This is a genomic window from Actinacidiphila epipremni, from assembly GCF_012034175.1.
Lineage (GTDB): Bacteria > Actinomycetota > Actinomycetes > Streptomycetales > Streptomycetaceae > Actinacidiphila > Actinacidiphila epipremni.
On record NZ_JAATEJ010000008.1, the window covers coordinates 230,406 to 274,643 of the forward strand.

Genomic DNA, 44,238 nt, shown 5'->3' on the forward strand with positions numbered 1-44,238 from the left:
CCTGGACGCCGTCGTCGAGCCGCTGACCCTGCCGCCCGAGCTCGCCGCGCGGGCCCGCGGCGTCAGCGACGACCCGGACAACCCGCTGCTCGCGCAGTACGGGGCCAACGCCCTGCTGGGCTGGCTGCGTTCGCACCCGCGGGTCGCCGAGCGCTGGTGGCCCGACGTCCTCGCCCGCCGGCCGGCCTGACCGCACGGCCCGCGCCCCGCACACCCACCCCGTACCCCCACCCCGTATCCCCGCCAGGAGAGCCATGAGCCAGCCCATCGACTCCGTCACCGCCGGCCACACCCCCGAGGAGGCCGCCGCCGACCCCGCGGCGGCCTGGTCCTTCGAGACCCGCCAGGTGCACGCCGGCGCCGTCCCCGACCCGGCCACCGGGGCGCGGGCGGTGCCGATCTACCAGACGACGTCCTTCGTCTTCCGCGACACGCGCCACGCCGCCGACCTGTTCTCGCTCGCCGAGCCCGGCAACATCTACACCCGCATCCACAACCCCACGCAGGACGTCCTGGAACAGCGACTGGCCGCCCTGGAGGGCGGGGTCGCGGCCGTCGCCGTGGCCTCCGGGCAGGCGGCCGAGACGCTGGCGATCCTGACGCTCGCCAAGGCCGGCGACCACATCGTCTCCAGCGCCTCCCTCTACGGCGGCACCTACAACCTCTTCCACCACACCCTGCCGAAGTTCGGCATCCAGGTGTCCTTCGTCGACGACCCCGACGACACCGAGGCGTGGCGGGCCGCGATCGGCCCGCGGACCAAGGCGCTGTTCGCCGAGACGCTGGGCAACCCGCGCGGCAACGTCCTGGACGTGCGGGCCGTCGCGGACGTCGCGCACGCCGCGGGCGTGCCGCTGATCGTCGACAACACCGTGCCGACGCCGTATCTGCTGCGGCCCGTCGAGCACGGCGCGGACATCGTGGTGCACTCGGCGACGAAGTTCCTCGGCGGGCACGGCACCACGATCGGCGGTGTCGTGATCGACGGCGGCACCTTCGACTTTGGCGCGCACGCCGACCGCTTCCCCGACTTCACCGAGCCCGACCCCAGCTACCACGGCCTGAAGTACTGGGAGGCCCTGGGCCCCGGCGCCTTCGCGATCAAGCTGCGGGTGCAGCTGCTGCGCGACCTCGGCCCGGCGCTCTCCCCGCACTCGGCCTTCCTGCTGCTCCAGGGCGTCGAGACGCTGTCGCTGCGGCTGGAGCGGCACTCGGCGAACGCCCAGGCCCTCGCGGAGTGGCTGGAGGCGCGCGACGAGGTCGAGGCCGTCCACTACGCGGGCCTGCCCTCCAGCCCGTGGTACGAGGCCGGGCAGCGCTACCTGCCGCGCGGGGCCGGCGCGGTGCTGGCCTTCGAGCTGCGCGACGGGGCGGACGCCGGGCGGCGGTTCGTCGACGGCGTGCAGCTGTTCAGCCACCTGGCCAACATCGGCGACGTCCGCAGCCTGATCATCCACCCGGCGTCCACGACCCACAGCCAGCTCGACGAGGCGCAGCTCGCCGCGACCGGCACCTCGCCCGGCCTGGTACGGCTCTCGGCCGGCATCGAGAACCTCGCCGACCTCACGGCCGACCTGGAGGCGGGCTTCCGCGCGGCGAAGGGCGCGTCCTGAACACCAGCGGAACCCGGCCGGCGCCCGCCGGGGTCCCCCTGCCGCCCGCCTCCGGGGCGTGGCAGCCGGGGGACCCCGCCGGCCGCCGCCTGCTGCACGACCTGCCCGGCCCGCTGCCGCTGGAAGCCGGCGGCGAACTCCCGGGCGTACGGATCGCGTACGAGACATGGGGCCGGCTCGCGGCCGACGGCTCCAACGCGGTGCTGGTGCTGCACGCGCTGACCGGCGACAGCCACGTGGCGGGGGAGAAGGAGCCGGGACACCCCACCGCGGGCTGGTGGGACGCCGTCGTCGGGCCCGGCCGGGCGCTGGACACCGACCGCTACTTCGTCGTCGCGCCGAACGTGCTGGGCGGCTGCCAGGGCTCCACCGGCCCGTCGTCGTACCGGCCGCCGTCCCCGGCCGTGCGCGAGGACCCGCCCGCGGACACCCCCGCGGACCCGCCCGCCTCGAACGGGCCCGCGCCGTACGGGACTTCGCTGTCGTGCGGGCCGCGCCGCCGCTGGGGCGGGGCGTTCCCCTTCCTCACCCAGGCCGACCAGGTCGCGGCCGAGGCGTCGCTCGCCGACGCGCTCGGCATCGGGCGCTGGGCGGCCGTCGTCGGCGGGTCGATGGGCGGGATGCGGGCCCTGGAGTGGGCGGTGGGCCGGCCCGAGCGGGTCGGGGCGCTGCTGCTGCTCGCGACCACCGCGGCGGCCAGCGCCGAGCAGATCGGCTGGGCCTCGGTGCAGCTGCACGCCATCCGCTCCGACCCGCGGTGGCGCGGCGGCGACTACCACGACGCGGGCCCCGGCGGCGGCCCCGCGGCCGGGCTGGGGCTCGCCCGGCGGCTGGCCCATATGACGTACCGCAGCGAGGCGGAGCTGGCGGCGCGCTTCGGCCGCACGGCGCAGGGCGCCGAGGACCCGTGGCACGGCGGGCGCTACGCCGTCGAGTCCTACCTCGACCACCACGCCGGCTCGCTGGTACGGCGGTTCGACGCGGCCAGCTACGTCGTCCTGACCGAGGCGATGAACGCGCACGACGTCGGGCGCGGGCGCGGCGGCACGGCGGCGGCACTGCGGAGGGTCACCGCGCGCACGATCGTCGCCGGCGTGGACTCCGACCGGCTCTACCCGCCGCACCAGCAGGCCGAGCTCGCCGCCGGCATCCCCGGCTCCGACCGGCTGCGGGTGGTGGAGTCGCCGTACGGGCACGACGGCTTCCTCATCGAGACCGGCCAGGTCGGGGCGCTGCTGCGGGAGCTGCTGGCCGGCTGACGGCGGCCCGCGCCGCGCCCGCGGACACCCCTCGTATCGGGATATCCTGATCCAAGGGGACGGACGAGGAGAGGCGGCTCGCGGTGAGCGGTGGCGCGGCGGCGGACCCCGAGCGGCTGGTCGAGGTCTTCAAGGCGCTGGCGAACCCGGCCCGGTTGCAGATCCTGCGCTGGCTCAAGGAGCCGGAGGCCAACTTCGCCGCCTACGAGCCGATCGCCGACCGCCGGGCGTACGGGGTGTGCGTGACGCACATCCAGGCGAAGTCGGGCCTGGCCCAGTCGACCGTCTCCAGCTACATGGCGACGCTGGAGCGCGCCGGGCTGGTCAGGTCGAGCCGGATCGGGAAGTGGACGCACTACCGGCGCGACGCCGAGCGGATCGCCGAGCTGGCCCGGTCGTTCGGCACCGAGGTCTGAGCCGGATCGCGCGACGGCCGCCAAGGCCCGGACCCCGGCGGCCCGGCCGCGCTCACAACCCCCCAGCGCCCACAGCCCCGACAGCCCGCACGGCCCGCACCGCCCTCACAGCAGCAGGCCGGCGAGCTGCCGCCAGCGCGGCAGCGGGCTCTGCCCGGGCGGCGTCCCCAGCACCTGGACGCCGACGTGGTCGGCGCCGCGCTCGATGTGCCCGTGCAGCTTGGCGGCGATGTCCTCGGGGCCGCCCCAGAAGACCAGGTCGTCCACGAACCGGTCGCTGCCGCCGCCGGACAGGTCGTCGTCGCCGTAGCCGAGCCGGCGGAACTTGGCGATGTTGTACGGCGTCGCCAGATACGTCCGCAGGTGCTCGCGCGCGGCGGCCCGGGCCGCGGCCGGGTCCGTCTCGAACAGCACCGCGTGCTCCACGCCCAGGAAGGCGTCCGGGCCCAGGATCTCCCGCGCCCGCTCGGTGTGCTCCCACGTGACGTGGTACGTGTGCGCGCCCGCCGCCCGCTCCCCGGCCAGCCGCAGCATGCCCGGCCCGTACGCGGCCAGCAGCCGGCGGACCGGGACGGCTGGCGCGGGGTTGGCGTCGCCGGGGGCGTCCAGCGCGTCGAGGTAGCCGGCCATCGCGGCGAGCGGCTTGACCCCCGGCCTGGGCTCGCCGCCGAAGCCGAGGCCCATGATGTGCCGCCCCGGGTAGGCGTCGGCCAGCAGCCCGCTCGCGCCCTTCGCCCAGCGGGCCTCGCGCGCCCAGATCTGCGCGATGCCGTTGACGACCCGCAGGGCGGTGGTGGACGCGAGCAGGAAGCCGGCGTGCGTGAAGGCGTCCCGGCCCAGCAGCTCCGGGATCCACACCGCCTTCCAGCCGAGCCCCTCCAGCTCCTGGGCGGTGTCCCGGAGCCGGGCGGCGGGCATGCCCTCGAACTCGAAGGTCCACACGCCGAAGCGTCCGAGCTCGTCCGCGCGCACTGCGGTCATGTCGCGTTCCCTCCTCGTACCGGTGCAACGCATCGAAGAATCGCATATTCTCGATATGAATGCAACGCGCCCCAGGGCGCGCCGCCCGCGGCGGAGGGTCCGCGCGCCCCGTCCCCTGGGCGGAATTCCGAAACGGATCGGAAACTCCAGGCGCCCCTCAAGAAAACCTCAGGCTTTCCCGAAGTGCTATGAGAACCATTGCTTTCTTTCACAGCCGGCTGACATGATCTGGCCCACCGTCAGGCGTGCCGGCCAGGGGGATTCGCCCACAGAAAAGGCGAACATCCGGCTGCGTTGAATTCCGCCCCGGACGGTGCCCAGCCATGCACGGGAAATCCGAGGAGTCCTCATGAAACGTCGCACAGCCATCACCGCGTCCGCGGTCGCGTCGGCCGCCGCCGTCCTGGCGATCGGCGCCGCGCCCGGCGCCCTCGCCGCCGACCCGGGCACCGCCGGCACCGTGCACCCCATGTCCTGCCCCATGGACAAGGGCACCCTGGTCAGCGGAGCCAAGACCGTCTTCGTGCCCGACCCCGGCAAGCGGGTCTACGGCGCCACCGGCGTGACGCTGTCGATCACCGCCGCCAAGGGCACCTCGTGGACCGGCACCGTCTCCGCGAGCGGCACCGTCGAGGTCGGCCTGATCGTCGCCTCCGCCAAGGAGACGTACGGCGGCAGCTACTCGTGGGGCAAGACCACCACCGTCACCCTCGGCGGCACCTGGAAGGTGCCCTCCAGCCAGAAGACCGGCTGGCTCGCCCTCGGCTCGCAGGGCTCGCACATGAACTGGATCACCACCCAGACGCAGCCGAACTGCAGCAGCAAGACCCTCGGCAAGGGCACCATCAACCTGCCGAAGCTCGCCCCGTACATCGGCCACTCCTGACCGGCCCCGCCAAGGGAGCAGCCACGTGGCCCTCGCAACGCGTTCCCGGATCCTCCTGCCCGCGGCGGCACCCGCGCTGGTGCTCGCGCTCACGGCCCTGACCGGCTGTCAGAGCGCGGGCACCCGGGCCGCCGGCGCCGGGCAGCCCGCACGGTCGGCGCCGCCCCCCTCCGCGGCGCCGCCCACCGCCTCCGCGCCGGCCCCGCCCTCGGGCGCCGCCCTGGCGGATCCGCTGCCGGACCCCCTTCCGGCGGGAACGAAGGTCGTGCTCCAGCGCTCGGGCGCCGGCCCGCAGCCGCTGGACCTGACCGGCCTGGTGGGGACGTCGGCCGCGGTGACCGTCCACTGGCTGTGCGCCGGCGGCACCGGCGGCCTGCGGCTCACCGACCGCTCCGCGGTCGTCGTGGGCAGCGACTGCGCCGGCACCCCGGCGCAGGCCACCACGGCCTTCACCGGGGTCGTGCCGCCCGCCACCGCACCGGACCTGGCCTGGAAGGTGCAGGCCGGCCCCGGCACGGTGTGGCGGGTCGCCGTCACCACCGCCTCCTGAACCCTCGGCGGTACTTCCCCCGCGGACCCCGTGCCACCCCCGCGCACGGGGTCCGCGCCCCGCCCGGCGCCCCACCCGAAGGGCGGGGACCTGCGGAAATACCATGGAGCCCACGGCCGGCGGTCCCGTAGGGTGCGGCAGCATGAACCAGGATCCGCGCGACACCGTCCCCCCTGTCCCCCCGGTCCGCCGCGTCCGGCCCGTCCGCCCCGAGGAGTGGCGGGAGGTGCGGGAACTGCGGCTGGCGGCGCTGCGGGACCCGGCGGCACCGATCGCCTTCCTGGAGACGTACGAGCAGGCCGCCGCGCAACCTGACTCCTTCTGGCAGGAGCGCGCCGAGCGCGCGGCCGGCGGCGCGGGGAGCGGGGCGGGCGTCCGGCAGTTCGTCGCCGAGACCGCGGACGGCACCTGGAGCGGCACGGCGACCGCGCTGATCGAGGAGGCCGGCACGCAGGACGTGTTCGGCAAGCCCGTCGACGCACGCCAGGCGCACATCGTCGGCGTCTTCGTCCGCCCTGAGCATCGCGGCGCCGGCGTCATCGACGCGCTCTTCGCCGCGGCCGTCGACTGGGCGGGAACCGAGGGCGTGACCCGGGTGCGGCTGTACGTCCACCAGGACAACGCGCGGGCCGAGCGCTTCTACCGGCGCTTCGGGTTCGTCCGCTCCGGGTGGACCGCCCCGATGAAGGACGACCCCTCCGCGTCGGAGATCGAGATGGTCCTCGACCCGGCGGCCGGCGGGCTGTCCGACCGGCCCCACGCTTGATAAAATCGTTTCAATAACCCATCGGGCGCGGCAGAAGGGGGCGGGCGCGTGACGCGGACAGCCGGGAACCGCCGGAGCGACCACGAGGCGGCCCACCGGCCGCTGCCGCTCACCGCCGGCGGGCACGACGTGGGCCGGTACGGCTGGGACGCCCCCGCCCCGCCCCAGGCGGTGGTCCGCCCGGTGGCCCACCCGCTGCGCGCCCCCGGCGGCGCCCTGCTGACCGGCACCCACCCCGCCGACCACCCCTGGCACAGCGGCCTCGGCCTCGCCCTCCCCGACGTGAACGGCGTCAACCTCTGGGGCGGCCCGACCTACGTACGGGACCACGGCTACCGGCCGGGCGAGCTCGGCACCGTCCGCGAGGCCGCGCCCGCCCGCCAGGACGGCGACACCCTCGGCCACGACCTGCTGTGGTGCGACGGCTCGGGCCGCGAACTGCTGCACGAGACCCGGCGGATACGGGTCGGCGCCGGTCCCGGCGGGGCGTGGTCGCTGGAGTGGTCGAGCGAGCTGACCACCGCCGGGGACCGGGCCGTGGCGCTCGGCAGCCCAGGCAGCAACGGCCGTACCGGCGCCGGATACGGCGGCTTCTTCTGGCGGCTGCCCCCGCTCCCCGCCGACCGCGTCACGGTCTTCACCGCCCGGCAGGCGGGGGAGGAGGCCGTCAACGGCTCGCGCGCGGACTGGCTCGCGCTCGCCGTGGACGACGGCGCCGCCTCCTGGACCGCCGTACTGGCGGGCACCGACCCGCGCACCCGGCAGGACCCCTGGTTCGTCCGGGTCGCCGAATACGCCGGCATCGGCTCGGCGCTGGCCTGGAGCGCACCGGTCCGCCTGGAGCCCGGCCGCCGGCTCCCCATCACGCTGCGGCTCGTGGTCGCCGACGGCGTACGCGACCGGGCCGGCGCCGAGGCCCTGCTGGCGCGATGACGCCTGACGGCCGGTCAGCCCCGGCGCAGGCTGGAGCTGCGCACGACCAGCTCGGGCTGCAGCACGATCTGCCGGTGCTCATGCGGGCCGCCGCCCTCCGCCGCGGCCGAGGTCTCCGCCGCCAGCAGCTCCATCGCGATCCGGCCCATCTCCGCCGCGGGCTGCCGCACCGAGGTGAGCGGCACCGCCGCCGCGGCGGCGAACTCGATGTCGTCGTAGCCCACGATCGCCACCTGGTCGGGCACCTTGACGCCCGCGTCGAACAGCGACTGCAAAACACCGAGCGTCAGCAGGTCGTTGGCGCAGAAGACGGCGGTCGGGCGGGGCGCGAGGCCGAGCAGCCGGGCCCCCGCGTCGCGCCCGGCGGCCACGTCCAGCCGGTTCGTCGTGACGTCGATCAGCGCGCCGGCCGGCAGCCCGGCGCCGGCCAGGGCGGCGAGCGCCCCGGCCCGCCGGTCGCGCACCTGCGGCACCGCGGCCTGGCCGCCGACGTAGACGAACGACCGGTGCCCGGCGTCGATGAGGTGCTGCGCGGCCAGCCGGCCGCCGGTCACGTCGTCGACCGACACCGAGCACGCGTCGGCGTCGGCCGCGACCCGGTCGACCAGCACGTAAGGGATGTTCTGCCGGCGCAGCGCCGCGAGGCTGCGGCCCGCCGGGTCGGCGGGGGTGACCAGCACACCGCGCACCCGCAGTTCGGTGAAGAGCGCGACGTAGTCCGCCTCCTCGCCCGCGTCCTGCGCGCTGTTGCACACCATGACCCGCAACCCCGCCTGGCGGGCGGCCCGTTCGGCGCCACTGGCGACGTCCACGAAGAACGGGTTGCCCATGTCGAGCACCAGCAGCGCCACGATGCGGCTCGCGCCGGCCCGCAACTGCCGGGCGGACTCGCTGCGGACGTAGCCGAGCCGGCTGATCACGGACTGGACGCGCACCCGGGTCGCCTCGGAGACCAGGTCCGGCCGGTTGATCACATTGGAGACCGTCCCCACGGAGACGCCGGCCTCCCGGGCCACGTCCTTGATGCCGATCATTGGTTGTGTTGTCTCCCGTGTCGTGTCTCAGCGACAGATTAGTGGCCGCGGCGGGCGCGCGGAGGCAGTCCGCCGCGGGCCGCGCCGCCCCGTGCCGCCGTCCCGGGGCCCGGGATCAGTCGAGGTGGAAGACCTCGCTGAGCGGGACCATCGCCGCGTCCGGCGCGGCGCCGTCCAGGGCCTCGAAGAACGGCGCCATCTCGCGCTGCCAGCGCGCGTTGACCTCCGTGGCGTCCATCAGGGCCCGCGCCCGCTCGAAGTCCGCGGTCTCCAGGTAGCCGACGAGCAGGCCGTCGTCGCGCAGGAAGAGCGAGTAGTTGTGCCAGCCGGCCGCCGACAGCGCCGCGCGCATGTCCGGCCACACCGCCGAGTGGCGCTCGCGGTACTCCGCCAGCCGCTCCTGGCGGACCTTCAGCAGGAAGCACACCCGGCGCACGGCGCCCGTGCCGTCGGCGGACGTCATGCCCGTACTCCTTCCGCCGCGGCGGGAAGTGGCGGCGCGCCGGTGTAGAAGGGGTCGCCCGGGCCGATCTCGCCGGCCGTGACGGCGGCCCCGGTCCGCGCCGACTTGTAGAGGGCGCCGACCAGTTCCAGGCTGGTCCTGCCGTCCGCCCCGCTGGCCCGCGGCCGGCGGCCCGCGCGCAGGTCGGCGAGCAGCGAGCGCAGCTGCGCCAGGTGCGAGCTGGGCACGTCCGGGCCCATGTCCCGCCACCCGGCGAGCCGCTCGGCCGGGACGCCGGGCGCGGGGGTGATCCGCCAGTCCTTGTTGGCGTGCTGGTAGAGGTGGCTGAGCTCGACGGTCGCCCGCTCGCAGTCGATACGGATCCGGCTCACCTGGTCGGGACTGACCGCGCTGTTCAGGACGGTCGCGAGCGCGCCCGACCGGAAGCGGACCAGGGCCGTGGAGACGTCCTCGGTCTCGATGTCGCGGCTCAGCCGCGCGGCCATCGCCCGCACCTCGGCCCAGGGGCCGAGGAGTTCCAGCAGCAGGTCGATCTGGTGGATGCCGTGGCCCATCGTGGTGCCGCCGCCCTCCGCGGCCCATGTGCCGCGCCCGGGCGGGGCGTAGTAGGCCGCGTCGCGGTACCAGGTGGTCTGGCAGTGGGCGGCGAGCGGCCGGCCGAGGTCGCCGCGGGCCAGCAGGCCCCGTACGTGCTCGGCGCCGGAGCCGAAGCGGTGCTGGAAGACGATGGCGGCGTACGGCCCGTCCGGGCCCTCGGCCGCCGTCATGGCGTCGTACTCGGCGAGCGAGCGGGCCGGCGGCTTCTCGCACCACACCCACGCCCCGGCCCGCAGCGCGGCCTGCGTCTGCTCCCGGTGGACGGCCGGCGGGGTGCACACCACCACCAGGCCGGGCCGCTGCTCGGCCAGCATCCGCCCGAGGTCGGTGTACGCGTACGGCACCCCGCCCTCGGTGCAGAAGGCCCGCACCGCCTGCTCGTCGACGTCGAAGGCGGCGACGAGCTCGACCTCGTCGTGCAGCGCCCGCAGCGCCGGCAGGTGGGAACCGCGCGCGACCGCGCCCGTACCGGCGATCGCGACCCTGATCCGGCCGCCGGAGTGTGCGGACGTCATCGGCCGGCCTCCTCGGTCCGGCCGGCGGCGCGGGCCACGGTCACCGACACCGCGTAGGCGAGCGGCCCGGCCATGAAGCCGGCGAAGGCGGGGATCACCGCGACCAGCGCGGCCACGCACGCCAGCGCCGTCACGGCCAGCGGCACGGTCGCCGGCGCCGCGGCCGACAGCCGGGCCGCCGTACGCAGCCCGTCGCGCCATGACGTCCGGCCGGCCGCCCGGCAGCCCGCCGCGACCAGCGCGAAGGCCACGGCCGCCGCGCCCGCGACGACCAGCGCCGCCGCCTCGACCGGCCGGCCCGGGATCCGGGAGCCGAGCACCGCGTGCACCTCGAACCAGGTGACGGCGAGGACGGCCAGCACCGCGCCCTGGAGGGCGAGCCCCGGCCACAGGTCGCGCCGCACCACGCGGGCGAAGGTCCGCAGCAGCGGCGCCTCCCGGCCCCGGTGCCAGCCGGCCACGACCTCGGCCGCCGCGCACCAGGCGGCCCCGGCGGTGACCAGCGGCAGCGAGAAGACCAGGAAGAGCGCGCCGACGGCCATCGTCTCGGCCGCGGTCCTGACCTGCTCGCCGCGCTCGGCGCCCAGCACCGGGCCGCGGCGCCCGCCGCCGGCGGCGGAACGGGAAGCGGTGGTGTGCATCGCGGTCATCCCTTCAGTCCGCTGGAGGTCGCGCCGTCCACCAGGAGCCGCTGGAAGGCGAGGAAGAACAGGAAGACCGGCGCCAGCGCCAGCACCGACATCGCCATCATCGGCCCGTAGGAGGTCATGCCGGTCTGGTCCACGAACAGCGAGAGCCCGATCGGCACCGTGAACTTGCTCGTGTCGTTGAGGTACACCAACTGCGTGAAGAAGTCGTTCCAGGTCCAGATGAAGCTGAAGATGGCGCTGGTGATGAGCGCCGGCCGGGTCAGCGGCAGCACCACCCACAAGTAGGTGCGGTAGGGGCCGCAGCCGTCGAGCCGGGCGGCCTCGTCTATCTCCCGGGGGATGCCGCGCATGAACTGCACCATCAGGAAGATGAAGAACGCCTCGGTCGCGAGGAACTTCGGCGCGATCAGCGGCAGGTCGGTGTTGATCCAGCCGAACCGCTTGAAGATCGCGTACTGCGGCACGATCAGCACGTGGTACGGCAGCAGGATCGTCACCACCATGCCGGCGAACATCACCGAGCGCCCGCGGAACTCCAGCCGGCTGAAGGCGTACGCCGCCAGCGAGCAGGACACCAGGGTGCCGACGACGGCGAACCCCGAGATGACCAGGGAGTTGGCGAAGAAGCGGCCGAAGGTCACCCCGGGGTTGGCGTGCCAGCCGTCGGGGAAGTTGTGGCCGGTCCAGTGCAGCGGCCAGGGCCGGTTGGAGGTGACGATCTCGGTCGCGGGCTTGAAGGAGGTGCCCAGCATCCAGATCACCGGGTAGACCACCACGACCGCGAGCGCGGTGACCAGCACGTACCAGACCAGCGGCCGGTACGGGCGCGGGCGGCGCGGGGCCGGGGCGGCGGCCGGCGGGGTGCGGCCGGCGAGCAGGGCCTGGTCGCTCATCGGGCGCCTCCGTCCCCGTAGAAGACCCACACCCGCGACAGCCGGAACATCGCGGCCGTGACGACCGCGACCGCGGCCAGCAGCACCCACGCCATCGCGGAGGCGTAACCGAAGCGGAAGTCGTTGAAGCCGGTCTGGTACAGATACAGCGTGTAGAAGAGCGTGGAGTCAGCCGGGCCGCCGGTGCCGCCGCTGACGATGAAGGCCGGGGTGAACGCCTGGAAGGCGTTGATGGTCTCCAGCAGCAGGTTGAAGAAGATCACCGGGGACAGCAGCGGCACCGTGACGTGCCAGAACCGCTGCCACGTGCCGGCGCCGTCCACGTCGGCGGCGTCGTACAGCTCGGCGGGGATCTGCTTGAGGCCGGCCAGGAAGATCACCATCGGCGCGCCGAACTGCCAGCACGACAGCAGGATGATGGCCGGCAGCGACCACGTCGGGTCGTTGATGAAGTCGGTCTTCGGCAGCCCGACCGAGGCCAGCCCGTCGGAGACCGCGCCGCCTTGCGCGAACATCGAGCGCCACACCAGTGCCACCGCGACGCTCGTGCCCAGCAGCGAGGGCAGGTAGAACAGCGAGCGGTAGACCCCGATACCGCGCCGCCTGCGGTTGAGCAGCAGCGCCACCGCCAGGCCCAGGCCCAGCTTGACCGGGGTCACCACGACCACGTATTCGAGGGTGACCCGCACCGCGTGGAAGAACCGCGGGTCGGAGGTGAACATCTGGCGGTAGTTCGCCAGGCCCGTCCACTTCGGCGCGTCCAGCAGGTCGTAGTCGGTGAACGACAGATACAGCGAGTACAGCAGCGGCCCGACGGTGAAGACCGCGAGCCCGGCGAACCAGGGCAGCAGGAAGACGTATCCGGCGGTGCGGTCGCCCAGGCCCCGGGCGGGCGCGGCCTTGCGTTTCCTGGGCGCCGGGACCACCGGCACCGGTCTGTCGAGCCTGGCCGTCGAGCTCACCGGCTTCCTCCTTCGTCCGTGCGTCCGTACGTCCGTGCGTCCGGGCCGCTGCGGGCTGTCGATGCGGCCTGGTTCAGGCCGGGTGCGGGGGCGGCCGGAGCCGCCGGGCGGTCACTGCGCGAGGATCTGCTGGGCCTGCTGGATGAAGGAGGCCGCGCCGTCCTGCGGGCTCTGCTGGCCGAAGCTGACCGCGCCGTAGATCCGCTGCATCAGCGTGATGAGCTGGCCGTCGCCCTTGGGCGGGGCGGGCGGGGTGGCGCTGAGCAGCGACGCGCTCGCCGCCTCGAAGTCCGACACCACCTTGTCCGGCCCGGTCGCGCCGGCGTCCTGCTGCTTGCGGACCGCCAGGTTGGGGAACAGCCCGCGGCTGGTGCCCAGCGCGGCGGCGGCCTGCGGGTCGTTGACCAGGAAGCTCAGCAGCTCGGCGGCCTCCTTGGGGTGCTTGGAGCGGGCGTAGACCGACAGCAGCATCGACGGCTTGGCGTACATCCCGGTCTGGCCGGACTCGGCCGGCAGCGGCAGCAGCGCGAGGGTGTCCTTGGTGGCCGCGGCGTGGCTGGCGTAGATGCTGTCGTAGTCCCACTCGGCGGCGGCGGTGCCCTTGGCCAGCGGGTCCTCGGCCGGGCCGGAGATGAGCGTCGCGGTCTGGTTGGCCGGGGTCGCCGCCCCGGACTTGCGCAGGTCGTCGCAGAAGGTCCAGAAGCCCGCGAGGTCGTCCTGGGTGAAGGCGAGCTTGCCGTCGTCGGTGTAGAGCTGCTTGCCGCGCTGGAGCAGCCAGGACTGGAAGGCCGCCCAGGTGGTGCCGGGGTCGGCGATGCCGGCGACCTTGCCGCCGGACTTGTCGTGGACCTGCTGCGCGTACGCCTTGAGGTCGTCCCACGTCCAGCCGGCCGCCGGCACGCTCACGCCGAGCGACTGGAGCTTGGTGACGTCCACGACGAAGCTCTGGGTGGCCTGGCCGAACGGCACCGCCACCTGCTTGTCGCCCTCCTTGCCGCTGCCGGCGAACTTCGGGTCCAGGCCGGACAGATCGACCTTGCCGGGGCCGGAGGCCAGGTCCAGCAGGGTGTTGCTCTTGGCGTACTGGCTCTGGTTGCCCCAGTCGATCTGGATCAGGTCGGAGGCGCCGCCGCCGGCTATCTGGGTGGCGAGCTTCTGGTTGTAGGAGGCGAAGGTGGCGTACTGGGTGCTCACGGTGATGTTCGGGTGGGCCTTCTCGAAGGCGGCCACGGCCGCCTCGGTGGCCTTGGCCCGGGAGGCGTCGCCCCACCAGGAGAAGCTCAGCTTGACCTTCCCGCCGTCGGAGGAGCCGGAGCCCGAGCCGCACGCGGCGAGCGACAGGGCGCACACCAGGGTCGTGGCGGCGGCGACGGTCCGCAGCGGGCGGGAGGGGCGTGGGGCGGCTGTGGCACGCAAAGACATGGACGTACTCCTGCGCGGTAGGCAGGCGCCCGCGGGAGGCGGACGCGGTGGTGGCGTGGCGGGTGGGGTACGGGCGGGGACGGGGGTACGGGTGGGTCAGCCGGGCGGCGTCACCACGAGGCGACCGTCTCGGCGTCGATGTAGCCGGTGTCGAGGGCCTCGCCGAGCCCCGGCTCGGGGCTGAGGTGGACGTAGCCGTCGGCGTCGAGGGGCGCGGTGGCCCGCAGCAGGTGCGGGGGCAGTTCGTCGAAGTCGTGGAAGGGGTGCAGCAGGCCGCGCTCGTACCAGCGGCTGTTGCCGACCGCGCTCAGCACGGCCAGCGTCGCGGCGCCGCCGCCGTGCAGCTCGCAGTCCATGCCGAACGCCTCGGCCAGGTGCGCGGTCTTCAGGGCCGGGCCGATGCCGCCGGAGGTGGGGACGCCGACCCGCAGGATGTCGCAGGCACCGGCGGTGATCCACTCGGCGCGGGCCTGCATCCGGCCCTCGACCGTCTCGGGCCCGATGACGAGGGTGTCCAGCTGCTGCGCGAGCCACCGGTAGGACTGCACCGAGGACTCCTCCATCGGCTCCTCGTACCAGTGGAAGCCCAACCGGTCGAGCGCCCGGCCCAGTTGCAGCGCCTCGGCGCGGCTGTACCAGTGGTTGGCGTCGAGCATCAGCGGCACGTCGGGGCCGACCGCCTCGCGTACCGCCGCGCAGGCCCGGATGTCCATCGCCACGCTGGGCGCGAAGGAGACCGGCGGCATCCAGGTGTGCAGCTTGATCGCGTGGTAGCCCTGCGCGACGAGCTTCTCGGCGAAGGCCGCGTAGTCCTCCGGGCTGGACAGGCCGCCCGGGATCTCGTCGCCGCACATGGTGCTCGCGTACGCCGGCACCTTGTCGCGTACGCCGCCGAGCAGCTTCCACACCGGCAGGCCCAGCCGGCGGCCGGCCAGGTCCCACAGGGCCAGCTCGACGGCCGCCAGCGTCCGGTTGCCCAGGGTGCCGGCGCTGCCGCGCTGCCTGCGGGCCAGCTGCTGCCACAGGCGCCCGCGGTCCAGCGGGTCCTGGCCGAGCAGCACCGGCCGCACATGGGCGTCCAGCAGCTCCCGGCCGATGTGCGCCGGGTCGGCGAGGCAGCGGCCCTGGTGGCCCTCGCCGTCGGTGAGGGTGAGCAACGCCCGGGTCACCTCGCGTGCGTCGCCCGGGTGCTCATGGCCGTCCGGGTCCAGCGCCAGCCGCGTCCGGGTGCGGAAGAGCTGGGCCGACACACCGACGATCGTGTGAGCGGTACCTGACGGCATGCTGCCCTCGCTTCGGGACGGCGGACGGGAGTGGTGGCCTGACGCGGCCTGATGGGCTGGGACGCTACGGCGCTGTTTCAGCAGCGTCAAGACTTGATTGAAACGATTTTTAGGAAACCGTCGATACGGGACGGCCGGGCGGTGCGCGGCGGTCCGGCGCGGCGAGCGGGCGGCTACGGGCCAGTATCTGAGGCTGCGTCGGGTCGCCCCGCCGGGGGTGAATCGATCCAGCGCCGTGCGCAGCATGGGGATTCTGGGGCTGGTGATCTGAATCGATACACAATGTGCTGCCGCGAAGCCGCGATGCATGAGCCGGTACGGCTCCGGTGCCCCGCCCCCGTGGCCCCAGCGTACCCCTTCCGCCCGTCTGACCTGGGCCTCCGCCGCCCCCGGCGCCCTGCCGCGAGCCGGCCTCCCGGCCGGGGCCGCTGCCGCCGCCGTCGCGGTCCGGCAACCTGCTGTCCGGCGAACCGGTTTCGCGCGGCCCCTTCCCAAGTCGGCTTCGGGTCGCTAGCTTCGTCGCCCGGAGAACGGTTGTTACGTTTCAATCCCCGATTCCGCAGCGACGTGGCCCGCCGGCGCCCGGCGTTCCGCCCTGCCCGCACCCGGGCCGGCCCACGTCCCCGCGGCCGGGCGTCGGCTGTGCCGCGCCCTCCCGCGCCCCCGGTCACGACCGGACCGGCCGGCCCTTGCGGGCCGGTGCTTTTCCGCGCAGTCATCCAGCACGAGGAGTCTTGATGACCTGGCAAGACAGCAGAGTCAGCCGCCGCACCACACTCGGCATGATGGGAGCCGGCGCCGCCGCCACCGTGGTGGGCGCCGCCGGCACGGCGGCGGCGCAGTCGCCGTCCCACGTGGGCGGCGGCTCCCACTCCCACCCCGCGGCCCGTCCCGTCCGGCTGCTGCTCGACGGGCGGCCGGCGAAGACCGGCACCTACTCCTTCCCCGACCAGGTCGGCGAGATCGTCCTCGACAACGGCCTGGTGCGGTTCACCTTCGGCCGCGACGACGCGGCCGGCGGTGTCGTCACCGGCTGGACGGACGTGTCCATCACCGCCACCTCCGTCGTCGTCGACGGCACCGAGCTCGCCCACAACCTCAACGGCGTCGACCCCCGCGACCCCGACCGCCAGCACTCCTTCTACGTCGACGCCGGCGGCGGCAAGACCCGCCTGGTCTGCACCCAGGTCAAGGTCCTGCGGGTCACCCGCGACCTGGTCGAGGTGGCGTTCGCCGACGTCACCGGCGTGCCCCTGCAGCACGAGCACCACCTGATCATGCGGGCCGGCAAGCCCGGGCTCTACGGCTACGACATCCTCACCGCCAGCGCGGCCACCTCCATCAACGAGGTCCGGATGAACACCCGCTGGGACCGCTCGATCCTCGACCACTGCTTCAACTGGGAGCGCGGCAAGGGCCAGCAGCCCACGTACGCCTACCTCGCCACCCAGGAGCGTGTGGGCGACGAGACCTGGCTGGTGGACGGCGTCGACAACCCCGACCTGCCCTCGCCGTCCAACAACGCCGGCGGCACCAAGCCCGGCGACGTCTACACCAAGTACGACTGGAGCCTGTACGCCCACGAGAACCCGATGTTCGGGCACTTCGGCAACGGCTTCGGCGCCTGGTTCACCCCGCTCGGCGGCGTCTCCGACCAGACCCTCGCCGGCTTCTACGGCGTCGGCCCGCAGCACCAGGACCTCGCGATCCACCAGGACGCGCTGATCCTCAACTACTTCGGCGCCAACCACTACGGCCTGCCGTCCTACGCCCTGCCCGAGGGCTACCGCCGGCTCTACGGCCCCTGGTTCACCTTCCTGACCACCGGCGACCCGAGGAACCCGGACGCGATGATCGCCGAGGCCGCGGACATCGCGCGCGGCGAGATCGACGAGAACCGCGCGGGCGCCGCCTGGGTCGCCGACCCGCTCTACCCGGCGGTCAGGCAGCGCACCACCGTGACCGGGCGGATCCGGCTCGCCGACGGCCGCCCGGCCGGCAACCTGTGGGCGCTGCTGAGCACCCAGGACGTCGACGACGTGTACACGATCCACGAGCCCGTGCACTTCGTGCGCACCGCCGAGGACGGCAGCTTCTCCCTGCCGGGCGTCCCGCCGGCCTGGCAGCCCGGCAGCACCGAGCCGGGCGCGTACACGCTCTACGTCTTCGCCGCCGACGGCTCGGTCACCGACCAGTACAAGCAGGGCGGGATACGCCCCTCGGCGCGCCACCACGACCTGGGCACCCTCACCTGGGCGCCGACGCAGCACTCCACCTTCCTGTGGCAGATCGGCCGCTCGGACCGTACGGGCGGGGAGTACGCGCTCGCCACCAAGTCGCCCGCCAAGCCCAGCCCGCGCGACTACTGGAAGCCCACGCTGATCCCCGCCGACCTGTCCTTCACCATCGGCCGGGACTGGGAACCGGAGAAGTGGTATTACGCCCAGGCCAACCCCGGCACCTGGACCGTCCACTTCCCGCTGGACCGCCCGCTGGACGGCACCGCCTACCTGACCGTGTCGTCCTCCACCCGGCAGGGCAAGCCGCCGGCGGTGACCGTCAACGGCACGTCCGCCGGCATCGTCGGCTCGCTGCCCGCCACCAGCGACGGCGGGCTCGCCCGGCAGGCCGACCGCAGCGGCTACTTCCGGCAGTCCGTGGTCACCTTCCCGGCCTCGCTGCTGGTGGCCGGCGACAACACGATCGCCTTCACCAACGGCGGCACCCTCCCGCCCGGCGGCGCCCCGTCCTCGACCGCCTTCGGCTGGGACACCGTCGTGCTGGAGGTGGACGGCGCGCACCCGGCCCGCCCTGCGCGGCTGTCCGGGCGGGTGACCGAGCTCGGCACGTCGCACGGCACGACCAGCTGGCGGGTGGAGGTCACCAACAAGGGCTCGGGCCCGGCCAACGACGTCCGGCTGGACGGTGTCCAGTGGCAGGGCGGCGGCCGGCCGCAGGTGGCCGGGGCCGACCCGAACGCCTTCCCGGTGCCGGTGGCCGCGACGCTGCCGGCCGGCCGCTCGGCGACCGTCACGGTCAGGACGAGCGGTTCCCGGCCGCTGCGGGCGCACGGGCACATCGAGTTCTCCTTCCACGCCAACGGCGGCCGGGTCCGCGGCACGGCCGGGAGCTCGTCCGGCCGCTGAGCCGCCGAGCCGGCGACCTCCGTGCCGCCGCGGGCGGCCGGGGGCCGGGCGGAGGCGCTGTTGACAGTCGCGCGGGACGCTGTTTATCGTCCGCGTCATGAAACGATTCATAGGAGTTGCCCATGACTGAACTGCCCGCCGTCAAGGCAGCGTTGAAATCCCAGCGGATCGAGACGCCGTCGTGGGCGTACGGCAACTCCGGGACGCGTTTCAAGGTGTTCGCCCAAGCCGGCGTCCCGCGCGACCCGTACGAGAAACTGGACGACGCCGCCCGGGTGCAGGAGGCGACGGGCGTCGCGCCCGTCGTCGCCCTGCACATCCCCTGGGACAAGGTGGACGACTACGCGGGCCTGGCCGGCTACGCCGCCGAGCGCGGGCTGACGCTCGGCGCGATCAACGCCAACGTCTTCCAGGACGACGACTACAAGCTCGGCTCGGTCACCCACCCCGACCCGGCCGTGCGCCGCAAGGCGCTGGACCACCTGATGGAGTGCGTGGCCATCATGGACGCCACCGGCTCGCGCGACCTGAAGCTGTGGTTCGCCGACGGCACCAACTACCCCGGCCAGGACGACATCGCCGCCCGCCAGGACCGGCTCGCCGAAGCGCTCACCGCCGTGTACGAACGGCTCGGCGACGACCAGCGCATGCTGCTGGAGTACAAGCTGTTCGAGCCGGCCTTCTACACCACCGACGTTCCCGACTGGGGCACCGCCTACGCCCACTGCCTCAAGCTCGGGCCGAAGGCGCAGGTCGTCGTCGACACCGGGCACCACGCGCCGGGCACCAACATCGAGTTCATCGTCGCCTTCCTGCTGCGCGAGCGGAAACTCGGCGGCTTCGACTTCAACTCCCGCTTCTACGCCGACGACGACCTGATGGTCGGCGCGGCCGACCCCTTCCAGCTGTTCCGGATCATGCACGAGGTCGTTCGGGGCGGCGGCCTGGAACCGGCGACCGGGGTCGCCTTCATGCTCGACCAGTGCCACAACATCGAGGCGAAGATCCCGGCGATCATCCGCTCGGTGATGAACGTGCAGGAGGCCACCGCCAAGGCGCTGCTGGTCGACGCCGGCGCGCTGGCCGCCGCCCAGCGCGGCGGTGACGTCCTGGAGGCCAACGCCGTGCTGATGGACGCCTACAACACCGACGTCCGCCCGCTGCTCGCCGAGGTACGCCAGGAGCAGGGCCTGCACCCCGACCCGCTCGCCGCCTACCGCGCCACCGGGCACGCCGAGCGCATCGTCGCCGAGCGCGTCGGCGGCGAGCAGGCCGGCTGGGGCGCCTGAGCCGCCGCCCCGCCGCCCTGCCGTACGGCCCGCGCACCCTGCCGTACGACCGCGCACCCCGCCGTACGCCTTGCCCGCCGCAACCCCGACGCCACTCCCAGACAAGGACAGTCCATGACCGCCACCCCGCACCCCGAGGTCCGGGCCCTGCTGGAGCGCTCGAACCGGCTGGGTTCCGACCCGCGCACCACCAACTACGCCGGCGGCAACACCTCCGCCAAGGCCCTGGGGACCGACCCGGTCACCGGCGCGGACACCGAGCTGCTGTGGGTCAAGGGCTCCGGCGGCGACCTCGGCACCCTCACCGAGGGCGGCCTGGCCGTGCTGCGGCTGGACCGGCTGCGCGCGCTGACCGCCGGCTACCCCGGGGTGGAGCGCGAGGACGAGATGGTCGCCGCGTTCGACTACTGCCTGCACGGCAGGGGCGGCGCCGCTCCCTCCATCGACACCGCCATGCACGGCCTGGTCGACGCCGCCCACGTCGACCACCTCCACCCCGACTCCGGCATCGCCCTGGCCTGCGCCGCCGACGGCGAGGAGCTGACCAAGGAGTGCTTCGGCGACACGGTGGTGTGGGTGCCCTGGCGCCGCCCCGGCTTCCAGCTCGGCCTGGACATCGCCGCAGCCAAGGAGGCCAACCCGCAGGCCGTCGGCTGCGTCCTCGGCGGCCACGGCATCACCGCCTGGGGCGCGACGTCCGCGCAGTGCGAGGCCAACTCGCTGCACATCATCCGCACCGCCGAGGACTTCCTGCGCACCCGCGGCAAGGCCGAGCCCTTCGGCCCGCTGCTGGCCGGCTTCGGACCGCTGACCGAGGCCGAACGGCGGGCCCGCGCCGCCGCGCTGGCGCCCGTCCTGCGCGCCCTGGCCTCCACCGACCGCCCCCAGGTCGGCCACTTCACCGACTCCGGCGTCGTCCTGGACTTCCTCTCCCGCGCCGAGCACCCGCGGCTGGCCGCGCTCGGCACCTCCTGCCCCGACCACTTCCTGCGCACCAAGGTCCGCCCGCTGCTCCTCGACCTGCCGCCCACCGCCCCGCTGGACGAGGCGATCGCCCGGCTGCGCGCACTGCACCAGGACTACCGTGCCGCATACGCCGCCTACTACGACCGGCACGCCGGCCCCGGCTCGCCGGCCATGCGCGGCGCCGACCCCGCCGTCGTCCTCGTCCCCGGCGTCGGCATGTTCACCTACGGCAAGGACAAGCAGACCGCGCGGGTGGCCGGGGAGTTCTACGTCAACGCGATCAACGTCATGCGCGGCGCCGAAGCCGTCTCCGCCTACCGGCCGATCGACGAGGCGGAGAAGTTCCGCATCGAATACTGGGAGTTGGAGGAGGCCAAGCTGCGCCGGATGCCGGCGCCGAGGCCGCTGGCCACCAGGATCGCGCTGGTCACCGGCGCCGGCAGCGGCATCGGCCGGGCCATCGCGCACCGGCTGGCCGCCGAGGGCGCCTGCGTGGTCGTCGCCGACCGGGACACCGCGGGCGCCGAGGCCGTCGCCGGTGAACTCGGCGGCCCCGACACCGCGGTGGCCGTCACCGTCGACGTCACCGACGAGGAGCAGATCCGGGCCGCCTTCGACGCGGCGCTGCTCGCCTTCGGCGGCGTCGACCTCGTCGTCAACAACGCGGGCATCTCCATCTCCAAGCCGCTGCTGGAGACCGCCGCCGCCGACTGGGACCGGCAGCACGCCATCATGGCCCGCGGCTCCTTCCTCGTCTCCCGCGAGGCCGCCCGGGTCATGACCGCGCAGGGCCTCGGCGGCGACATCGTCTACATCGCGTCCAAGAACGCCGTCTTCGCCGGGCCGAACAACATCGCCTACTCCGCCGCCAAGGCCGACCAGGCCCACCAGGTGCGGCTGCTGGCCGCCGAGCTGGGCGGCGACGGCATCCGCGTCAACGGCGTCAACCCGGACGGTGTCGTGCGCGGCTCGGGCATCTTCGCCGGCGGCTGGGGCGCGCAGCGCGCCGCGGTCTACGGGGTCGCCGAGGACAAGCTCGGCGAGTTCTACGCCCAACGCACCCTGCTCAAGCGGGAGGTGCTGCCCGAGCATGTCGCGAACGCGGTCTTCGCGCTCACCGGCGGCGACCTCACCCACACCACCGGGCTGCACATCCCCGTCGACGCCGGAGTCGCCGCGGCCTTCCTGCGCTGACCCGCCCCGCCGCCCTGCCTGTAATCCGCACCGCCCGTGCCCGCGCCGCCGAGGTGAACCCGTGACCGTGCCCGTACCGCCGTCCCGTCCGCCCGCCGGGCCCGGCCCGTCCGCCTTCGTGGCCGCGGACCTCGGGGCGACCAGCGGGCGGGTGGTCGTCGGCCGGGCCGGCCGGGACACCCTGGAGCTGGCCGAGCTGCACCGCTTCGCCAACCGGCCGGTCCGGCTGCCGACCGGCCTGCACTGGGACCTGCCCGCGCTCCACCAGGGCGTCCTGGACGGCCTGCGCGCGGCGGGCCGGGCCGGCTACGACGTCACGTCGGTCGGCGTCGACACCTGGGCCGTCGACTACGGCCTGCTCGACGCGGACGGCGCCCTGCTCGGCCTCCCGTACCACTACCGCGACAGCCGTACGTCGCAGGTCGCGCAGGAGGTGCGGGAACGGCTGGGCGCGGCACGGCTCTACGGGGTCAGCGGGCTGCAGCACCTGCCGTTCAACACCGTCTTCCAGCTCGCCGCCGCCCGCGGCACCGCCCAACTGGCCGCCGCCCGCACGCTGCTGCTCATCCCCGACCTGCTCGTCCACTGGCTGTCCGGCAGCGCCGGCGCCGAGACCACCAACGCCTCGACCACCGGCCTGCTCGACGCCCGCACCGGCACCTGGTCGTACGAACTGGCCGCCGGTATCGGCCTGGACACCGCCCTGCTGCCGCCGCTGCGCGAACCCGGCGAATCTGCCGGCACCTTGCTGCCGCACGTCGCCGACGGCACCGGGCTGCCGGCCGGCACGCCGGTCACCACCGTCGCCTCGCACGACACCGCGTCCGCCGTCGTCGCGGTGCCCGCCACCGCGTCGGGGGCGGCGTACATCTCCTGCGGCACCTGGTCGCTCGCCGGGCTGGAACTGGACGCGCCGGTGCTCACCGAGGAGTCCCGCACCGCCAACTTCACCAACGAGCGCGGCATCGACGGCACCGTGCGGTACCTGCGCAACATCATGGGCATGTGGCCGCTGGAGGAGTGCCGGCGCGTGTGGGCCGCCCGCGGGCAGCCCGCGGAACTGGCCCCGCTGCTCGCCGCCGCGGCCCGCGCCGAGCCCTTCGCCGCGCTGATCGACCCCGACGCACCGGACTTCCTCGCCCCCGCCGACATGCCCGCCGCCATCGCCGGCTTCTGCCGCCGCACCGGCCAGCGGCCCCCGCGCGACCAAGGCGCCGTCGTGCGCTGCGTTTTGGAGAGCCTGGCGCTGGCCCACCGCCAAGTCCTGCGGCGCGCCGCGGAGTTGGCCGGCCGCGACATCACCCGGGTCCATCTCGTCGGCGGCGGCAGCCGCAACGAGCTGCTGTGCCAACTCACCGCCGACGCCACCGGGTTGCCGGTCACCGCCGGACCCACCGAGGCCACCGCGCTCGGCAACATCCTCGTCCAGGCCCGCGCCCACGGCCGCACCGGCGACCTCGCCGACATGCGCCGACTGGTCGCCGCCACCCAGCAGTTGCGCCACTACCGCCCCGCGGGCGCCGCGTCCGCATGGCAGGCCGCCGAGGCCCGGCTACGGACGTGACAGGTGCGTACGCGCCGCCAGCGCCGCCGACACCGCGACGGCGGCGGCTCCCGCCGCGCCCAGCACCGGCAGCCATTCCCGGAGCGACGCGAGCGTGGGATGCAGCCGGTAGACGGCCACCATGACCAGCGCCAGCGGCACGGTGGTGCCCAGCACGCTCACCCGCGCGTACCCGAAGCGGATCAGCAGCGGGAGCTGGATCGCGATGTTGACCGCGAACAGCGTCCAGGACAGAGTCAGCATCGTCACCAGGGTGCGCCCGCCGAGCGGCGCGCCCTCGGCCAGCCCGAGCAGCACCGCCAGCGCCGTCCCCGCGGTGAGGGTGGCCAGGAAACTCGCCAGCGCCCAGGCGTAGTGCCCGAGCACCACCGCCCGCCGCGGCAGCGGCAGCACCGCGTACAGCGTCTCCAGGCCCTCCTTGCCGGCGACCACGAACGGCTGGACGGCGACCAGCGGGGCCAGCAGCACCGCGAGCGCCGGTAGGCGCGGACGACCCGGAAGGCGTCCACGACCTCGTCCTTGGGGCCGGTGCGCACGACCCGGCCGCCGTGCAGCAGCGTCACGTAGTCGCCGATGCGGTCCAGGTCGGAGGTGATGTGCGTGGAGAACAGCACGCTGTGCCCTTCGTCGAGCAGGAACTCCCCGATGATGCCCGCGAGTTCGTCCCGCGCGACGGGGTCGAGGCCGCTGGTGGGCTCATCCAGGACGAGCAGCCGGGCGCGGTGCGAGAGCGCCACCGCGATCGTGAGCTTCATCGTCATGCCGCGGGAGAGGTCCTTGACCCTGGCCCGCAGGTCCAGGCCGAACTCGTCGAGGAGCCGGCGGTAGCGGGCGCCGTCCCAGCGGTCGTAGAAGGGCCGCAGGGTGCGTTCGACCTCGGCCAGCCGCCAGTCGCCGACGAGGTAGGCGCGGTCCAGCACGACGCCCACGTCCTGGCGCAGCGCCACCGGGCCGGGGACGCGGTGGCCGAGCAGCTCGATCTCGCCGCTGTCGATGCCGCGCATGCCCAGCAGACAGCGGATGGTGGTCGTCTTGCCGGCGCCGTTCGCGCCGATCAGGCCCATGACGTAGCCGGTCGGCAGCGCGAAGCTGATGTCGCGCAGGGCGAAGCCGCCGCCGGCCGCGGCGTGCACGCCCCGCAGGGCGAAGGCCGGTTCGCCGCTCATGGCGTGCATCCCCCGGGCCTCAGGCGGTCTCGTGCGCGGCGCGGATCAGGCCGTCGAGGATGCCGACGAGCTCGTCGCGGCCGAGGCCGGCCCGCCCGGCGGCGTCCAGCGCGGCCTGCAGCCCGTCCTCCACCTGGCGTAGCAGCTGCTCGCGCACGAACGCGGTGTCCAGCGGCAGGACGTACGCGCCCTTGCCGGGCACGGTGCCGATGAAGCCCTCGGCGGCGAGCTCGGTGTAGGCGCGGTTGGTGGTGATGATGCTGATCCGCAGGTCCCGGGCGAGGGCGCGTACGGACGGCAGGGCGGCGCCCTCGGCGAGCTCGCCGGACAGGACGGCGGCGCCGATCTGTTCCTTGATCTGCTGGTAGAGCGGCACTCCGCTGCTGTTGGACAGCACCACGCGCACGACGGGCCTCCGGCCTCGGGGTTCGACTGTTCATGCACACTATAGACAGTAGGAACGGTGGGGGCGCAAGGTGGGCGGCTTGTCCGAGGCCGCCCCGGCACGGGGTGCGGCCCGCCTAAGCTGGGCCCGTGGCTGTGCTGTTCGGCCGGGACGCCGTTCTGGAGCAGGCGTGGGAGCCGCTGGTGCAAGGCGATCCGGTGCTGCTCGCCGGGCCGCCCGGCATCGGCAAGACCGCGCTGTGGCGCGAACTGGTCGCTTGTGCGCGGCGGGCGGGCTGGCTGGTCCTGACGTGCGCGCCCGCGGAGTCGGAGTCGGCCCTCGCGCTCGCCGCGCTGGCGGATCTGCTGCGGCCCTTGGCCGCACACGCGGCTGAGTTGCCGGGGCCGCAACGGGCGGCGGTCCAGGCGGTGTTGCTCACGGGGGACGGTGAGGTGGGCGCCGCCGGTGAGGTGGGCCGTGAGCTGAGCGCGGTCGGCGGTGCGGGGGTGGCCGGTGGTGTGGGCTCGGGCGGTGACGCGGGCGGTGGCCCGGGCGCGGGCGGCGGTGCGGGGGTGCACGGCAGCGTGCGTGCGGGCGCTGAGGGAGGTGGGCGTCGCGATGCGGGCGAGGCCGAGGGCGGTGACGGCGACGGGGTCGTGGGCGAGCGGGCGGTGGCCGCGGCCACTCGCTCGCTGCTCGACGCCGCGGTGGCGTCCGGCCGCCGGGTGCTGGTCGCCGTGGACGACGCGCCCTGGTTGGACCCGGCCAGCGCACGGGCGTTGACGTTCGCCTTACGGCGGGTGCCGGGCCTGGCGGTGCTGGCCGGCGCCCGCGACGAGGCCGGCGCCGGTACGCCGTTGGGCCTGGACCGCCTCGCCGGACGGCTGCGGCGGATCGACGTGGCGCCGCTCGGCACCGGGGCGCTGCACCATATGCTGCGCGACCGGCTCGGCGTGACGCTCAACCGGCCGCTGCTGGCCCGTATCGCCCGGGACTGCGGCGGAAACCCGCTGCTGGCCATGGAGTTGACCCGCGCGGTGCTGCGGCTGCCCCGGCTGCCGTCCCCCGGCGAGGACCTGCCCTTCCCCGCCACGACGACCCGGCTGGTGGCGGGCACGGTGGCCGCCCTGCCCCCGGCCGGCCGCGACGCGATCCGGCTCGCGGCGCTGCTCTCCGTGGCGCACCTGCGCGATCTGTCCGCCGCGGGGGCGGACCCGGCCGCCTTCGACCCGGCGGAGGACGCCGGGCTGCTGACCGTCAGCGGGGGAGCGGTGCACTTCGCCCACCCCCTGTACGCGGCGGCGGTCCGCGCGGACATCCCCGCGAGCTTGCGCCGCCGGCTGCACCGCAAGCTGGCCGAGGTCGTCGCCGACCCGGACGAGCGGGCCCGGCAACTCGCCCGCTGCGTCGCCCTGCCGGACGCCGAGGTCGCCGCCGAACTCGCCGCCTCCGCCGACCGCCAACGCCGCCGCGGCGCCCCCCAACTCGCCGCCGCCCTCTACGAACAGGCCGCCCACCTCACACCCCCGACCACCCCCGCGACCCTCGCCCGCCGCCGCTTGGCCGCGGCCCGCTGCCACTACGACAGCGGCGACTACCCCGCAGCGGCGGCCACAGCCACGGAGGTCGCCGAAGCCTGCGACGCCGCTCCGCGGGTGCCCAGCGCCCGCGCCGCCGGCGGCGACCGCCCGCAAGCGGGTGGGGTTGCGTATCCGGGTGGGCAGCCGGGCGCCGAGGCCGGGGTGGCGGAGGCGTCTGCCGCCGGGGCTTTGGCGGCGGGCGGGGTTGCGTACGTCGGCGGGCAGGTAGACGCCGGCTGGGCAGGCGTCGAGGTGGGCGTGGAGGACGCGCCTGTCGCCGGGACTCTGGAGGCGGGCGGGGCCCGTCACCCCGGCGGGCAGGGAGGTGCGGGTCGGGCGGGTGTTGACGTGGGGGACGCGTTCGTCGCCGGGGCTTCGGCGGCGGGCGGGGTTGCGTCTCCCGGTGGGCAGGCGGGCGTCGGTCTGGCGGGCGCCGCGGTCGAGGTGGAGGCGTTCGCCGCCGGGGGCTTGGAGTCCGCTGAGGTCCCTCACCCCGGCGGCGGCGCGGCGGGGGCGGGCGACGGGGTGCGGGCTGAGGCGTTGTTGTTGCGGGCCGAGGTGGCGTGGAGTGCCGATGAGCCGCTGGCTGTTGCCGCGCAGACCGCCGAGCAGGCGCTTCGGTGTGCGCCCGCCGGGTCGGCGCAGGCCGGGCGGATCCACGCGTATCTGAGCCTCTTCCACGACACGCCCGAGCTGGCCCAGCGCCATGCGGAGGCCGCGTGCGCGCTGCTCGGCGGCGCCTCGCCGCAGGACGCCGAGCTGCTTTCCGGCTCGCTGCTGCAGCTGTTCTTCCACGAGGTCCGCGGCGGCCGGCCGCCCCGGCGCGAACTGCTGGACCGGGCCCTGGCGTTGGAGGACGGACGGCCGTCATGGCTGGGCGGCACCATCCCCGCCATCTGGTGGCGGTCGATCGACGAGCACGACAAGGCCCGCGCCCGCCTGCACGCCATGCTGGAGCGGGCGGTCGCCGCCGGCGACGAACCCGGCCAGCACGAACTGCTGGCCCATCTGGGCGAGACCGAGCTGGTCGCCGGGCGCTACGACGACGCCGCCCGCGCGCTCGCCGGCGCGCGGGAGCTCGGCGAGCAGCTGGGCACCGGCCTGGTGGGGGAGACCTGGCTGCTCGGCCTGCTGGACGCGCACCGGGGCGAGCTCGCGGCGGCCCGCGCGGTGGCGGAGGCGGGGCTGCGGCGGGCCGAGGCCGTGGGTGACCCGTGGGCACGCCGGATCCACCTCGCCCTCAGCGCGTTCACCGCCCTGTCCGAGGGCCGTACGGACGACGCAGCGGCCGACTACCGCGCCCTGGCCGCCGAGGCGGACGCCGCCGGCCTTGCCGAGCCCCTGTCGCAGCGGTTCGAGCCGGACTGGATCGAGGCGTGCGCCGCCGCCGGCGACCTGGCGACCGCCCGGCGCGTTCTGCGCCGGCTCGCCGAGCGGCACGAGCGGCTGCCCCGGCCGTGGACGACGCTGGGCCTCGCGCGCAGCCGGGCGCTGCTCGCCGCCGCTTCGGGCGAGGACACCGCCGCGCCGGCCGACGCGCTGGAGGAGGCCAGGGCCCGGGTCCCGGCGCACGTCGTGCCGCTGGACCGGGCGCGCTGCCTGCTGGTCGCGGGAGTGGTGCACCGGCGGGCCAGACGCCGGCGGGCCGCCCGTACGGCGCTGGAGCAGGCCGCCGCGGAGTTCGCGGCGATCGGCGCGGCGGCCTTCGAGCGCCGCGCCCGGGCCGAACTCGCCCGCACCGGCGGGCGAGCCCCGGCCTCGGAGGCGCTGACCGCCACCGAGGAGCGGGTCGCCGCGCTGGCCGCCGCCGGCCGTACCAACCGCGCGATCGCGGACGCGCTGTTCATCAGCCCCAAGACCGTCGAGGCGAACCTCGCCCGCGTCTACCGCAAACTCGGCATCTCCCGCCGGGCAGAATTGGGCGCAGCACTCTCCCGCCGGGCGGGCACGTGACGCCACACCACGCCGGCCCGGCCGCAGCATCGCGCGGCCGACCGAACCGCGCCGCCCGGCGAATCCGCGCCGCCCGGCGGCACCGCGCCGGCCCCCAGCACCGCACCGCTCGCGGCACAACGCCGCCCTGCGGCACCGCACCGCCCGGCGCCGCCCCTCGTTCCGTAGGGAAACCCCCGATTCGGCCGGCGCCCCGCCGGCCTAGCGTCGGCGTGTGACCAGGCGGCTCTTCGCGGTGGAACGCTACGACGGCGCGGGACCCGGGGGCCCGGGGAGGCTTCCGGTGCTTGCCGCCGGCGGGGTGCGCCTGGTCGCCGCGGTGCACCTGCCGGCCGACGAGGTCGTCCTGGCTCTCGTCGAGGGCCCGGACGCCGATGCCGTGGTTGCGGCCATGGCCGGCGCCGGCTGGCCGGTGCACCGCGTGGAACCGGCAATCCTGCTGCACCCATGGGGGGACCAGACATGAGACGCACCGCCCTGACCGCCATCCTGACCGTGCCCGTGGCCCTGACCGCGCTGACCGCCCTGACCGCGTGCGACGACGACCCCGCCCCGGCGTCCTCCACCGCGCAGCCGCCGGCCGCCGGCGGCACCGCCTCGCCCACCCCGGCCGCCGCCACCACGACGGCCGCCGCCGCCCTCAAAGCCTGCGCGCTCCTGCCGAAGAAGGACGCCGAGGCCCTGGCCGACTCACCCCTGAACGCCGGGATCGAGGGCCCGGAGGCGGCCCCGAGCTGCATGTACACCGGCCCGGTCAGCGGCCCGACCGCGCAGGTCGAGATCTACGTCGGCGACGGCGCGAAGAAGTACTACGACATCGACCGCACCCTCAACCACACCTTCACCCCCTTCACCGGCGCCGGCGAGGAGGCGTACGCCGAGGACGACGCGGTCTTCTTCCGCAAGGCCACGACCTGGGTCGCGATCCGCCTGGTCCGCCTCGACGACCCCGCGCTCCACCGCGACCCGCTGCAGAACCTCGCCCGCCAGGTCGCCGGCCGGCTGTGACCGGGCCCGCCGGACCGCGACCGGCCGGCGGGCCCTGAGCAGCGCAACCAGGCCGCCGCACGGCACACTGGCCCGTATGACACCCGACGCACTCAAGGCCGTCTGCCTCGCGCTGAACGGCGCGGAGGAGACCTTCCCCTTCAACCCGGAGACCTCCGTCTTCAAGGTCGGCGGGAAGATCTTCGCGCTCAGCGCCCTGGAGGCGCGGCCGTTGAGCGTCAGCCTGAAGTGCGACCCGGAGCTCGCGGTCCAACTGCGCGCGGCCCACCCGCAGATCACCGGCGGCTGGCACCTTAACAAGCGGCACTGGAACACCGTGCTGCTGGACGGGGCGCTGCCCGACGACATGGTGCGCGAGATGGTCGAGGACTCCTACGACCTGATCGTCGCCAGGTTGCCGCGCGCCCAGCAGCTGCGGCTGGACTGGGCCGGGGTGCGCGGGCCCGCCGAGCCCTGAGGGCCCGCGCACCCAGAAGAGCAACCCGCCGCTCAGCCCGCCGCGTTGAGCAGGTCCAGGACGCTCTGCTGGCAGCCGTAGTCGCTGCTGCCCGCCCCGCCGGCCCAGTGCGGGCCGTACTGGTCGAGGGCGTTGCGGTCGTGCGCATAGGCGGAGTCGGCCCAGGTGTTGAGCACCGCGCTGTAAGGGCGGCCGGACAGCGTGGTGTTGAGCTTGCCGAGGCCGCGGACGTACGCGCCCTTGAAGCTGGGGCCGTCGCCGGTGCAGGAGTCGCCCTCGCCGGGCTCGCGCAGCACCCCGCCCTGCGCGAGGCGTACGGTGGAGGCGTCGGCGAGGGTGCGGGCGGTGGTCAGCAGCCCGGAGTCGCCGGTGGCGCGGGACAGTTCGGCGAGCCCGCCGAGCACGACGCCCTGGTTGTACGTCCACGTCGTCTGCCCGTTGTTGGCGCACGCCGACGTCAGCCCGTCGTTGACCATGTGGTCACCGTTGATCATCCCGCTCGCCCGGAACCAGGCCCATTCGGCCTGCGCGTGCCCCAAGTAGGCGGTGTCGCCCGGGATGCGGTTGTGCAGCGCCGCGGTGAGCTGGAGGTACAGCTCGTTGGTGATGGCGTTCTTGTACGTACGCGACTGGCTCCACCACACCCCGCCGCCGCACGTGCCGTCCCAATACGCCGTCATGTGGTCGGCGTCGGCGCGGGCGGTCGCGAGATAGCGGCTGTCGCCGGTCAGGTCGTAGGCGTCGACCCACGCCAGGCCCCACCAACCGGTGTCGTCCAGGTAGTCGTTGGTGAAGTTGCCCTCCTGGGCGCCGAGGTTCTTGTCGTAGGTGTCGGCGATGGCGTAGCGGTAACTGGGCATGCCCGACACCCGGATGTTGTCGATGACCGCGGTCAGCGCGTTCGCGCCGGTCCACCAGCCGTTGCCGCCGAAGAGCTTGGTGCCGCGGTCGAAGGACATCATCAGCGCGGTCGCCGCGGCCGTCCGCCGGTCCCAGGCGTTCCAGGTCGTCCGCGCCCACTGCGTGCAGGCGATGTCGGGGCGGTCACCGGCCTTGCCGCAGGCGCGCAGCGCGCCGACGCCCTGGGTGTTCCAGTCGTCGACGTTGTACATCAGGGTGCGCCAGCCGCGCTGGCCGGTCGGTGTGGTGGTGTCGCCGAGCTTGCTGCCCGAACTCCACGTCCGGCCGCCGTCGAAGGAGCGGTCGAGCCACACCTCGTCGCCGGGGTTGCCGTTGTCGATGGACGCCCAGCCCATGGCGTCGGCGTCGTCGAAGTGCAGGGTGAGGGTGCGTGAGAAGACGGTCGCGGTGACCGGCTTGCGGTCCTGCGTGCTCAGGGCCGGGTCGCGGGCGTCGCAGTAGGCGTTGCAGATGGCCGCGGCGGCGGCGGTCGCGCCGGTGGACGAGGCCGCGGGCGGCGTCGCGGCGTGGACGCCGGTCGCGCCGGCCAGTGCCGCGGGGAGCGCGGCGAGGAAGGTGGCCAGGAGCGCCGTCACCGGGGACGGGAGGAAGCGCAGACGCATGATGACCTTTCAGGTCTGGTCGACATTGTTCGCCCGCCCGGGACTCCCGGCGGCGGACAACGTTGTCAACAGGATGGGGGGTCCCTGAAAGCAACAGATGCCACCAGAAGGGAACTGCGAACCGCCGCCACTGTCAATGCACCTGACAAGACAGGGGTGTGCCCCCGGTCCGTCCCGGGCCCCCGGCCCCCGGCCCCCGGCCCCGCGGCCGGCGCCCGGGGGTGACCCGGCGCCGGCCGGGGCCGTCATCCGAGGGCCACCACCAGCACCGCGGCCAGCACGACCGCCGCGGCGAGCGCCAGCAGCGCGATGTAGGCCGTGGGCAGCGAACCGGCGGCGTGGTGCGCCACATGGCCGTCGCGGGCGTGCCGTCCCGGGTGCGCCGCGCCCGCCGTGCCGCCGCGTCCGGCGTTGCCGTTCTTACCGAGGTCCACGTGCGTCATCGAGTAGTGCGTCATGGACTTCTCCTCACCGCGACCCGGCGATTCCAAAACCACGACCCGCCTCCGCGTCCGGACTGGCAGGCTGGCGGCATGTATCGCAGTGACGCCGACGACCGCGCGCCCGCCCTGCGCGCCGCGCTCGCCGAGGCCCTCGAACAGTCCTTCCGCGCCTGCCCCGAGCCGGTCCACCAGCTCCGGAGCCCCTGGCTCGGCCCCTGCACGCTGGCCGAGCACCACACCGTCGACGGCGCCCTGCGCTCCCTGACCCTCGCCTACGGCCCCTGGGACACCGACCAGCCGCACGTCAGGGTCACGACCTGGCGGGACCCGGCCGGTGCCGGGGCCGCCGCCGAGGACCTGGCCGGCTTCGAGGCCGCCGAGCCCGAGGAGGTCACCGTCGACATCGCCGGCGCCGCGACCCCCGGCACCCTGCTGCGGGCCGCCGGCGGGGCGTTGCTGCTGCGCGTGGACCGCGACCCCCTGCACCTGCTGGCCTCCGGCCGGGGCCCGCTGGGCGACCTCGCCTTCGACCCGCTCACCGACCTCGCCCCGGTCGTCGAGGCCCGCCGCGCCTACCTCGCCGCCCGCTTCCCCGACGCGTGAGTCCCGCCGGGTGAGTACCGCCGGGCGCCCGGTCAGTGGCCGGCGGCCTCGTCCGGGGTCAGCCGGGCGGTGAGCGTGGTGGCCGCGACCGCCGCGGCGACCGCGTAGACGATCGCGCCCGCCAGCAGGCCGGCGGCGTAGCCGCTGGTGAGGGCGGCGGCCTGCGGGTGCCCGGCGGCCAGCCGGTGCCGGGTGACCGCCGAGGCGACGGCCGCGAGCGCCGCCAGGCCCAGCGCGCCGCCGGTCTGCACACTGGTGTTGAGCAGGCCGGCCGCGACGCCCGACTCGTGCTCGGCGACGCCGCGCATGCCGGTCACCGTGCAGCCGACGAACGTCAGGCCGGTGCCGACGCCGACCGCCAGCATCGCCGGGACGAGCACCGCCCAGTAGCTGGAAGCGGGGCCGAGCAGCGCGGCCACCCATGCGAGCCCCGCCGCGGCCAGGCCCATGCCCGCGCCGATGACGGCCCCGGCCGGGAGCGCGGCGAGCAGCCGCGGGCCGAGCCCGCCGGCGGCGACGCCGGTGCCCAGCACGATCGGGAGGTAGGCCAGCCCGGTGTGCAGCGGCGAATAGCCGCGTACCAGCTGCATGTAGAGCGTGAGCAGGTAGAACATCGCGAGCAGGCCGAGCCCGAGCAGCAGCATGACCGCGTTGGCGCCGCCCCTGTTGCGGTCGGCGACCAGCCGCCCGGGGAGCATCGGCGCGAGGCTGCGGCGCTCGATCACGGCGAAGGCCGCGACCAGGCCCGCGCCGGCCACGAGGGCGACCAGCGTGCCCGGGTCCGTCCAGCCGTCGGCGGTGCCCCGGCTGAGACCGTAGATGAGCGCCCCGATGCCCAGCGTCACGGTCGCCGTGCCCGGTGCGTCGAGCCGGCCGCGGCGCCCCTCGCGCGCGGCCCGACCGGGGTTGAGCACCCCCGTGAAGGTGCCGGCGAGCACCAGCAGCGCGATCGGCGCGTTGATGAACAGCACCCACCGCCAGCTCGCGTACTGCGTCAGCGCCCCGCCCGCGAGCAGGCCGACGACCGAGCCGAGGCCGCCCATCGCCCCGTACACGCCGAGCGCCTTCGTGCGCGCGGGGCCGGCGGGGAAGGTGGTCGCCAGCAGCGACAGCGCGCAGGGCGCCGCGACGGCCGCGCCGCAGCCCTGCACGACACGCGCCACGACCAGGGCCGTCTCGTCCGGGGCGAACCCGCCGGCGATCGACGCCGCCGTGAAGAGGGCGATGCCGGCGCGGAAGACCCGCAGCCGCCCGAACAGGTCGCCGGCCCGCCCGCCGGCCAGCAGCAGCCCGCCGAACGTCAGCGCGTAGAAGCTGATCACCCAGTTCAGGTCGGACGGCGGTACGTGCAGGGAGCGCTGGATGCTGGGCACCGCGACGTTCACGATCGTGTCGTCGAGGACCAGCATGAGCTGGGCGGTGGCGATGACGAGCAGCGCCAGGCCGAGGCCGCGCGGGGGAGCGGGCGCCGCCGTGGGCGCGGTGCCGGTCGCGTCATGCACGGACATCGCGTGTCACCGGCCGTTCCACACGTCGCGGCCGGCGTAGGCGGGCGCCCACTGCTCGCGGAAGGCCGTCGCCAGATGCGGCGGGAAGCGTTCCAGGGTCTGCCGCAGCGCCTCCGGGCTCTTCCCGTCCAGCAGCCACGGCATGTAGAGCGCGGCGTCCGGCAGCAGCCGCCGGCCGTGCTCGGCGCCGAAGCGCTGCCACTGCTGCTCGGGGAGCGCCAGGTCGATCAGCGCGAGCCCGTCGGCCTCCTCGTGCGCCAGATGGGTGGTCAGCTTGCCGACGAGCTCGTCGACGAGGTCGCCGAACCGCTCGTGCCCGTGGTCGGGGTCGGCGCCCGCCGCGTCGACGGCCGCGAGCAGCGGCTCGATGACGGAGTGCTCGGCTTCGAGGGCGTCGGCGAGCGCGAGCCGGTCCGGGTGGCCGGCGACCGCCTCGCGCAGCACCGGCCACAGGATGTCGTCCTCGGCCCGGTGGTGCACGACCAGGAACTTCTTGAACAACTCCCAGCCCAGCGCCGCCCGCAGCAGCGTGCCCGGATCGTCGCCCGGGCGCGCCGCGATCCGCGCGACGATCACGAGGTCCCTGCGCAGGGCGTCGTGCAACGCCAGCATCACGGACATGTCCAGCCTGTATTCCACGTCTTCCTCCAGGACTCGGTGCCTCCCGGCGAGAATGACCCTCGGTGTCATTTGATGTCAAGATGCAAATGAATCTGAGCATCATTGGGTGTCGAGGGTCACTTGGTCCCGGGTGTCGTACGCGGCTACGATGGCGGGCATGGACGACGACCGTTCCCTGCCGCTGCGTGAGCGCAAGAAGCTGCGCAACCGCCGGGCGCTGGCCGACGCGGCGCTCCGGCTCTTCGCCGAACGCGGCTTCGACGCCACGACGCTGGAGGAGCTGGCCGAGGAGGCGGAGGTCTCCAAGAGCACCTTCACCCGCACCTTCGAGGCCAAGGAGGCCGCGGGTATCGAGGCCGAGGCCGAGCTGTGGGCGGCCTTCCTCGCCACGGTGGACGCGGGGGTGCCGAAGGGCCCGGTGCTGGACGGGCTGCACCGCGCGCTCGCCGACGCCATGGCGGGCCTGGACGGGACATGGGACGCGCGCTTCCTCGCCACCCGCCGGCTCGCGGTCGCCGAGCCGGCGCTGCTGCGCTACGTCGAGCACCACCGGGCGCGCGTGCGCGAGCAGTTGGCGGCCGGGCTCGCGGCCCGACTCGACCTGGACGCCGAGGACCTGCGGCTGCACGTCCTGGCGGAGCTGGCGATGACGGCCTTCAGCATCGCCGGCCGCGCCTGGGTCCGCGGCGGCGGCGCGGGCGGGCGTGCGTCGCTCCTGGCGGGCCTGGCCGACGCGATCCGCGCGGTCCCGGCGAGCCTCGACCTGGCGGCGGAATGACGGCGTGACCGCACGGCGGAGGGCCCCCGCGAGCTGCCGCCCGCGAAGGCCCTTGCGTGCCGCGCGTGTCCGGGTGCGCGCGGGCCGGCCGTCAGCGCGCCGGCGTCACCACCATCGCCGAGCCGCCGCCCCGCCGCACCGGCTCCGCCGCGGCGAGCCAGCGGCCGTCCGCGAGGCGCTGGACGCCGGTGGCGGCGCCGATCTCCGGGTTCTGCGTGAAGTGGTGGCCGATGCCCTCCAGGTCGGCCTTCAACGGGCTGTCCCACAGGGCCGGTTCGAGTTCGGTGGCCGCCGCGTTGCGCTGGCTGGCGCGCGGCGCGGCGATCGCGTCGACCAGGGGCAGGCCGCGGTCGACGTGCTCGGTGAGGACCTGGAGCACCGTGGTGATGATGGTCGCCCCGCCGGGCGAGCCGATCGCGAAGTCGGGACGGCCGTCCTTGAGCACGATGGTCGGCGAGATCGACGAGCGTGGCCGCTTGCCGGGCCCCGGCAGGTTCGGGTCGGGCACGCCCGGGCTCGCGGGCACGAAAGAGAAGTCCGTCAGCTCGTTGTTGAGCAGGAAGCCGCGCCCGGGCACGGTGATCGCGCTGCCGCCGGTCTGCTCGATGGTCAGGGTGTACGCGACGACGTTCCCCCACTTGTCGGCCACCGTCAGGTGCGTGGTGTTGTCGCCCTCGTACGTCGTCGGCGCCGCCTTCCCGCTGCTGCCGCAGGCCGCCGGGTGCGCGGGGTCCCCCGGCGCGAGCGGGCTGGTCAGCACCGCGTCGTCCCTGATCAGGCAGGCCCGCGAGTCGGCGAAGCGCTGCGAGGTCAGGGCGGCGGTCGGCACCTGCTCGAAGGCCGGGTCGCCGACCCAGCGCCCGCGGTCGGCGAACGCGATCCGGCTCGCCTCGATGTAGTGGTGCAGATACTGCACCTGCGAGGCGTCCCTGAGGTCGGTGCTCTCCAGGATGTTGAGCGCCTCGGCCACCGTCGTCCCGCCCGAGGAGGACGGCGCGGGCCCGTAGACGTCCAGCCCGCGGTAGGCGGTGTGGGTCGGCGGCTGCTTCTTCGCGGTGTACGCGGCCAGGTCCGCGGCCGTCAGGTCGCCGGTGCGCACCACGCGGGTGGCGGCGGGGTCGACGGGGGGCCTGCGTACCGTACGCACGATGTCCGCGCCGATGTCGCCGTGGTAGATCGCGGAGATCCCCTTGGCCCCCAACTCCTCATACGTGCGCGCGAGTTGCGGGTTGCGCAGGGTGGAGCCGACGGCCGGCGGCTGCCCGCCGGGCAGGAAGAGCGCGGCGGTGGCCGGGAAGTCCTTGAAACGGTCCTGGTTGGCGGCGGTCTGCGAGTTGAAGGTCTCGTCCACGGTGAAGCCCGTGCGGGCGATCTGCTCGGCGGGCCGCAGCACTTGGCCGAGCGACCGGGTGCCCCACGCGTCGAGCGCGGTCTGCCAGGTCGCGGCGGTGCCGGGCACCCCGACGCTCCGGCCGCTGGTCACGGCGTCGGCGAAGGCGAGCGGCTGGCCGTTCTCGACGAAGAGCTGGTCGGTGGCGCTGCGCGGCGCGGTCTCCCGGCCGTCGATCGTGAACACCTGGTGCTTGCCGGCGCTGTAGTAGACGAAGTAGCCGCCCCCGCCGATGCCGGAGGAGTACGGCTCGGTCACCCCGAGCGCGGCGGCGGTCGCCACGGCGGCGTCCACCGCGTTGCCGCCGTGCCGCAGCACGTCGATGCCGGCCGCGGTGGCGTCGGCGTCCACGCTGGAGACCGCGCCGCCGTATCCGACGGCGAGCGGCGCCTTGGCCGGCGGTGAGCCGGGGGCGTGGTGCGCCGGCGCGGCGGCGGTGAGGGTGCCGACCACGGCGGTGGCGGCGAGCACGGACACCGCCCGTACCGCCCGCAGCCTTACGCCGTGCCTGGCCGAATGCGCGTCCGGGTGACCGCGACGGTTGCGTCCCATGACGGAGCCTCCACTCAACGACGGTCCCGGCAGCGTAACTTCGCCCCAGTCGTCACGTCAGCAACACGGCGAAGTGTCCCGCTGACACCTCGAAAGCCTGTGACGTGGATCACTCGCTGCCCTCTGGAAGCGTCTTTTAATTCTCAACTAAAGTGACCGCGTCCTCAGCTGGTCCCGTGTCCGACCAGGGCGGTTCGTCATGTCTGCGACCGAATTAGGCACCACGTTCCTGCTCGCCGTCGTCGTCATCCTCGCTGTCTGCCCGGTCGTCACGCTGCTGCTGCGACCGCTCGGACAACCACCGGTGGTCGCCGAGATGATCGCCGGGGTCCTGCTCGGGCCCTCGGTGCTCGGGGCGCTGCTCCCGGGGGTCGAACACCACCTGTTCCCCACCGAGTTACGGCCGCTGCTGTATGTCGCGGGCCAGCTCGGGCTCGTCCTGTTCATGTTCCAGTCGGGGTACGAGTTCCGGCTGGACCGGATGAAGTCGGTGGCCAAACCGGCCGCGATGGTCTCGGCCGCCGGCGTCCTGACGCCGCTGGCGCTGGGTGCCGCGCTCACCTGGGCCGTGCACGGCTCCGTGGACGCCTCGCCGCCCGGTATCCCACTGCACGTGACCGTGCTGTTCGTCGGCGTCACGCTGGCGATCACGGCCTTCCCGATGCTCGCCCGGATCATCCTGGAACGCGGGCTCACCGGCACCGTCTTCGGCACCATCTCGCTCGCGGCCGGCGCGCTCGACGACGTCGCCGCGTGGATCCTGCTGGCCGGTGTGGTGAGCCTGGCCCGCGGCACCTCCGACTCCCTCGTCCTGGCGACGTCGGGCGCCGCGGGGCTGGTGGTCCTGCTCTACCTCCTGGTCCGCTTCCGCGGCCCCGTACTGCGCGCGACCGAGCGGATGACCAGGCAGCAACTGCTCCTGGTGACGCTGCTCGCCATGTGCGCGGCGGCCTGGTACACCGACCGGATCGGCCTGTACGCGGTCTTCGGCGCCTTCAGCCTCGGCGCGGCCTTCCCGCGCTCGCCGCGCATCGACCGCACCATCGAGTCCACCGCCCCGCTCAGCGGGACGCTGCTGCTGCCGCTGTTCTTCACCTACTCCGGCCTGAACACCGACACCGGCGTGCTGACCGATCCCGCGCTGCTGCTGTTCGCCGGGGGCTGCACGCTGGTCGCCGTGATCGGCAAGTTCGGCGCGTGCTGGCTGGGCGCGCGGCTGGGCGGCCAGCCGCAGGGCGTCGCGCTGCGGATCGGCACCCTGATGAACGCCCGCGGGCTCATGCAGCTCATCGCCATCAACGTCGGCCTCGCGGACGGGATCGTGTCGCCCTCGATGTTCACCGTGCTGGTCGTGGTGGCCGTCGTCACGACCGTGATGGCCACCCCGCTGCTCAGCCTGTGGGACCGGATGGACGGCGGCATCCCCGTCGTCCCGGACACCCCGCGCGCCGGCCGGGAGGACGACCAGCCCGCGGTGGCGGGCAGCGCATAGGGCCTGTTCTCGAAGCCCCGCCCGCCCGGCCACCGGTCGTGCCGGGCGGGTCAGAAGGTCGGGGTCGGGTTGAGCTCGGACGTGGTGATGCCGCTGCCCGGCAGATTCCACTTGGCGAAGATCTTCGCGTAGTCGCCGGTGGCGATCAGCTTGTTCACCGCGTCGCTGATCGCCTTCGCGAGGGGCGAGTTCTTCGCCGTGACGAAGCCGACCGGCGTGGTGCTGATCTCACCGAGGAACTTGGTGTTCGGCAGGTGCGCCGCCTCGTACTTCACCCCCAGCGTGGGGCCGAAGCTCACGTCGATCTTGCCGTTCTGCAAGTTGAGCAGCACCGTGGAGTTGTCGGAGAAATACTGCACCTTGTACGGCTTCTTGCCCGCCGCGGAGCACTTGCCGGCGCCGTCGGTGAGGATCTGCTGGAAGGTCGACCCCGGCCCGGTGGCGATGGTCAGGCCGCACAGGTCCGTGAGGTCCTTGACGGTGTCCACCGGGAGGTCCTTGGTGCCCAGGAACGCCTGGCCGTCGTTGAGGTAGGTGGCGAAGTCCACCACCTTCTCGCGCTCCTTGGTGGCGCCGAAGTTGTCCTGGCCGACGTCGTAACGGCCGTTCTGGACGCCGGGGATGACGGTCGGGAAGGTGCCGTACTGCACGTCCCACTCGATGCCGAGGACCTTCGCGACGGCGTTGCGGAGGTCCACGTCGAGGCCGATGGGCTTGCCGTCCTGCTCGCCGGCGTGCGGCAGGCCGACGGTGCCGGGGGCCTGGGTGGTGCCGAGGATCAGCTTGCCGCTGTCGCGGGCCTTGGCCGGCAGCTCGGCTCTGATCGCGGGATCGGCGGCGATCGAGGACACCACGTCCTGCGTGGGGATCGCGCTCGGGTCGGCCGCCTGGGACGCGCCGGGCGCCTGCTGGTCCTTCCCGGACGCCGGGGCGCCCGAGCCGGAGTCGTCCGAGGAGCTGCCGCAGGCCGCGAGGAGGATCAACCCGGCGGTGGCGGCGGCGAGGTGGGGCAGGCGGCGGCTGAGGCGGCGTGCGCTGGTCATGGGAAAGCCTTTCGCGAAGGTGGGGCATGGGCGTGCGGAATATGCGCCGGGTCGCGGGCCGGCGGCGGTGGCGGCCCGGTGGGAAGGCGCTGCGAGGTCGGGAGGCGGGCCCGGGGAGGCAATGCCCGGCAAGGCGGGCCCGGGGGCCCGTGCCGTCAGAGGACGGCGGTGAGGAAGGCGCGGGCGCGCTCGTGGCGCGGCGCGGTCAGGACGTCGGCGGGCGGGCCGGTCTCGACGATGCGGCCCCCGTCGAGGAAGACGACGGTGTCGGCGACCTTGCGGGCGAAACCGATCTCGTGCGTGACGACGATCATCGTCATCCCGCTGGTGGCCAGGTCCTGCATGACGTTGAGGACCTCGCCGACGAGCTCGGGGTCGAGCGCGCTGGTCGGCTCGTCGAACAGCAGCAGCCGCGGCTCCATGGCCAGCGCCCGGGCGATGGCCACCCGCTGCTGCTGGCCACCGGACATCTGCCGCGGATAGGAGTCCTCCCGCCCGTCCAGGCCCACCCGGGCCAGCAGCTCCCGGGCGTGCGCGACCGCCTGCTTGCGGGGCAGCCCGCGCACCGCGACGGGGGCGTCGGTGATGTTCTCCAGCACCGTCATGTGCGGGAAGAGGTTGAACTGCTGGAAGACCATGCCGACATGGGCCCGCTGCCGGGTCACCAGCCGGGGCCGCAGCTCGCGCAGCCGCGCGCCGTCCTGCCGGTAGCCGACGATCTCGCCGTCGATCTCCACGAACCCGCCGTCCGGCTTCTCCAGGTGGTTCACGCACCGCAGCAGCGTGGACTTGCCCGACCCGGAGGGCCCGAGCAGGACGGTGACCTCGCCCTCGCGCACATCGAGGTCGATACCGTCCAGGACGAGGGTGCCGCCGTAGCTCTTGCGCAGCCCCCGCACCCGCACCAGCGGGCGCTGCCCGCTCTTGCCGGCGCTCATGACAGGCCCGCCAGATCGGTCCGGGTCCGCCCGAACAGCGGGAGGTTGCCGCGCGCGATCTGCCACAGGCCGCGGGCCGGCGGCCGTCCTGCGCGGCTGTCGCGCCCGGAGCCGCGGGCGTAGTACCGCTCCACGTAGAACTGCCCCACGGACAGCAGCGTGGTGAGGATGATGTACCAGATGGTGGCGACCATGAGCAGCGGCATGATCAGGAAGTTCTGGGTGTAGATGAGCTGCGTGGAGTACAGCAGGTCCTGCACCGCGATGACGCTGACGATCGAGGTCGCCTTGAGCATGCCGATCAGCAGGTTGCCCGACGCCGGGACGATCGCCGGCATCGCCTGCGGCAGCACGATACGGCGGAAGATCCGCCCGTCGCCCATGCCCAGCGCCCGGGCCGCCTCGCGCTGGCCGGGATCGACGGCGAGCAGGCCGCCGCGCACGATCTCGCTGGAGAACGCCGCGACATCCAGGGTGAGTCCGACGTACGCGGCGAGGATGCCGCTGAAAAGGTGTGCCGTCTTGAAGTGCGCGAACTCCGGCCCGAAGGGCACCCCCACCGACAACCGCGGGTAGAGCGACGCCAGTTCGTACCAGAAGAGCAGCTGCACCAGCGGCGGCACCGAGCGCAGCAGCCACACGAAGCCGAAGGCCAGGCCGCGCAGCACGGGGTTGTGCGACAGCCGCATCGCGGCGACGCCGATACCGAGCAGATAGCCGCTGGCCATGACGGCGGCGGTCAGCCACAGCGTCAGCTCCAGGCCGTGCATGATCGAGCCGCGCACGAAGTAGTCGCCGACGACATCCCATTGGAAGCGCCGGTTGGTCACGATGGTGTTGACCAGCATCGCGAACAGCACCGACAACGCGGCGGCGGACGCCCATTGGCCGGGGTGGCGCAGCGGCACCAGCCGCGCGGACAGCAACTCCTTGTCGCCGGCGGCGGTGTGCAGCGCGGGCCCCGGAGGCGGCGGGGCGGGATCAGGGGGGCCGGGCGCGGCGGTGGCCGGCCCGGACAGGTCGTGCTGGGTCATCGGGGTCTCCCGTCTCGTCGGGAAGCACGGCAGCGCGGAGCGCGCACGGCACCCACGACCACGGGGGCACGCGTACGACGGCTCGGGGAACTACCGAGGAAGGAAGGAGGCGGTGCCGCGTACGACCCGGCGGCGGCACCCGGTCAGGGGCGCGCGTCGGATGCCGGGGACGGGCGGGAGGGCGGGGCCGGCCGGACGGCGGGCCTGCGGACGATCAGCGGGTGATCAGTGGACCGCGGTGGTTTCCGGACACAGGGCGCTGCTGACCCTGAGCAGATCGACGTGCCGCCGGGTCACCCGGGTCCGGAACGAGCCCTCGGGGAACAACCGGCGGTCGTACTGAGCGGCCATGCCCGTCCCCTCGCTCTCTTCGCGTCGTGGTCGCCCTCCGTGAGGGCCCTGTGCCTACAGCACGTTAACCGTAGGGCAGCGGCCGGGCAATCCCCTGATGGCCTGATCAGTGCGCAGAGCGACCGGCCTCACACCTGGCCGAAAGGGATTGTGTTCTCCATCAGGGCGGAGTTACCGTGCTTGCAGGTCATGAGCGTCAGCAACCAAGGCCCTGGCCGGCTGACCGGCAACCCTCCGTCGCGGCGGGGTGCTCCAGGTGACGACCCGGCGGAGCCGACGACGGCTCGGCAAGTGCGAACTCGGACAGGCGTGAGCCGAACAGGACCGGGAGGTGACGCGGTGCGGGACACCACGATGCGGTCGCTGCCCTCCGTCGCGATGTTCTCCCGGCGGCACATCGACCTCCAGCGCGTCGCCGCCGCCCTGTGTCCGGGCCGCGACATGACGGCCGCGCCGGGGCCGGACCACCGGCCCGCCGCGCTGCCGCACACCGCCGGCTAGCGCCGCCCCACCCCGCGCTCCACCCCACCCGCAGCTCGATCCCTCCTCGCCGCCCCCGGGCTCCCGCCCGGTCAGGGCCTGTTCGGCGTGCCCCGCCTGCCTTCGCGGGGCGCGCCGGTGCGACGGCTGTCCAACTGCGCTCCCTCCGACCAGGAAGCGGTACGCCCATGTCCCGATCCCCTTCGCCCCTCCATCTGGCCGTCGCCCTCGACGGCGCCGGCTGGCACCCCGCCGCCTGGCGTGAGCCCGAGGCCCGGCCCGCCGACCTGTTCCGCCCCGGCTACTGGGCGGATCTGGCAGCCGAGGCCGAGCGCGGCCTGCTGGACCTCGTCACGATCGAGGACTCCCTGGGCCTGCAGTCCTCCCGCCCCCTCGAACCCGACAGCCGCACCGACCAGGTGCGCGGCCGGCTCGACGCGGTGCTGACCGCCGCCCGCATCGCCCCGCTCACCCGGCACATCGGCCTGGTCCCCACCGCCGTGGTCACCCACACCGAGCCCTTCCACCTGTCCAAGGCCGTCGCCACCCTCGACTACGTCAGCGGCGGCCGGGCCGGCGTGCAGGTGAAGGTGTCGGGCCGGGCCGACGAGGCCGCGCACTTCGGCCGCCGCGAGGTCCCCCGGCTGCCCGTCGCCGAACTGGACTCGCCCGCCGGACGGGCGCTGATCACCGAGCTGTTCGGCGAGGCGACCGACTACGTCGAGGTCGTACGGCGGCTGTGGGACAGCTGGGAGGACGACGCGGTGATCCGCGACGCGGCGACCGGGCGCTTCGTGGACCGCGACAAGCTGCACTACATCGACTTCGAGGGCCCGCACTTCAGCGTCCGGGGCCCCTCCATCACCCCGCGCCCGCCGCAGGGCCAGCCGCTGGTGGCCGCCCTCGCCCACCGCACCGAGCCGTACCGGCTGGTCGCCACGTCCGCCGACATCGGCTTCGTCACCCCGCACGACACGGCGCAGGCGTCGGCGATCGTCGAGGAGATCCGCACCGAGCAGGACCGGGCCGGCCGGGGCGACGCGGCCGTGCACGTCCTGGCGGACCTGGTGGTCCTCCTCGACGAGGAGCCGGGCCGGGCGGCCGAGCGCCGGGAGCGGCTGGACGCGGCACTCGACTCCCCCTACACCAGCGACGCGTTGGTCTTCGCCGGTACGCCGGGCGAACTCGCGGACCTGCTGGAGGAGTTGGCGGGCGCCGGGCTGAGCGGCTTCCGGCTGCGGCCGGCGGCGCTGCCGTACGACCTGGAGCGGATCACCGGTGGGCTGGTGCCGGAGCTGCAACGGCGTGGCGTCTTCCGGGAGGCGTACGAGGCGGACAGCCTGCGCGGGCTGCTCGGACTGCCGCGCCCCGCGAACCGCTACGCCGGCGCCTGAGCGCCCCGCGACCCTTCGGAGAGGCCACCCACGCATGAGCAGCAAGCCCGTCAAGCAGATCCATCTCGCCGCGCATTTCCCCGGCGTCAACAACACGACCGTGTGGAGCGATCCGGCGGCCGGCAGCCAGATCGACTTCAGCTCCTTCGTCCATCTC

General features: G+C 74.4%; 41 protein-coding genes, 1 pseudogene and 1 riboswitch (1 of these 43 cut by a window edge). Of the genes and pseudogenes, 21 read left to right on the forward strand and 21 right to left on the reverse strand.

Features of this window, described 5'->3' with window-relative positions; genetic code table 11:
* From HCN08_RS13360 to HCN08_RS13375, 4 genes are all read left to right on the forward strand, one after another.
* On the forward strand, positions 1–190 hold the end of the coding sequence (locus HCN08_RS13360) for an isopenicillin N synthase family dioxygenase (RefSeq protein WP_167983241.1). 833 nt of this gene lie to the left of the window's left edge; 190 of the gene's 1,023 nt are visible here — the last part of the coding sequence; the start codon falls outside the window, past its left edge; its stop codon occupies positions 188–190.
* A 64-nt stretch (positions 191–254) separates the two neighbouring features.
* Complete coding sequence (locus HCN08_RS13365) at positions 255–1,613, forward strand: bifunctional o-acetylhomoserine/o-acetylserine sulfhydrylase (protein ID WP_167983242.1); 1,359 nt, start codon at positions 255–257, stop codon at positions 1,611–1,613.
* Positions 1,610–2,872 carry a homoserine O-acetyltransferase family protein gene (locus HCN08_RS13370; protein WP_167983294.1) on the forward strand — a complete coding sequence of 421 codons (1,263 nt, stop codon included), beginning with the start codon at positions 1,610–1,612 and terminating at the stop codon, positions 2,870–2,872. Before HCN08_RS13365 ends, HCN08_RS13370 begins: the two co-directional genes overlap by 4 nt.
* An 83-nt stretch (positions 2,873–2,955) precedes the next feature.
* The gene (locus HCN08_RS13375) at positions 2,956–3,288 is read left to right on the forward strand and encodes an ArsR/SmtB family transcription factor (RefSeq protein ID WP_167983243.1); all 333 of its coding nucleotides are present in this window, start codon (positions 2,956–2,958) and stop codon (positions 3,286–3,288) included.
* A 105-nt stretch (positions 3,289–3,393) separates the two neighbouring features.
* Here HCN08_RS13375 and HCN08_RS13380 read toward each other — a convergent pair whose 3' ends face one another.
* The gene (locus tag HCN08_RS13380) at positions 3,394–4,269 is read right to left on the reverse strand and encodes a TIGR03620 family F420-dependent LLM class oxidoreductase (RefSeq protein ID WP_167983244.1); all 876 of its coding nucleotides are present in this window, start codon (positions 4,267–4,269) and stop codon (positions 3,394–3,396) included.
* A 349-nt stretch (positions 4,270–4,618) separates the two neighbouring features.
* On the opposite strand from HCN08_RS13380, the gene HCN08_RS13385 reads away from it, so the two are divergent.
* The 4 genes from HCN08_RS13385 (at position 4,619) to HCN08_RS13400 (ending at position 7,404) form a co-directional block, all read left to right on the forward strand.
* Complete coding sequence (locus tag HCN08_RS13385; protein WP_167983245.1) at positions 4,619–5,155, forward strand: hypothetical protein; 537 nt, start codon at positions 4,619–4,621, stop codon at positions 5,153–5,155.
* A 25-nt stretch (positions 5,156–5,180) separates the two neighbouring features.
* Positions 5,181–5,705, forward strand: coding sequence for a hypothetical protein (locus HCN08_RS13390; protein ID WP_167983246.1), 525 nt, complete (start codon positions 5,181–5,183; stop codon positions 5,703–5,705).
* Between the two features lie 142 nt (positions 5,706–5,847).
* A complete protein-coding gene (locus HCN08_RS13395) occupies positions 5,848–6,471 on the forward strand; it encodes a GNAT family N-acetyltransferase (RefSeq protein ID WP_167983247.1) in 624 nt (207 codons plus the stop codon).
* Between the two features lie 48 nt (positions 6,472–6,519).
* Positions 6,520–7,404 (forward strand): DUF6807 domain-containing protein, encoded by an 885-nt coding sequence (locus tag HCN08_RS13400; protein WP_167983248.1) that lies wholly within the window; start codon positions 6,520–6,522, stop codon positions 7,402–7,404.
* 14 nt (positions 7,405–7,418) lie between these two features.
* Here the strand turns inward: HCN08_RS13400 and HCN08_RS13405 are convergent, their stop codons facing one another.
* From HCN08_RS13405 to HCN08_RS13440, 8 genes are all read right to left on the reverse strand, one after another.
* Positions 7,419–8,438, reverse strand: coding sequence for a LacI family DNA-binding transcriptional regulator (locus tag HCN08_RS13405; RefSeq protein ID WP_167983249.1), 1,020 nt, complete (start codon positions 8,436–8,438; stop codon positions 7,419–7,421).
* 115 nt (positions 8,439–8,553) lie between these two features.
* Positions 8,554–8,874 carry an L-rhamnose mutarotase gene (locus HCN08_RS13410; protein ID WP_167983295.1) on the reverse strand — a complete coding sequence of 107 codons (321 nt, stop codon included), beginning with the start codon at positions 8,872–8,874 and terminating at the stop codon, positions 8,554–8,556.
* A 23-nt stretch (positions 8,875–8,897) separates the two neighbouring features.
* Complete coding sequence (locus HCN08_RS13415; RefSeq protein ID WP_167983250.1) at positions 8,898–10,013, reverse strand: Gfo/Idh/MocA family protein; 1,116 nt, start codon at positions 10,011–10,013, stop codon at positions 8,898–8,900.
* Positions 10,010–10,654 carry a DUF624 domain-containing protein gene (locus tag HCN08_RS13420; RefSeq protein ID WP_167983251.1) on the reverse strand — a complete coding sequence of 215 codons (645 nt, stop codon included), beginning with the start codon at positions 10,652–10,654 and terminating at the stop codon, positions 10,010–10,012. The genes HCN08_RS13415 and HCN08_RS13420 overlap by 4 nt, the downstream gene beginning before the upstream one ends.
* Positions 10,655–10,659: 5 nt before the next feature.
* Entirely contained in the window at positions 10,660–11,556 is an 897-nt protein-coding gene (locus HCN08_RS13425; protein ID WP_167983252.1) for a carbohydrate ABC transporter permease, read from the reverse strand.
* On the reverse strand, positions 11,553–12,518 hold the full coding sequence (locus HCN08_RS13430; protein ID WP_167983253.1) for a carbohydrate ABC transporter permease: 966 nt from the start codon (positions 12,516–12,518) through the stop codon (positions 11,553–11,555). The genes HCN08_RS13425 and HCN08_RS13430 overlap by 4 nt, the downstream gene beginning before the upstream one ends.
* 111 nt (positions 12,519–12,629) lie before the next feature.
* A complete protein-coding gene (locus tag HCN08_RS13435; RefSeq protein ID WP_167983254.1) occupies positions 12,630–13,940 on the reverse strand; it encodes an ABC transporter substrate-binding protein in 1,311 nt (436 codons plus the stop codon).
* Positions 13,941–14,050: 110 nt separating this feature from the next.
* Positions 14,051–15,190 carry an enolase C-terminal domain-like protein gene (locus HCN08_RS13440; protein ID WP_206318739.1) on the reverse strand — a complete coding sequence of 380 codons (1,140 nt, stop codon included), beginning with the start codon at positions 15,188–15,190 and terminating at the stop codon, positions 14,051–14,053.
* A 770-nt stretch (positions 15,191–15,960) separates the two neighbouring features.
* Here HCN08_RS13440 and HCN08_RS13445 point away from each other — a divergent pair.
* From HCN08_RS13445 to HCN08_RS13460, 4 genes are all read left to right on the forward strand, one after another.
* Positions 15,961–18,369: a polysaccharide lyase family protein gene (locus HCN08_RS13445; RefSeq protein WP_167983256.1), complete on the forward strand. Its 2,409-nt coding sequence runs from the start codon at positions 15,961–15,963 to the stop codon at positions 18,367–18,369.
* A 122-nt stretch (positions 18,370–18,491) separates the two neighbouring features.
* Positions 18,492–19,658: an L-rhamnose isomerase gene (gene rhaI, locus HCN08_RS13450; RefSeq protein ID WP_167983257.1), complete on the forward strand. Its 1,167-nt coding sequence runs from the start codon at positions 18,492–18,494 to the stop codon at positions 19,656–19,658.
* Positions 19,659–19,772: 114 nt separating this feature from the next.
* A complete protein-coding gene (locus HCN08_RS13455) occupies positions 19,773–21,818 on the forward strand; it encodes a bifunctional aldolase/short-chain dehydrogenase (protein ID WP_167983258.1) in 2,046 nt (681 codons plus the stop codon).
* 61 nt (positions 21,819–21,879) lie between these two features.
* Positions 21,880–23,382: a rhamnulokinase gene (locus HCN08_RS13460; RefSeq protein WP_322974424.1), complete on the forward strand. Its 1,503-nt coding sequence runs from the start codon at positions 21,880–21,882 to the stop codon at positions 23,380–23,382.
* On the opposite strand, the gene HCN08_RS35290 is transcribed toward HCN08_RS13460, so the two are convergent.
* From HCN08_RS35290 to HCN08_RS13475, 3 genes and pseudogenes are all read right to left on the reverse strand, one after another.
* Positions 23,371–23,850, reverse strand: coding sequence for an ABC-2 transporter permease (locus HCN08_RS35290; RefSeq protein ID WP_322974425.1), 480 nt, complete (start codon positions 23,848–23,850; stop codon positions 23,371–23,373). The genes HCN08_RS13460 and HCN08_RS35290 overlap by 12 nt on opposite strands.
* A gap of 140 nt (positions 23,851–23,990) precedes the next feature.
* Positions 23,991–24,557, reverse strand: a pseudogene (locus HCN08_RS35295) (ATP-binding cassette domain-containing protein); the annotation flags it as partial.
* 10 nt (positions 24,558–24,567) lie between these two features.
* A complete protein-coding gene (locus HCN08_RS13475) occupies positions 24,568–24,954 on the reverse strand; it encodes a GntR family transcriptional regulator (protein WP_167983261.1) in 387 nt (128 codons plus the stop codon).
* 128 nt (positions 24,955–25,082) lie between these two features.
* On the opposite strand from HCN08_RS13475, the gene HCN08_RS34780 reads away from it, so the two are divergent.
* The 4 genes from HCN08_RS34780 to HCN08_RS13500 all read left to right on the forward strand — a co-directional run bounded on the left by HCN08_RS34780 (position 25,083) and on the right by HCN08_RS13500 (position 29,931).
* Positions 25,083–28,466, forward strand: coding sequence for an AAA family ATPase (locus tag HCN08_RS34780; protein WP_206318740.1), 3,384 nt, complete (start codon positions 25,083–25,085; stop codon positions 28,464–28,466).
* Positions 28,467–28,680: 214 nt separating this feature from the next.
* The gene (locus HCN08_RS13490) at positions 28,681–28,932 is read left to right on the forward strand and encodes a hypothetical protein (protein WP_167983262.1); all 252 of its coding nucleotides are present in this window, start codon (positions 28,681–28,683) and stop codon (positions 28,930–28,932) included.
* Positions 28,929–29,474 (forward strand): hypothetical protein, encoded by a 546-nt coding sequence (locus HCN08_RS13495; protein WP_167983263.1) that lies wholly within the window; start codon positions 28,929–28,931, stop codon positions 29,472–29,474. Before HCN08_RS13490 ends, HCN08_RS13495 begins: the two co-directional genes overlap by 4 nt.
* Positions 29,475–29,550: 76 nt before the next feature.
* On the forward strand, positions 29,551–29,931 hold the full coding sequence (locus HCN08_RS13500; protein ID WP_167983264.1) for an MmcQ/YjbR family DNA-binding protein: 381 nt from the start codon (positions 29,551–29,553) through the stop codon (positions 29,929–29,931).
* Between the two features lie 32 nt (positions 29,932–29,963).
* On the opposite strand, the gene HCN08_RS13505 is transcribed toward HCN08_RS13500, so the two are convergent.
* The gene (locus tag HCN08_RS13505; RefSeq protein ID WP_167983265.1) at positions 29,964–31,454 is read right to left on the reverse strand and encodes a glycoside hydrolase family 76 protein; all 1,491 of its coding nucleotides are present in this window, start codon (positions 31,452–31,454) and stop codon (positions 29,964–29,966) included.
* Positions 31,455–31,699: 245 nt separating this feature from the next.
* On the reverse strand, positions 31,700–31,912 hold the full coding sequence (locus HCN08_RS13510) for a hypothetical protein (RefSeq protein ID WP_167983266.1): 213 nt from the start codon (positions 31,910–31,912) through the stop codon (positions 31,700–31,702).
* A gap of 75 nt (positions 31,913–31,987) precedes the next feature.
* Here HCN08_RS13510 and HCN08_RS13515 point away from each other — a divergent pair, with 75 nt between their 5' ends.
* On the forward strand, positions 31,988–32,500 hold the full coding sequence (locus HCN08_RS13515) for a hypothetical protein (protein WP_167983267.1): 513 nt from the start codon (positions 31,988–31,990) through the stop codon (positions 32,498–32,500).
* A gap of 32 nt (positions 32,501–32,532) precedes the next feature.
* On the opposite strand, the gene HCN08_RS13520 is transcribed toward HCN08_RS13515, so the two are convergent.
* Positions 32,533–34,008 (reverse strand): MFS transporter, encoded by a 1,476-nt coding sequence (locus HCN08_RS13520; RefSeq protein ID WP_167983268.1) that lies wholly within the window; start codon positions 34,006–34,008, stop codon positions 32,533–32,535.
* A 6-nt stretch (positions 34,009–34,014) separates the two neighbouring features.
* Positions 34,015–34,647, reverse strand: a complete 633-nt coding sequence (locus tag HCN08_RS13525; RefSeq protein ID WP_322974426.1) for a hemerythrin domain-containing protein — start codon at positions 34,645–34,647, stop codon at positions 34,015–34,017.
* Positions 34,648–34,786: 139 nt separating this feature from the next.
* Here HCN08_RS13525 and HCN08_RS13530 point away from each other — a divergent pair, with 139 nt between their 5' ends.
* Positions 34,787–35,407, forward strand: coding sequence for a TetR/AcrR family transcriptional regulator (locus HCN08_RS13530; protein WP_167983270.1), 621 nt, complete (start codon positions 34,787–34,789; stop codon positions 35,405–35,407).
* A 91-nt stretch (positions 35,408–35,498) separates the two neighbouring features.
* Here the strand turns inward: HCN08_RS13530 and ggt are convergent, their stop codons facing one another.
* Positions 35,499–37,349, reverse strand: coding sequence for a gamma-glutamyltransferase (gene ggt / locus HCN08_RS13535; protein WP_167983271.1), 1,851 nt, complete (start codon positions 37,347–37,349; stop codon positions 35,499–35,501).
* A 199-nt stretch (positions 37,350–37,548) separates the two neighbouring features.
* Between ggt and HCN08_RS13540 the strand changes: the two genes are divergently transcribed.
* Positions 37,549–38,841 carry a cation:proton antiporter gene (locus tag HCN08_RS13540; RefSeq protein WP_167983272.1) on the forward strand — a complete coding sequence of 431 codons (1,293 nt, stop codon included), beginning with the start codon at positions 37,549–37,551 and terminating at the stop codon, positions 38,839–38,841.
* 50 nt (positions 38,842–38,891) lie between these two features.
* On the opposite strand, the gene HCN08_RS13545 is transcribed toward HCN08_RS13540, so the two are convergent.
* From HCN08_RS13545 to HCN08_RS36920, 4 genes are all read right to left on the reverse strand, one after another.
* Complete coding sequence (locus tag HCN08_RS13545) at positions 38,892–39,884, reverse strand: ABC transporter substrate-binding protein (protein WP_167983273.1); 993 nt, start codon at positions 39,882–39,884, stop codon at positions 38,892–38,894.
* Positions 39,885–40,039: 155 nt separating this feature from the next.
* Entirely contained in the window at positions 40,040–40,822 is a 783-nt protein-coding gene (locus HCN08_RS13550) for an amino acid ABC transporter ATP-binding protein (protein WP_167983274.1), read from the reverse strand.
* Entirely contained in the window at positions 40,819–41,856 is a 1,038-nt protein-coding gene (locus HCN08_RS13555; RefSeq protein ID WP_167983275.1) for an amino acid ABC transporter permease, read from the reverse strand. The genes HCN08_RS13550 and HCN08_RS13555 overlap by 4 nt, the downstream gene beginning before the upstream one ends.
* Before the next feature lie 225 nt (positions 41,857–42,081).
* Complete coding sequence (locus tag HCN08_RS36920) at positions 42,082–42,207, reverse strand: putative leader peptide (protein ID WP_407648757.1); 126 nt, start codon at positions 42,205–42,207, stop codon at positions 42,082–42,084.
* A gap of 185 nt (positions 42,208–42,392) precedes the next feature.
* Positions 42,393–42,507: riboswitch (SAM riboswitch) on the forward strand.
* Positions 42,508–42,546: 39 nt separating this feature from the next.
* Here HCN08_RS36920 and HCN08_RS13560 point away from each other — a divergent pair.
* Together HCN08_RS13560 and HCN08_RS13565 are read left to right on the forward strand one after the other, a co-directional pair.
* Positions 42,547–42,708, forward strand: a complete 162-nt coding sequence (locus HCN08_RS13560; RefSeq protein WP_167983276.1) for a putative leader peptide — start codon at positions 42,547–42,549, stop codon at positions 42,706–42,708.
* A 167-nt stretch (positions 42,709–42,875) separates the two neighbouring features.
* Positions 42,876–44,081, forward strand: coding sequence for an LLM class flavin-dependent oxidoreductase (locus tag HCN08_RS13565; RefSeq protein ID WP_167983277.1), 1,206 nt, complete (start codon positions 42,876–42,878; stop codon positions 44,079–44,081).
* The last annotated feature ends 157 nt before the right edge of the window (positions 44,082–44,238 follow it).

Excerpts from the sequence above, each read along its gene's own strand:
- HCN08_RS13365 (WP_167983242.1), top strand. The coding sequence starts at position 255 with ATGAGCCAGCCCATCGACTCCGTCACCGCCGGCCACACCCCCGAGGAG.
- HCN08_RS13380 (WP_167983244.1), bottom strand. The coding sequence starts at position 4,269 with ATGACCGCAGTGCGCGCGGACGAGCTCGGACGCTTCGGCGTGTGGACC.
- HCN08_RS13385 (WP_167983245.1), top strand. The coding sequence starts at position 4,619 with ATGAAACGTCGCACAGCCATCACCGCGTCCGCGGTCGCGTCGGCCGCC.
- HCN08_RS13395 (WP_167983247.1), top strand. The coding sequence starts at position 5,848 with ATGAACCAGGATCCGCGCGACACCGTCCCCCCTGTCCCCCCGGTCCGC.
- HCN08_RS13405 (WP_167983249.1), bottom strand. The coding sequence starts at position 8,438 with ATGATCGGCATCAAGGACGTGGCCCGGGAGGCCGGCGTCTCCGTGGGG.
- HCN08_RS13415 (WP_167983250.1), bottom strand. The coding sequence starts at position 10,013 with ATGACGTCCGCACACTCCGGCGGCCGGATCAGGGTCGCGATCGCCGGT.
- HCN08_RS13420 (WP_167983251.1), bottom strand. The coding sequence starts at position 10,654 with ATGCACACCACCGCTTCCCGTTCCGCCGCCGGCGGCGGGCGCCGCGGC.
- HCN08_RS13425 (WP_167983252.1), bottom strand. The coding sequence starts at position 11,556 with ATGAGCGACCAGGCCCTGCTCGCCGGCCGCACCCCGCCGGCCGCCGCC.
- HCN08_RS13435 (WP_167983254.1), bottom strand. The coding sequence starts at position 13,940 with ATGTCTTTGCGTGCCACAGCCGCCCCACGCCCCTCCCGCCCGCTGCGG.
- HCN08_RS13445 (WP_167983256.1), top strand. The coding sequence starts at position 15,961 with ATGACCTGGCAAGACAGCAGAGTCAGCCGCCGCACCACACTCGGCATG.
- rhaI (WP_167983257.1), top strand. The coding sequence starts at position 18,492 with ATGACTGAACTGCCCGCCGTCAAGGCAGCGTTGAAATCCCAGCGGATC.
- HCN08_RS13455 (WP_167983258.1), top strand. The coding sequence starts at position 19,773 with ATGACCGCCACCCCGCACCCCGAGGTCCGGGCCCTGCTGGAGCGCTCG.
- HCN08_RS13495 (WP_167983263.1), top strand. The coding sequence starts at position 28,929 with ATGAGACGCACCGCCCTGACCGCCATCCTGACCGTGCCCGTGGCCCTG.
- HCN08_RS13500 (WP_167983264.1), top strand. The coding sequence starts at position 29,551 with ATGACACCCGACGCACTCAAGGCCGTCTGCCTCGCGCTGAACGGCGCG.
- HCN08_RS13505 (WP_167983265.1), bottom strand. The coding sequence starts at position 31,454 with ATGCGTCTGCGCTTCCTCCCGTCCCCGGTGACGGCGCTCCTGGCCACC.
- HCN08_RS13510 (WP_167983266.1), bottom strand. The coding sequence starts at position 31,912 with ATGACGCACTACTCGATGACGCACGTGGACCTCGGTAAGAACGGCAAC.
- HCN08_RS13515 (WP_167983267.1), top strand. The coding sequence starts at position 31,988 with ATGTATCGCAGTGACGCCGACGACCGCGCGCCCGCCCTGCGCGCCGCG.
- HCN08_RS13520 (WP_167983268.1), bottom strand. The coding sequence starts at position 34,008 with ATGTCCGTGCATGACGCGACCGGCACCGCGCCCACGGCGGCGCCCGCT.
- HCN08_RS13530 (WP_167983270.1), top strand. The coding sequence starts at position 34,787 with ATGGACGACGACCGTTCCCTGCCGCTGCGTGAGCGCAAGAAGCTGCGC.
- ggt (WP_167983271.1), bottom strand. The coding sequence starts at position 37,349 with ATGGGACGCAACCGTCGCGGTCACCCGGACGCGCATTCGGCCAGGCAC.
- HCN08_RS13540 (WP_167983272.1), top strand. The coding sequence starts at position 37,549 with ATGTCTGCGACCGAATTAGGCACCACGTTCCTGCTCGCCGTCGTCGTC.
- HCN08_RS13545 (WP_167983273.1), bottom strand. The coding sequence starts at position 39,884 with ATGACCAGCGCACGCCGCCTCAGCCGCCGCCTGCCCCACCTCGCCGCC.
- HCN08_RS13550 (WP_167983274.1), bottom strand. The coding sequence starts at position 40,822 with ATGAGCGCCGGCAAGAGCGGGCAGCGCCCGCTGGTGCGGGTGCGGGGG.
- HCN08_RS13555 (WP_167983275.1), bottom strand. The coding sequence starts at position 41,856 with ATGACCCAGCACGACCTGTCCGGGCCGGCCACCGCCGCGCCCGGCCCC.
- HCN08_RS36920 (WP_407648757.1), bottom strand. The coding sequence starts at position 42,207 with ATGGCCGCTCAGTACGACCGCCGGTTGTTCCCCGAGGGCTCGTTCCGG.
- HCN08_RS13565 (WP_167983277.1), top strand. The coding sequence starts at position 42,876 with ATGTCCCGATCCCCTTCGCCCCTCCATCTGGCCGTCGCCCTCGACGGC.